The 55,146-nt window shown below is 68.7% G+C and carries 55 protein-coding genes and 1 tRNA gene (1 of these 56 only partly in view); 28 read left to right on the forward strand and 28 right to left on the reverse strand.

Going from position 1 to position 55,146, the window contains the following annotated elements; all coding sequences use genetic code 11:
• The 4 genes from FHT26_RS27050 to FHT26_RS27065 all read left to right on the forward strand — a co-directional run.
• The coding region (locus FHT26_RS27050) for an elongation factor 1-alpha C-terminal domain-related protein (RefSeq protein WP_490362815.1) at positions 1 to 399 on the forward strand (399 nt) is incomplete at its 5' end.
• Complete coding sequence (gene cobA, locus FHT26_RS27055) at positions 396 to 1,178, forward strand: uroporphyrinogen-III C-methyltransferase (protein WP_168563197.1); 783 nt, start codon at positions 396 to 398, stop codon at positions 1,176 to 1,178. The genes FHT26_RS27050 and cobA, both read left to right, overlap by 4 nt.
• Before the next feature lie 70 nt (positions 1,179 to 1,248).
• Positions 1,249 to 1,572 carry a ferredoxin FdxA gene (fdxA, locus tag FHT26_RS27060; RefSeq protein ID WP_056812302.1) on the forward strand — a complete coding sequence of 108 codons (324 nt, stop codon included), beginning with the start codon at positions 1,249 to 1,251 and terminating at the stop codon, positions 1,570 to 1,572.
• 29 nt (positions 1,573 to 1,601) lie between these two features.
• Positions 1,602 to 2,702 carry an NAD(P)/FAD-dependent oxidoreductase gene (locus tag FHT26_RS27065; RefSeq protein WP_056812305.1) on the forward strand — a complete coding sequence of 367 codons (1,101 nt, stop codon included), beginning with the start codon at positions 1,602 to 1,604 and terminating at the stop codon, positions 2,700 to 2,702.
• Between the two features lie 75 nt (positions 2,703 to 2,777).
• Here the strand turns inward: FHT26_RS27065 and FHT26_RS29590 are convergent, their stop codons facing one another.
• The 4 genes from FHT26_RS29590 to FHT26_RS27095 all read right to left on the reverse strand — a co-directional run bounded on the left by FHT26_RS29590 (position 2,778) and on the right by FHT26_RS27095 (position 9,094).
• Positions 2,778 to 4,238: an endo alpha-1,4 polygalactosaminidase gene (locus FHT26_RS29590; protein ID WP_210427621.1), complete on the reverse strand. Its 1,461-nt coding sequence runs from the start codon at positions 4,236 to 4,238 to the stop codon at positions 2,778 to 2,780.
• Positions 4,239 to 4,353: 115 nt separating this feature from the next.
• A complete protein-coding gene (locus FHT26_RS27085) occupies positions 4,354 to 5,547 on the reverse strand; it encodes an HPP family protein (protein WP_168563198.1) in 1,194 nt (397 codons plus the stop codon).
• A 79-nt stretch (positions 5,548 to 5,626) separates the two neighbouring features.
• On the reverse strand, positions 5,627 to 7,366 hold the full coding sequence (locus tag FHT26_RS27090) for a DUF6055 domain-containing protein (protein WP_210427622.1): 1,740 nt from the start codon (positions 7,364 to 7,366) through the stop codon (positions 5,627 to 5,629).
• A 480-nt stretch (positions 7,367 to 7,846) separates the two neighbouring features.
• Positions 7,847 to 9,094 (reverse strand): YbfB/YjiJ family MFS transporter, encoded by a 1,248-nt coding sequence (locus tag FHT26_RS27095; protein ID WP_168563199.1) that lies wholly within the window; start codon positions 9,092 to 9,094, stop codon positions 7,847 to 7,849.
• 79 nt (positions 9,095 to 9,173) lie between these two features.
• Between FHT26_RS27095 and FHT26_RS27100 the strand changes: the two genes are divergently transcribed.
• Complete coding sequence (locus tag FHT26_RS27100) at positions 9,174 to 10,037, forward strand: LysR family transcriptional regulator (RefSeq protein ID WP_168563200.1); 864 nt, start codon at positions 9,174 to 9,176, stop codon at positions 10,035 to 10,037.
• Positions 10,038 to 10,061: 24 nt separating this feature from the next.
• On the opposite strand, the gene FHT26_RS27105 is transcribed toward FHT26_RS27100, so the two are convergent.
• The gene (locus FHT26_RS27105; protein WP_168563201.1) at positions 10,062 to 10,553 is read right to left on the reverse strand and encodes a VOC family protein; all 492 of its coding nucleotides are present in this window, start codon (positions 10,551 to 10,553) and stop codon (positions 10,062 to 10,064) included.
• A 293-nt stretch (positions 10,554 to 10,846) separates the two neighbouring features.
• On the opposite strand from FHT26_RS27105, the gene FHT26_RS27110 reads away from it, so the two are divergent.
• Positions 10,847 to 11,194 (forward strand): GFA family protein, encoded by a 348-nt coding sequence (locus FHT26_RS27110; RefSeq protein ID WP_168563202.1) that lies wholly within the window; start codon positions 10,847 to 10,849, stop codon positions 11,192 to 11,194.
• Between the two features lie 8 nt (positions 11,195 to 11,202).
• Here FHT26_RS27110 and FHT26_RS27115 read toward each other — a convergent pair whose 3' ends face one another.
• Genes FHT26_RS27115 through FHT26_RS27125 form a run of 3 tightly spaced genes read right to left on the reverse strand, consistent with a single transcriptional unit; the run spans position 11,203 to position 13,616 of the window.
• Positions 11,203 to 12,207 carry an MBL fold metallo-hydrolase gene (locus FHT26_RS27115; RefSeq protein ID WP_168563203.1) on the reverse strand — a complete coding sequence of 335 codons (1,005 nt, stop codon included), beginning with the start codon at positions 12,205 to 12,207 and terminating at the stop codon, positions 11,203 to 11,205.
• Positions 12,208 to 12,218: 11 nt separating this feature from the next.
• Positions 12,219 to 13,142 carry an NADP-dependent oxidoreductase gene (locus tag FHT26_RS27120; protein WP_168563204.1) on the reverse strand — a complete coding sequence of 308 codons (924 nt, stop codon included), beginning with the start codon at positions 13,140 to 13,142 and terminating at the stop codon, positions 12,219 to 12,221.
• 18 nt (positions 13,143 to 13,160) lie between these two features.
• Positions 13,161 to 13,616, reverse strand: coding sequence for an ester cyclase (locus FHT26_RS27125; protein ID WP_168563205.1), 456 nt, complete (start codon positions 13,614 to 13,616; stop codon positions 13,161 to 13,163).
• 101 nt (positions 13,617 to 13,717) lie between these two features.
• Here FHT26_RS27125 and FHT26_RS27130 point away from each other — a divergent pair, with 101 nt between their 5' ends.
• Positions 13,718 to 14,629, forward strand: a complete 912-nt coding sequence (locus tag FHT26_RS27130) for a LysR family transcriptional regulator (RefSeq protein WP_168563206.1) — start codon at positions 13,718 to 13,720, stop codon at positions 14,627 to 14,629.
• 19 nt (positions 14,630 to 14,648) lie between these two features.
• Here FHT26_RS27130 and FHT26_RS27135 read toward each other — a convergent pair whose 3' ends face one another.
• Positions 14,649 to 16,103: a virulence factor family protein gene (locus FHT26_RS27135; RefSeq protein ID WP_168563207.1), complete on the reverse strand. Its 1,455-nt coding sequence runs from the start codon at positions 16,101 to 16,103 to the stop codon at positions 14,649 to 14,651.
• Complete coding sequence (gene mprF, locus FHT26_RS27140) at positions 16,100 to 18,697, reverse strand: bifunctional lysylphosphatidylglycerol flippase/synthetase MprF (RefSeq protein ID WP_168563208.1); 2,598 nt, start codon at positions 18,695 to 18,697, stop codon at positions 16,100 to 16,102. The genes FHT26_RS27135 and mprF overlap by 4 nt, the downstream gene beginning before the upstream one ends.
• A 219-nt stretch (positions 18,698 to 18,916) precedes the next feature.
• On the opposite strand from mprF, the gene FHT26_RS27145 reads away from it, so the two are divergent.
• The gene (locus FHT26_RS27145; RefSeq protein WP_168563209.1) at positions 18,917 to 20,644 is read left to right on the forward strand and encodes a carbohydrate-binding protein; all 1,728 of its coding nucleotides are present in this window, start codon (positions 18,917 to 18,919) and stop codon (positions 20,642 to 20,644) included.
• 10 nt (positions 20,645 to 20,654) lie between these two features.
• Here FHT26_RS27145 and FHT26_RS27150 read toward each other — a convergent pair whose 3' ends face one another.
• Together FHT26_RS27150 and FHT26_RS27155 are read right to left on the reverse strand one after the other, a co-directional pair.
• Entirely contained in the window at positions 20,655 to 21,134 is a 480-nt protein-coding gene (locus FHT26_RS27150; protein ID WP_168563210.1) for a DUF6152 family protein, read from the reverse strand.
• A gap of 36 nt (positions 21,135 to 21,170) precedes the next feature.
• A complete protein-coding gene (locus tag FHT26_RS27155) occupies positions 21,171 to 21,587 on the reverse strand; it encodes a hypothetical protein (RefSeq protein WP_168563211.1) in 417 nt (138 codons plus the stop codon).
• Between the two features lie 325 nt (positions 21,588 to 21,912).
• On the opposite strand from FHT26_RS27155, the gene FHT26_RS27160 reads away from it, so the two are divergent.
• From FHT26_RS27160 to FHT26_RS27195, 8 genes are all read left to right on the forward strand, one after another.
• Entirely contained in the window at positions 21,913 to 23,397 is a 1,485-nt protein-coding gene (locus FHT26_RS27160) for an FAD-dependent monooxygenase (protein ID WP_168563212.1), read from the forward strand.
• A gap of 81 nt (positions 23,398 to 23,478) precedes the next feature.
• Positions 23,479 to 23,841, forward strand: coding sequence for a response regulator (locus FHT26_RS27165; RefSeq protein ID WP_168563213.1), 363 nt, complete (start codon positions 23,479 to 23,481; stop codon positions 23,839 to 23,841).
• Between the two features lie 156 nt (positions 23,842 to 23,997).
• Positions 23,998 to 26,952 carry an EAL domain-containing protein gene (locus tag FHT26_RS27170; protein WP_168563214.1) on the forward strand — a complete coding sequence of 985 codons (2,955 nt, stop codon included), beginning with the start codon at positions 23,998 to 24,000 and terminating at the stop codon, positions 26,950 to 26,952.
• A gap of 1 nt (position 26,953) precedes the next feature.
• A complete protein-coding gene (locus FHT26_RS27175) occupies positions 26,954 to 27,136 on the forward strand; it encodes a hypothetical protein (RefSeq protein ID WP_168563215.1) in 183 nt (60 codons plus the stop codon).
• Entirely contained in the window at positions 27,133 to 27,981 is an 849-nt protein-coding gene (locus tag FHT26_RS27180) for an HDOD domain-containing protein (RefSeq protein ID WP_168563216.1), read from the forward strand. Before FHT26_RS27175 ends, FHT26_RS27180 begins: the two co-directional genes overlap by 4 nt.
• 8 nt (positions 27,982 to 27,989) lie before the next feature.
• The gene (locus FHT26_RS27185; protein ID WP_168563217.1) at positions 27,990 to 28,937 is read left to right on the forward strand and encodes an ATP-binding protein; all 948 of its coding nucleotides are present in this window, start codon (positions 27,990 to 27,992) and stop codon (positions 28,935 to 28,937) included.
• A gap of 25 nt (positions 28,938 to 28,962) precedes the next feature.
• Positions 28,963 to 30,291: a response regulator c-di-GMP phosphodiesterase, NosR family gene (gene nosR / locus FHT26_RS27190; RefSeq protein WP_246868125.1), complete on the forward strand. Its 1,329-nt coding sequence runs from the start codon at positions 28,963 to 28,965 to the stop codon at positions 30,289 to 30,291.
• Entirely contained in the window at positions 30,291 to 30,830 is a 540-nt protein-coding gene (locus FHT26_RS27195) for a response regulator (protein ID WP_168563219.1), read from the forward strand. The genes nosR and FHT26_RS27195 overlap by 1 nt, the downstream gene beginning before the upstream one ends.
• A 7-nt stretch (positions 30,831 to 30,837) precedes the next feature.
• On the opposite strand, the gene mddA is transcribed toward FHT26_RS27195, so the two are convergent.
• From mddA to FHT26_RS27220, 5 genes are all read right to left on the reverse strand, one after another.
• A complete protein-coding gene (mddA, locus tag FHT26_RS27200; protein WP_168563220.1) occupies positions 30,838 to 31,596 on the reverse strand; it encodes a methanethiol S-methyltransferase in 759 nt (252 codons plus the stop codon).
• A 32-nt stretch (positions 31,597 to 31,628) separates the two neighbouring features.
• A complete protein-coding gene (locus tag FHT26_RS27205) occupies positions 31,629 to 33,800 on the reverse strand; it encodes an alpha/beta fold hydrolase (RefSeq protein ID WP_168563221.1) in 2,172 nt (723 codons plus the stop codon).
• A complete protein-coding gene (locus FHT26_RS27210; protein WP_168563222.1) occupies positions 33,797 to 34,498 on the reverse strand; it encodes a TetR/AcrR family transcriptional regulator in 702 nt (233 codons plus the stop codon). The genes FHT26_RS27205 and FHT26_RS27210 overlap by 4 nt, the downstream gene beginning before the upstream one ends.
• A 100-nt stretch (positions 34,499 to 34,598) precedes the next feature.
• Positions 34,599 to 35,963 (reverse strand): sensor histidine kinase, encoded by a 1,365-nt coding sequence (locus FHT26_RS27215; RefSeq protein ID WP_168563223.1) that lies wholly within the window; start codon positions 35,961 to 35,963, stop codon positions 34,599 to 34,601.
• A complete protein-coding gene (locus tag FHT26_RS27220) occupies positions 35,941 to 36,627 on the reverse strand; it encodes a response regulator transcription factor (RefSeq protein ID WP_168563224.1) in 687 nt (228 codons plus the stop codon). The genes FHT26_RS27215 and FHT26_RS27220 overlap by 23 nt, the downstream gene beginning before the upstream one ends.
• Before the next feature lie 216 nt (positions 36,628 to 36,843).
• Between FHT26_RS27220 and FHT26_RS27225 the strand changes: the two genes are divergently transcribed.
• Together FHT26_RS27225 and FHT26_RS27230 are read left to right on the forward strand one after the other, a co-directional pair.
• On the forward strand, positions 36,844 to 37,434 hold the full coding sequence (locus tag FHT26_RS27225) for a sigma-70 family RNA polymerase sigma factor (RefSeq protein WP_246868126.1): 591 nt from the start codon (positions 36,844 to 36,846) through the stop codon (positions 37,432 to 37,434).
• A 2-nt stretch (positions 37,435 to 37,436) separates the two neighbouring features.
• Positions 37,437 to 38,093, forward strand: a complete 657-nt coding sequence (locus FHT26_RS27230; protein ID WP_168563225.1) for a ChrR family anti-sigma-E factor — start codon at positions 37,437 to 37,439, stop codon at positions 38,091 to 38,093.
• On the opposite strand, the gene FHT26_RS27235 is transcribed toward FHT26_RS27230, so the two are convergent.
• Together FHT26_RS27235 and FHT26_RS27240 are read right to left on the reverse strand one after the other, a co-directional pair.
• Positions 38,056 to 38,487, reverse strand: a complete 432-nt coding sequence (locus FHT26_RS27235) for a DUF2177 family protein (RefSeq protein WP_168563226.1) — start codon at positions 38,485 to 38,487, stop codon at positions 38,056 to 38,058. The genes FHT26_RS27230 and FHT26_RS27235 overlap by 38 nt on opposite strands.
• Positions 38,484 to 38,825 (reverse strand): DUF6134 family protein, encoded by a 342-nt coding sequence (locus tag FHT26_RS27240; RefSeq protein WP_168563227.1) that lies wholly within the window; start codon positions 38,823 to 38,825, stop codon positions 38,484 to 38,486. The genes FHT26_RS27235 and FHT26_RS27240 overlap by 4 nt, the downstream gene beginning before the upstream one ends.
• 285 nt (positions 38,826 to 39,110) lie before the next feature.
• Here FHT26_RS27240 and FHT26_RS27245 point away from each other — a divergent pair, with 285 nt between their 5' ends.
• Both FHT26_RS27245 and FHT26_RS27250 read left to right on the forward strand, forming a co-directional pair.
• Positions 39,111 to 39,362 (forward strand): hypothetical protein, encoded by a 252-nt coding sequence (locus tag FHT26_RS27245; RefSeq protein ID WP_168563196.1) that lies wholly within the window; start codon positions 39,111 to 39,113, stop codon positions 39,360 to 39,362.
• Positions 39,349 to 41,079, forward strand: coding sequence for a M20/M25/M40 family metallo-hydrolase (locus tag FHT26_RS27250; RefSeq protein ID WP_168563228.1), 1,731 nt, complete (start codon positions 39,349 to 39,351; stop codon positions 41,077 to 41,079). The genes FHT26_RS27245 and FHT26_RS27250 overlap by 14 nt, the downstream gene beginning before the upstream one ends.
• Positions 41,080 to 41,247: 168 nt before the next feature.
• On the opposite strand, the gene FHT26_RS27255 is transcribed toward FHT26_RS27250, so the two are convergent.
• Positions 41,248 to 42,276, reverse strand: a complete 1,029-nt coding sequence (locus FHT26_RS27255) for a LysR family transcriptional regulator (RefSeq protein WP_349238234.1) — start codon at positions 42,274 to 42,276, stop codon at positions 41,248 to 41,250.
• Between the two features lie 36 nt (positions 42,277 to 42,312).
• On the opposite strand from FHT26_RS27255, the gene FHT26_RS27260 reads away from it, so the two are divergent.
• From FHT26_RS27260 to FHT26_RS27280, 5 genes are all read left to right on the forward strand, one after another.
• On the forward strand, positions 42,313 to 43,101 hold the full coding sequence (locus FHT26_RS27260) for an NAD(P)H-dependent oxidoreductase (RefSeq protein ID WP_168563229.1): 789 nt from the start codon (positions 42,313 to 42,315) through the stop codon (positions 43,099 to 43,101).
• Between the two features lie 112 nt (positions 43,102 to 43,213).
• On the forward strand, positions 43,214 to 44,026 hold the full coding sequence (locus tag FHT26_RS30570; RefSeq protein ID WP_210427624.1) for a class I SAM-dependent methyltransferase: 813 nt from the start codon (positions 43,214 to 43,216) through the stop codon (positions 44,024 to 44,026).
• 552 nt (positions 44,027 to 44,578) lie between these two features.
• Complete coding sequence (locus tag FHT26_RS27270; RefSeq protein WP_168563230.1) at positions 44,579 to 46,744, forward strand: TonB-dependent siderophore receptor; 2,166 nt, start codon at positions 44,579 to 44,581, stop codon at positions 46,742 to 46,744.
• A 49-nt stretch (positions 46,745 to 46,793) separates the two neighbouring features.
• Positions 46,794 to 46,869, forward strand: a tRNA-Asn gene (locus FHT26_RS27275).
• Between the two features lie 488 nt (positions 46,870 to 47,357).
• Positions 47,358 to 47,672, forward strand: coding sequence for a hypothetical protein (locus tag FHT26_RS27280; protein ID WP_168563231.1), 315 nt, complete (start codon positions 47,358 to 47,360; stop codon positions 47,670 to 47,672).
• On the opposite strand, the gene thpR is transcribed toward FHT26_RS27280, so the two are convergent.
• Both thpR and FHT26_RS27290 read right to left on the reverse strand, forming a co-directional pair.
• The gene (thpR, locus tag FHT26_RS27285; RefSeq protein WP_168563232.1) at positions 47,629 to 48,177 is read right to left on the reverse strand and encodes an RNA 2',3'-cyclic phosphodiesterase; all 549 of its coding nucleotides are present in this window, start codon (positions 48,175 to 48,177) and stop codon (positions 47,629 to 47,631) included. The two genes, FHT26_RS27280 and thpR, sit on opposite strands and share 44 nt — an antisense overlap.
• Complete coding sequence (locus FHT26_RS27290; protein ID WP_168563233.1) at positions 48,170 to 48,874, reverse strand: SOS response-associated peptidase; 705 nt, start codon at positions 48,872 to 48,874, stop codon at positions 48,170 to 48,172. Before FHT26_RS27290 ends, thpR begins: the two co-directional genes overlap by 8 nt.
• A gap of 41 nt (positions 48,875 to 48,915) precedes the next feature.
• On the opposite strand from FHT26_RS27290, the gene FHT26_RS27295 reads away from it, so the two are divergent.
• Positions 48,916 to 49,236 (forward strand): hypothetical protein, encoded by a 321-nt coding sequence (locus tag FHT26_RS27295; RefSeq protein ID WP_168563234.1) that lies wholly within the window; start codon positions 48,916 to 48,918, stop codon positions 49,234 to 49,236.
• Between the two features lies 1 nt (position 49,237).
• Here FHT26_RS27295 and FHT26_RS27300 read toward each other — a convergent pair whose 3' ends face one another.
• The 6 genes from FHT26_RS27300 to FHT26_RS27325 form a co-directional block, all read right to left on the reverse strand.
• Positions 49,238 to 50,026: a DNA adenine methylase gene (locus tag FHT26_RS27300; RefSeq protein ID WP_168563235.1), complete on the reverse strand. Its 789-nt coding sequence runs from the start codon at positions 50,024 to 50,026 to the stop codon at positions 49,238 to 49,240.
• Positions 50,027 to 50,212: 186 nt separating this feature from the next.
• Entirely contained in the window at positions 50,213 to 50,770 is a 558-nt protein-coding gene (locus FHT26_RS27305) for a hypothetical protein (RefSeq protein WP_168563236.1), read from the reverse strand.
• Positions 50,770 to 51,336: a glycoside hydrolase family 108 protein gene (locus FHT26_RS27310; protein ID WP_168563237.1), complete on the reverse strand. Its 567-nt coding sequence runs from the start codon at positions 51,334 to 51,336 to the stop codon at positions 50,770 to 50,772. Before FHT26_RS27310 ends, FHT26_RS27305 begins: the two co-directional genes overlap by 1 nt.
• Before the next feature lie 53 nt (positions 51,337 to 51,389).
• Positions 51,390 to 51,641 carry a hypothetical protein gene (locus FHT26_RS27315; RefSeq protein WP_168563238.1) on the reverse strand — a complete coding sequence of 84 codons (252 nt, stop codon included), beginning with the start codon at positions 51,639 to 51,641 and terminating at the stop codon, positions 51,390 to 51,392.
• Complete coding sequence (locus tag FHT26_RS27320; protein ID WP_349238235.1) at positions 51,625 to 53,151, reverse strand: phage portal protein; 1,527 nt, start codon at positions 53,149 to 53,151, stop codon at positions 51,625 to 51,627. The genes FHT26_RS27315 and FHT26_RS27320 overlap by 17 nt, the downstream gene beginning before the upstream one ends.
• A 32-nt stretch (positions 53,152 to 53,183) precedes the next feature.
• Positions 53,184 to 53,411, reverse strand: coding sequence for a DUF6148 family protein (locus FHT26_RS27325; RefSeq protein ID WP_168563239.1), 228 nt, complete (start codon positions 53,409 to 53,411; stop codon positions 53,184 to 53,186).
• Between the two features lie 455 nt (positions 53,412 to 53,866).
• Here FHT26_RS27325 and FHT26_RS27330 point away from each other — a divergent pair, with 455 nt between their 5' ends.
• Positions 53,867 to 54,346: a TIR domain-containing protein gene (locus FHT26_RS27330; RefSeq protein ID WP_168563240.1), complete on the forward strand. Its 480-nt coding sequence runs from the start codon at positions 53,867 to 53,869 to the stop codon at positions 54,344 to 54,346.
• 117 nt (positions 54,347 to 54,463) lie between these two features.
• A protein-coding gene (gene thcB4 / locus FHT26_RS27335; protein WP_168563241.1) for a Thoeris type III anti-phage system protein ThcB4 crosses the window boundary here: on the forward strand, positions 54,464 to 55,146 show its 5' portion. 460 nt of this gene lie beyond the right edge of the window; 683 of the gene's 1,143 nt are visible here — the first part of the coding sequence; the start codon lies at positions 54,464 to 54,466; its stop codon lies beyond the right edge, outside the window.

Consider the following 55,146-nt stretch of genomic DNA (forward strand, 5'->3'; position numbering starts at 1 on the left):
CAGTCGGCGGGTGTCGTGCTCGACCGGCAGCTCGACGTCTCGCGCGGCGACTGGATCGCGACGCCGTCGACCATCCACGAGACGCAGCGCTTCAGCGCGACGCTCGCCTGGCTGGACACCGAGCCGGCCGTCGTCGGCCGCAAGTACTGGGTGCGCCACGGCAACCGCTGGGTGCAGGCGCGCATCACCGCGATCGAGAGCCGGCTCGACATCCACACGCTGGAAGCCACCGAAGCGCACCAGCTGGCCGTCAACGAGATCGGCCACGTGATCGTCGAGACGCAGCAGGCGCTGCCGGTCGAGGCCTACGAGTCGAACCGCGTCGGCGGCTCGCTGATCATCGTCGACCCGGCGACCAACCGCACCAGCGGCGCGCTGCTGGTGAAGGGCGTGGCGTGAGCCAGGCGGGTCGCGTCATCTTCATCGGTGCCGGCCCGGGCTCGGCCGACCTGATCACCGTGCGCGGCGCGCAGCGGCTGGCGCTGGCCGACGTGGTGCTGTTCGATGCGCTGACCGACCCGGCGCTGCGCCAGTACGCGCCGGGTGCCCGCTGGATCAACGTCGGCAAGCGCGGCTTCTGCGACAGCACCGGCCAGCAGACCATCAACGCGCTGCTGGTGAAGCATGCGCAGGAGGTCGCGACCGTCGTGCGCCTGAAGGGCGGCGATCCGAGCGTGTTCGGCCGCCTCGAAGAAGAACTGGCGGCACTGGCCGAGGCCGGCATCGCCTGCGAGGTGGTCCCCGGCGTCACCGCGGCCATCGCGGCGGCGGCCGCCACGCAGCGCCCGCTGACCCGCCGCGGCGCCGGCCGCAGCGTCAGCCTGACGACCGCGATGACGCAGACGCGCGAACTGCGCGCGGCCCGCAGCGCCGACACCGAGGTGTTCTACATGGCCGGCAAGCAGCTGGCCGCCCTCGCCCGCGGGCTGCTCGACAGCGGCTGGCCGGCCGACACGCCGGTCAGCGTGGTGTCGCGCGCCGGCTGGCCGGACCAGTTGCACAGCGAGCATGCGCTGGACGGCTTGCCCCGCGCCAGCCTGCTGCACGCCGGGCGCCCGACGGTCGTCACCGTCGGCGCAGGCGCGCGGCCGGTGGCGGCGGCAGAACCAGTTGCTGCAACGCAAGCAAAAGCCCCTGCCCGACCCGTCTCGCTTCCGGTGAAAACCCCAAGCCCTTAAAATCGCTCGTTTTGCCCTCCGGCCCGGCACCGTTCAGGCACCCTTTTCTTCCAATTTCTGAGCCAGCACCATGACCCACGTCGTCACCGAAGCATGCATCCGTTGCAAGTACACCGACTGCGTCGACGTGTGTCCGGTCGACTGCTTCCGCGAAGGCCCGAACTTCCTGTCGATCGATCCGGACGAATGCATCGACTGCGCGGTGTGCATTCCCGAATGCCCGGTCAACGCGATCCTGCCGGAGGAAGACGTCCCCGGCGACCAGGTCCACATGATCAAGATCAACGCCGACCTGTCGAAGAAGTGGCCCAGCATCACCAAGCGCAAGGCCGCGCTGCCGGATGCCGACGACTGGAAAGACAAGACGGGCAAGCTGTCCGAACTGATCAAGTAACCCGCCAGAAAACAATCACCTGACCTGCCATGGAACCGAACGCCAACGTGGAGATTTCAAAGACTGCCGGCTCGCACGACGGCCCGATCGAGACCGATGCCGTCATTGTCGGCGCCGGTCCCGTCGGCCTGTTCCAGGTCTTCGAGCTCGGCCTGCTCGAGATCAAGGCCCACATCATCGACTCGCTCGCCTACCCTGGCGGCCAGTGCATCGAGCTGTACCCCGACAAGCCCATCTACGACATCCCGGCCGTGCCGGTGTGCACCGGCAAGGAGCTGACCGACAACCTGCTCAAGCAGATCGAGCCGTTCGGCGCCACCTTCCACCTGGGCCAGGAAGTGACGGTGGTGCAGAAACAGGACGACGGCCGCTTCTACGTCGAGACCAGCAAGGGCACGCGCTTCCTGACGAAGACGATCTTCATCGCCGGCGGCGTGGGCTCGTTCCAGCCGCGCCTGCTGAAGGTCGACGGGCTCGACAAGTTCGACGAATCGCAGCTGTTCTACCGCGTGAAGAACCCGGCGCAGTTCGCCGGCAAGAACCTGGTGATCGTCGGCGGCGGCGATTCGGCGCTCGACTGGACGCTGAACTTCGTGCAGGACGGCCCGAACAAGGCCGAGAGCGTGATCCTGGTGCACCGCCGCGACGGCTTCAAGGCGGCGCCGGCGAGCGTCGCGAAGATGAAGGAGCTGTGCGACGCCTACGAGATGCAGTTCATCGTCGGCCAGGTGACCGGCTACGACGAGCGCGACGGCCGGCTGTCGGGCGTCAAGGTGACCGGTGGCGACGGCGTCACGCGCGTCGTGCCGGTCGACGTGCTGCTGGTGTTCTTCGGCCTGAGCCCGAAGCTCGGCCCGATCGCCGAATGGGGCCTGAACCTGGAGCGCAAGCAGATCGTCGTCGACACCGAGAAGTTCGAGACCAGCACGCCGGGCATCTTCGCGGTGGGCGACGTCAACACCTACCCGGGCAAGAAGAAGCTGATCCTGTCGGGCTTCCACGAAGCCGCGCTGGCGGCCTTCGCGGCAGCGCCGTACATCTTCCCGGACAAGCGCATCCACCTGCAGTACACGACCACCAGCCCGAAGCTGCACAAGGTGCTGGGCGTCGAGACGCCGACCTTCGACTGACGTCGGCAAACGCCTGATGGCTTCGGCCTCGCCCCCGCAAGGGAGCGAGGCCGAATCGCTTCAGTCGCCGCGGTTTCAGTCGCAGCTGTAGCGGAACGACCCGTCGAGGGCGAGCGGCAGCACCAGCGTGCGGATGTCCGCTGCCTTCGACGCAGCACACAGCTTGTCGCGCGCACCGCTGGTGTTGTTCACGTAGTTGCTCTTGTACTCGGCGTTGAACACCGGCTTGCCCTTGGCCGTGAAGGCCGAGTAGCCACCGCATTCCGAATACTCGTTGCACTGCTCGTTGACCGCGAAGTCGAACGACGGCTCCAGCGCGGCGAGCTGGTCGACGTCGTTCTTCAGCCCGATGGCCAGGCCGCGCAGGTGCGCCGCGGTCGCGAGGTAGCGGTTGTAGTCGAGCTGGTCCTGCGCGGTCAGCGGGAAGCCGGACGAGTTGGTGTAGCCGTCGACGTTGTCGGGCTCGACGCCATCGCAGCCCTTCGATTGCGCGAGGTCGAGGCGGGCGGCCATCACCGCGCGCACGTTGGCCGAACGGATGTCCAGCCACTTCTCGCCGGCCCAGCCGTCGAGCGCCTTGCCCTTGTCGGCGGCGGCGAACTTCGAGTAGTCGGGGCGCCAGTCTTCCGAGCTGCCAGCCGAGAAGTAGCAGACCACCTTGCGGCCCGCGGCCTTCAGCTGCGAGATCGTCACCGCGCTCGCGTCGACCAGGTCGATGTCATAGACGGTCGCGTTGTACGAGGTGTTCAGGGTGCCGGTGAGCTGCCATTGCCACGTCGACGACGCAGCCGGCTTCCACCACGTGCCGGGGGTCGGTGCGGGTGCGGGTGCGGGTGCGGGTGCGGGGGCAGGCGCTGGCGCTGGCGCTGGCGCTGGCGCTGGCGCTGGTGCCGGTGCGGGGGCAGGCGCAGGAGCCGGCGCGGGAGCAGGCGCCGGCGCGGGGGCGGGAGCCGGTGCCGGCGTGTTGTCCAACGCCAGGCGGAACGCCTGCTGCGCATTCCCGGCGGCACAGGTCGCCAGCGAGAACTCGGTGACGCCGATGCGGGTCGGTGCCGTCAGGCACAGCCTGCCGTCGTAGCTGGCCACCTGCGCGAGGCTGGTGCCGAGCGCGGCCAGGCGGAACTGCTGCGCCTTGCGGCCGTTGCAGGTGTCGAGGTCGACGAATGCGCCCGACTTGCTGCCGCGCGCGGTCACGCACAGCCCCGAGGCCGGGTTCTTGATCAGCACCAGGTTGCTCGCGCTGTCGGACGACACCGGCATGAACTGGAACTTCTGCGCCGTGCCGGCATTGCAGGCCGCGAGCCGGATGTCCCAGCTGGAGGTCACCGTCTCGGTGCAGGCGCCGAGCTTGTCGGCCACCAGCGCGCCGACCGTGGTCGTCAGCTTCTTCGCACCGGTCGCCGCGGCGGCCTCGATCGTGCGCGCCCCCTGGGCATCGGCCACCGCGTCATCGGAAGCCGTGTCCGCATCGCTGCCACCGCAGGCGGCCAGCAGGACGGCGCTGGAACAGGCCAGGCCGAGCATCATCTTGTTCATCGTTGGTTCCTCGTTGATCGGTGCGACCGGAACGCACCCTCCACAGCAGGAACGCAGTACACCTCACGCCCCCGTCACGCGTATAGGCGCAAGGGACAACAAACGTGAGCAACGGTCACACCGCAACGCCGCGCGGGGCGGACAGGCGCGACAGGCAGATCTCGTAGAGCGCGCCGACCAGGTCGGTCTGCGTGACCATCCCGACCAGCTTGCGCTGCTCGTCGACGACCGGGATGTGATGCAGCCCGGCGTCCGCCATCAACGGCACCAGTTCGACCGCGGGCATCGATGCGAAGGCCGTCCGCACCGGCGCGGTCATGATCTGCCCGACCACCTCATGCCGGTCCGAATGCGAGTTCGTGTTGCGCGCGAGCAAGGCGCGCAGCCGCCGGCCGATGTCGCGCCGGTCCTGCAGTTCCACCTGCGCCAGGAAGTCCGAGCGCGTGACGATGCCGATCACCCGCCGCGTCCGGTCGACCACCGGCAGCGCCTGCACCGCGTGCTCGTGCATCAGGCCCCAGGCCACGTCGAGCTCGGTCGCGAACTCGACGGTCAGCACGTCCTTCGACATCACGTCTTCGCAGCGCGCCTCACCGAAGCGGCGCCGGAACGCCTTCATCTCGGTCTGGTGGAACAGCGATTCGAGGTCGTCGATACCGATGTCGAGCACCTGGTCGTAGTCCTTCAGCGCCGCCTGCAGGTCGGCCGGCGTGAAACCGAGCCGTTCGGTTGGCGGGCCGTCGGCCGTGCGGTGCAGGTGCGCCGTATCGGACTGCTGCGAATGGGGATAGCGGCGGCCGGTCGCGTTGTTGAAGAGCAGCGCGACGCCGAGCAGCAGCAGCGAATTGAGGGCGACCGGCACCAGCACGAAACCGTAGCCGGCGGCATGCACCGCCGGGCCTCCGAGCACGGCCGTCAATGCGACCGCGCCGCTTGGCGGGTGCAGGCAGCGCAGCGCGAACATCGCGGCAATGGCCAGGAAGACCGCCAGTGCCGCCGCCAGCGCCGGCGCATCGATCCAGCTCGCGCAGGCCACGCCGATCACCGCCGACACGATGTTGCCGCCGAGGAGGGACCACGGCTGGGCCAGCGGGCTGGCGGGCACCGCGAACAGCAGCACCGCCGACGCGCCCATCGGCGCGATCAGGGCGATCGCGCCCGGCGAGCCCTGCAGCATCAGCGCGCTGATCAGCCCCGTCAGGGCGATGCCGAGCAGCGCGCCGACCACCGCGCGGAATCGCTCGCGCGTGCTGACGGCCGTGGGCGCAGGGAGCCACGCTCGCAGCCAGGGAACTTGCAGAGAACTCATGGGACGGTCGGTGAGGTTCGTGACGTCCTCAAATTGTCAGCGAACTCGCCGAGCCCGACCGAGCCCAGTCAGCGGCGCATCACGGCCGCCAGGTCAGCGTCGTCTTGGTGTTGACGTCGGTGGCCGACCCGACGGCGGACGTCGCATCGACGAAGCCCGAGCGGCTGCCCGCGCTCAGGTTCAGACCCGCCCCGCGGTACTCGACGTCGCCATGCAGATCGAGGCTGCCCGAGGCGCCTTGGTTCGCCTCGAAGAAGCCGAGCGGATAGAACGTCGTGCGCACCTGCGCCGAGCCCGACACCGAGAACGCGTTGCCGCCCGAGCCGATCACGCTGAGCCCGCCGACGGTGCCGCCGGTGACCGTGCCCCGGCTGACGATGGCCTGGTCTTCGATGCGCGCGCTGCCGCTGGCGCTGCCGCCCGGCAGGATGGTCGCGTAGGGGCCGACGTACACCGTCGCCGGCGTGCTGGTCGGGGCGCAGCCGTCGCCATTCGAATGACGGGCCGTGCCCGACGGGCAGGCATCGCGCTGCCCGTTCTGGAAGCCCTGCGGCCAGGCGTTCGCGAGCTCGACCATGTACGGGTAGCGCCAGATGGTTTCGTAGGCCTGGTCCCACACCACCGTCTTGAACGCCGACGGCGTCGCCGCCACCACCATGAACAGCGGCTCGCCGGCGTTCACCTTGAAGGTCAGGTCGGCGTCCAGCCCCTTCTGCAGCGCGCTGTAGCGCGCCGACGTGAACTGCGTGTTGGTGGCCACCAGCCCCCAGCGGAAGTCGGCGTCCGAGCCCGCCTGGTTGATGCCGCGGAACTTCACCGTCACGGTGCTCGCCCCGTTGGTCGGGTACAGCCGCACGACGTTGTAGCCGAAGCGCTGCGGTGCACCGTAGAACGGCGACGCGAAGCGGCGGTTGCTCGCCCAGCTGGTGTCCAGCGCCTCCAGCGGCATCAGCCGGTGCAGCCGCTCGGCCTTGTCGGTCAGCGTGATGTTGCCGTAGGTGCTGCGGAAGGTGTCGGGCGTGGCCTTGTAGTCCCACACCACGTTGTGCATCGCCCACTCGCCGATGAAGTCGTTGAGCTGCGGCAGCGTCCAGCCGCGCGACTTCTGGATGTTGGTCAGCGGGTCGGCGCCGCTGGTGGTCCAGATCTGCGTGACCGCGCCAGGACCGTACTTGTCCTTCAGGAACTCCATGAACTGCCAGTTGCAGTAGCGGTCGCGCGTGGAGCCCAGGTACAGGTGCGGCGCGTTCGGCAGCATCTCCGAGCAGTGCGCGTTGCCCTGGTACTCGGGCAGCTGGTGCGGCGTGAAGTTCGCGTGGCTCTCGAACAGCCAGCCGCAGGTGTTCGACTGGTTGCAGGCCAGCCCGCCGTTGTTGCCGGCCCACGACTGCCAGCCGTGCGTGAACTCGTGCGTCAGGCCCCAGTGGTCCTTCAGCGCGGCCGGCGCGATCCACATGCCCAGGTGCAGCCCGCGCTGGTTGTCGACCCACGCGCCGCCGGTCAGGCCCCAGTCGGAATGGATGTGGATCGCCGGCTTGATCTTGTCCGCCTTGTCGAAGAACGGCTCGGGCATCACCAGGTTCGTGTTGAACAGGTTCTGCCAGACGGTGTTCTCCAGCGTGTCGGCCGCGAGGGTCAGGTCGGCATCGGAGACCGCTTCGTCGGAATAGAACGCGAAGTGGGCCGACTCCTTGACGAGGCGGAAGTTGGCTTGGTCGGGGTTCGGGCCGCCGGCGCGCCAGGTGCCGGGCGTGACGGCGGGCTTCGGCGTGGCGCCGGGCGCCGCCCAGGTGGTCAGCGTGCTGCCTGGATCGACCACCCCCGGCGCCGGTGCGGGCGCGGGCGCGGGAGCTGGTGCGGGCGTGGGCGCGGGAGCCGGTGCTGGGGTGGGAGCGGGTGCCGGAGCAGGTGTCGGCGCTGGCGCCGGCGCGGGGGCGGGAGTCGGTGCCGGCGCGGGTGCAGGGGCCGGAGCGGGAGCCGGCGCGGGCGCAGGACTCGGCGCGGGCGCTGGAGCTGGCGCAGGAGACGGAGCTGGCGCAGGTGTCGGCGCCGCCCCCACCGGCGCAGACGCTTCATCGCCCGACGATCCGCCGCAGGCGGTCAGGCACAAGGACATCAGCAAGCTGCTGATCCCGTGCAAGCGGAGGGAGCCCTTTTTCATTCTGTTCTTTCGCGGTCTCGAGTCATGCCGGAAGGCCGCGCGATTCTGAAATGCCCCCCCTGCAAAGGGTTGACCGGCAAATGACGGAGATGCGCCCGTGTGCAACCAAACGTCAGCCGCCCAGGAGGGCTGCCAAGCTCACCTCCGCAGCGGCCAGCGCCGCGCCATCGCGGCATACAACGCGATGCCCACCACCAACGCCGCTGCCGCGGCCGCCAGCGCCTGCTGGAAGCCCTGCGCCGGCGTGGGGCTGCGGTGCAGCAGCAGCGCGACCATCGGCGGCCCGGCGATCTGGCCGACGCCGTAGGCCGCGGTCAACAGGCCGGTGAAGCTGTCGCCCGCGGCCGGCCACACCCGCCGCGCCTCCTGCAATGCATAGAACGTGATCGCGGTGAACGGCACGCCGAGCAGCACGCTGCCCAGCGCAAACCCCGCGGCCCCCGGCCAGAACAGCCCCAGCGCGATCGCCGAGGCCTGCACCGCATAGCAGCCGCCCAGCAGCCAACGGCGATCCCAGTGCGCTGGCGTGCGCGTCGACAGCACGGCACCGGCGGTGACGCCGGCCCCGAACATCGGCCAGAACAGGTCGGGCCATGCGGAGCCGGCCGGCAGCACGCCGCGCGCGATCACCGGCAGGAAGGTGGCGGTGACGATGTAGCCCAGGCCCGCCAGGCCGTAGGCAGCCGTCAGCAGCGCCCGCTCGGCCCGCGGCGGCGCGGCCGGAGCCGCACCCGCCGGCGCCGTGCTGCTGCGCGGCGCGACCGCGCCCTGCACCACCGGCCACACCAGCGCACACAGCACGGTGGCGAGCAGCCCGAACACCGCCCAGCCGGCGGCGGCCCGCCAGTCCAGCGCCACCATCGCACTGGCCGACAGCCCGCTCAGCGTGATGCCCAGCCCCGGCCCGCAGAAGATCAGGCCGCCCATCGCCGGCCGGCCCAGCGCCACCAGCCGCCCCATGCACCAGCCTGACACGTTGACGAACACCAGCGCGCTCGCCACACCGGCCGCCAGCCGCAGCGCGGGCCACGTGGCGCTGAACGGCAGCGCCATGCCGAGCGCCAGCAGCGCCGTGGCGACCAGCCCGCTGCGCGCCAGCGCCGCAGCGCCCGGCACCCGGGCACCGCGCCGGGCCAGCCACGGCAGCGCCATGCAGGCCAGCGCACCGAGCAGGTAGCCGATGTAGTTGGCAGTGGCCAGCCAGCTGCCGCCGGCCAGGTCGACCACGCCGTCATGCAACATCATCGGCAGCAGCGGCGTGAAGGCGAAGCGGCCGATGCCCATCGCCGAGGCCAACGCCGCCATGCCGGCCAGCGCCACCACCATCGGTCGATCGCGCAGCGCAGCGGCAGCGGCGGGGGAAGAAGAAGACAGCTCGTGGGCCATGCGTGCCGCCGGGTCGGGCGGTGGTTTATCATCTTGTTTGGCGATTCTATTTTCAAAATCAATCTCTAAACAAGAATTCATGGACCTGGTGGCGCTGGAGATCTTCTGCACCGTGGCCCGCGAGGGCAGCGTGACCCGTGCGGCCGAGCTGCTGCAGCGCGCCCAGTCGAGCGTGACCACCCGCGTGCAGCAGCTCGAAGAAGACCTGGGCGTGACGCTCTTCCTGCGCGAAGGCCGGCGCATGGCGCTCACCGCCGAGGGCGAGACGCTGCAGGGTTACGCGATGCGGCTGCTGGCGCTGGCCGACGAAGCACGGCAGGCGCTGCGGCCGGGCCAGCCCGGCGGCCGGTTGCGGCTGGGGTCGATGGAGAGCACTGCGGCGAGCCGCCTGCCCGGCCCGCTGGCGAGGCTCCATGCGCGCTGGCCCGGCGTGCAGCTGGAACTGCGCACCGGGCCCACCCGTGCGCTGGTCGACGCGGTGGCCGCCCATGCGATCGACTGCGCGCTGGTCGCGCTGCCATCGCCCGGCATCGACGCGCTGCCCGCGGCGCTGGAGGCCGCGCCGGTCTTCACCGAATCGCTGCTGCTGGCGCTGCCGCCGGGGCATCCGCCGGTGCGCAGCGCGGCCGACCTGCAGGTCGCGACGCTGGCAGCGTTCGCGGCCGGCTGCACCTACCGGCAGATCGGTGAAGCCTGGATGACGCGCGACGGCACCGGCCCGCGCGTGCTGGAGCTGGCCTCGTACCACGCGATCCTGGCGTGCGTGGCCGGCGGCCACTGCGCGGGCGTGGTGCCGCGCTCAGTGCTCGCGCTGATGGCGCCGCCGCCGGCGCTGCGGCTGGTGCCGCTGCAGGACTGCGACACCGTGCTGGTGCAGCGGCGCGGCTACCGCTCGGCCGCGCTCGAGGCGCTGTGGGCCGAGCTGGCGGCGCCGGCGCGCTGAACGCCGACCGACCGACGAACAAGGCTAGCCGCGGCGCGCGGCCTCGATCGCGGCGACGTCGATCTTGCCCATCTTCATCATCGCGTCGAACACCCGCTTCGACGCCGCGGGATCCGAGCCGGTGAACGCTTCGGTGAGCACGCGCGGCGTGATCTGCCACGACAGGCCCCACTTGTCCTTGCACCAGCCGCAGGCGCTCTCCTGGCCGCCGTTGCCGACGATCGCATTCCACAGGCGATCGGTCTCGGCCTGGTCGTCGGTCGCGACCTGGAACGAGAACGCCTCGGTGTGCTTGAAGGCCGGCCCGCCGTTCAGGCCCAGGCACGGGATGCCCAGCACCGTGAACTCGACGGTCAGGATGTCGCCCTGCTTGCCGTCCGGAAAGTCGCCCGGTGCGCGCGTCACCCTGCCGACCGAACTATCGGGAAAGACCTCGGCATAGAAGCGCGCCGCGTCCAGCGCCGTGCCGTCGTACCAGAGACAGATCGTGTTCTTCGCGATGTTCTTGCTGGGCATGTGTCGTCTCCTTTGGAAGGGGGCTGAGAGAATACTCGGCCCGCAGATGGGGCAAGCGACGTACCCACTCAGCCTGCAGTGCGACGGGGTGCCGAGCGGGGCCGCGCGGGGCTGCTCCTCGTGGTCGAGACGCGCAACTCACAGCGCTTCTACGAGCAGCACGGGTTCGCAGCGGTAGACGAATCCTTCTTCGTCAGAGGCGCCGCTGAAATACATTTCGAGGTCGTCGCCAAGCGCCGTCATTGAATGACGGACTGGCGCCGCCCTGCAACGCCCCCCATGAAAGGTCAGGCATGACACACCTTGGAAGCTGCCACTGCGGCCATGTCAAGTTCGAGGTCGATGGCGAGATCGCCTCGGCGCTGTCGTGCAATTGCTCGATGTGCCAGCGCAAGGGCTCGTTGATGTGGTTCGTGCCGCGCAGCGCGCTGCGCCTGCTGACGCCGAACGACAACGCCAGCACCTACCTGTTCAACAAGCACCTGATCCAGCACCGCTTCTGCCCGCATTGCGGCATCCACCCCTATGGCGAAGGCACGTCGCCGTCGGGCGCGGCGATGGCCGCCGTCAACCTGCGCTGCATCGAAGGCATCGACCTGGCGGCGATCCCGGTCGACCACTTCGACGGACGGTCGATGTAGCCACGCCGTCAGGACCGGCCGGCTTCCGGCGCCGGGGCCACGGCACACAGGCGCGCGTGATGGACCTGGATCTCGCCCGGGATCCACTGCGGCAGGTCCCAGTCCGGATGCTGCGCGCGCAGGATCGGCACGAGTTCCTTCTGCATCGTCGGCAGGTCCTGCCCCGCAGCGCAGCGCCGCGTGACTTCGGCGCGAACCACATCCAGGTGCCGGGCCGCTTCGGCCAGATCGGCCGCGGTGCCCACGCGGCCATGGCCGGGGATGACGACCTTCGGATGGCCGAGCGCTACCGCACGAAAGATCTCGCGCCAGTTCAGCGGGTCGACGTCCATGTCCCCGATCTCCGGGAACCACGGCATGATCGGAAAGGATCTCGTCTCCAGCAGGTCGCCGAGGATCACCACGCCCTGCGCCGGCACGGACACCACTTGGTCGCCCTGCGTGTGCGCGCGGCCGTGGTGGCTCAGGCGCACGATGCGGCCACCGAGATCGATCTCGGCTTCCCGTTCGTAGACGATGTCCGGCGCGACGAAGCGAACGTCCTTCAGCGCCGCGGCCACGCCCAGGCGTTCGCTGAACAGCCGCTGGTAGGCGGCCCCCTTCTGCATCAACTCGTCGCGCTGCGCGCGGTTGTAGATGATGGTGGCCTCGCCCTTGAACACCTGCGCGCCGAACCCGTGTTCCGGATGGAAGTGCGTGGTCGTCAGGTACAGCCGCCGGGCACCGGCCAGGCGCCGGGCGGTCTGCAGCGCGCGGCGCGCACTGTCGGGCCCGAGGCCGGTGTCGACGACCAGCACGGCATCGCTGCCGGTGATGAGGGTGATGTTGGGAACCAGGACGATCTGGTCCCTGTCTTCGATCACGTGCACCCCCGGGCTCACCTCGACGAGGTGGCTCGGATCGACCAGCTTTTCCGGCGAGACGTCCCGCTCGGCGGCACGGGCCGGCATGCCGGCCAGCGACGACAGCAACGCGACGAGCGCGACGGCGATGGACAGTCGGCGATGGTTCATCGGTGCCCTCCTCATCGCGCGGCCCGCACGATCACCTTGCCGCGGGCGTGACCGCCGGCGACCTGCTCCAGTGCCGCGCGCGCATCGTCGAGCGGGTGGATCGTGTCGAGGACGATCTGCAGCTGCTTCTCGCTGAAGCGCTGCAGGACCCGGTCCAGCGTGCCGGCGTCGTGGTTGAAGAACACGAACGAGCCCGGCCGGCCACCGCGCGCCTCGATCGCGAAGTCGACGGTGCTGACGATGGCACCGCTGGCCGCGAGCACCTGCCACGAGCGTTCGAGCGTGTCGCCGCCGACCGTGTCGAGGACCAGGTCCACGTCGCGCACGACGGTCGAGAAGTCCTGGCGCTGGTAGTCGATCGCTTCATCGGCACCCAGTTCGCGGGCCAGGCCGAGGTTGCGCGCCGACGCGGTCGCGATGACATGCGCGCCGGCCTGTTTGGCGAACTGCACCGCGAAACTGCCGACGCCGCCCGCGGCGGCGTGGACGAGCACGCGCTGCCCTACCTGCAGGCGGCCTGCCCCGAACAGGGCCAGCCAGGCCGTGCCCGCGGCCGTCGGCAATGCCGCGGCCTGCTCGAAGCTCATGTCGGCCGGCATCGGGCTCAGCGCCTGCGCGGGAATGAGCGCCGCCTGTGCGAACGCGCCGCCGGCCGTCGGCTCCACGCGGCCGACGACGCGGTCGCCCGGCTTGAATCGATCGACCCCTGGGCCGACCTGCTCGACCACGCCGGCCAGGTCGGTGCCGAGCGTGTACGGCAGCGTCACCGGAAAGACTTGCTGCATGTGGCCGGCCAGCATCTTCAGGTCCAGCGGGTTCACGCTGGCGGCCTCGATGCGAACGGACACCTGCCCCTGGCCCGGGCTGGCCAGCGTGGTGTGCTCGAGCTCGGCGTGGCTCGGGTTGCCGAAGGCGTGGATGCGAAGAGATTTCATCGTGATGCCCTCGGTGCGTCAGTCGTTGTTGAGTGCAGGGAATGCACCGAGCTGCAGGAACGCGCCGAACCAGTCCTCCAGGTGCCAGGTGCGCTTGATGCGCTCGCCGTCGAATTCATGGAACTCGTGGATGCGGATGCTGACCTTCCGGCCGGTCGCGGCGATGCCGAACAGCGGCCCGCGGTGCGTGCCGGTGATCTCGGCACGAACCGCGGCGCGGTCTTCGCCCATCAGGACGTCGTGGATCACGATCCGCACGTCGGGCAACGCCTCGACGACGCTGCGGATGATGGGCTTGAGGCCGTCCGGCCCGGGCCCCTGGCCGGGCGCGAGCGGGATGTCGTCCCAGTCGGCCGTGACGGCGAGGTCCATCAGGTCGGGGTCGTGGTCGCTGAAGGCCCGGTACAACAGCTCGATGGCGTGGCGCCGGGCCTGGTCGGAGGCGCTGGGGCGGAGGAGGTTCGAGTGGCTCATGCTGACGTGCCCTGCGGGCGCTGTGAAGTGATGACGTCCCAGTCTCGGCGCCGCGCTACCATCTGTCCAACAAATGACTTGTATAAGTCGGTATTTGATTCATGGATTTTCATGGCATCGACCTGAACCTGCTCGCGGCCTTCGATGCGCTGATGGACGAGCGCAACGTGACCCGCGCAGCGGTGCGCGTCGGCGTGAGCCAGCCGGCGATGAGTGCCGCGCTGTTGCGCCTGCGGACGCTGTTCGGCGACCCGCTGTTCCTGCGCAGTGCCGAGGGCCTGCAGCCGACAGCGCGTGCCAGGGACCTCGCCGGTCCGGTGTCGCAGGCCTTGCGGCAGCTGGAACTGGTCCTCGTCAAGCGGCCCGAATTCGAGCCCGCCGACGTGGCGCTGGATTTCACCGTCGGCCTGTCGGACTACCCGGCGTTCGTGCTGCTGCCCGCGCTCGTGAAAGCGCTGGAGCAGCAGGCGCCCGGGGTCTCGCTGCGCGTGCGCAGCTTCAGCGATCGCGACAGCGCCGTCGACCTGCTCGACGCCGGCACGATCGACGCGGCCGTCGGCGTTCCGCCCACAAAGGCGGAAAGCAGGATCCTGACCCGTCCGATCCTGCGCGACGAGTTCGTCACGATCGTCCGCCGCGACCACCCGAGCGCGCGGCGCGGCATGAGCATGAAGGCCTTCCTGTCGCTGTCGCACGTGCTCGTGTCCCCCGAAGGAGACCGCCACGGGCTGGTCGACGAAGCGCTGGCGCAGCTGGGCAAGCAGCGCCGGCTCGCGCTGACCTTGCCGCAGATGTTCGCGGCACCGGCGGTGGTCGCCCGCACCGACATGGCGGCCACGGTGATGAAGCGCGTGGCGCTTCACTCGTCGGCACGCCGCAGCGTGGCGCTGTTTCCGCCGCCGGTCGTGCTGGCCGAGGTGGTCTTCGACCTGATCTGGCACCGGCGCAACGACACCCACCCGGCGCAGCGGTGGCTCAGGGGCCTGATCGAATCGCTCGCGAAATCGCTGTGAACGGCGCCGGCGACAGCGGCTACCTCGCGGCCTCGACGATCAGCCGCGCGAGCTTCTGGTACTCGCCGCCGAAGTGGTGGTCGCCCTTCATCACCACCACCCGCGCATGTGCCGGCGCGAGCTTCGGGCACAGCGAATCCCGTTCGCGGTCGCCCTGCACGCACAAGGTGTCGGCGGCCGACAGCCGGCGCGCTTCCGGCAGGATCGGCTTGTCGCCGCTCGGGCCCAGCCAGTTGCTGAAGTGGAATTCGAACGAGGCCTGCTGGGCCAGCCCCAGCAGCGCGGTGAGCCTGACCGACGCGCGCGTCGCGGCCGGCAGGCGGTTGACGGCAAACGGCAGCACGTCGGCGCCCTGCGAGTAGCCGATCAGGATCGCCTCCGGGCGCTGCCAGCGCGCGGCGTAATAGCGGATCAGGCGGTCCAGGTCGACGGCCAGCCCGTCAGGCGTGCGGGCCTTCCAGAAATAGCGCAGCGAATCGAAGCCGGCCACCGGAATGCCTTGCGCGGCGAGCGCGGCCGCCAGTTCCTTGTCGATGCCGGCCCAGCCGCCGTCGCCCGACAACAGCACCGCAAAGCGCTTGCCGCTGCCGGCCGCCGGCACCTCGACCATCGGCAGGTCGGCCAGCTGCTGCGGCACCGGCGGTGCGGCCGGTGCTGCCGTGGCCCGCTGGGCTGCCGAGAGCTGCACGTAGGCCGCGGCGAACGCATCGGGCCCGTCGGGCACCCAGTGCGCCTTCGGCACCTGCTGCACGAAGGCCTGCGCGCTGTCGGCCGCGCAGGCGGCGCCGGGCACGGCCGCCCACGGCGTGGCCAGCGCGGTCGCGGGCAGCAGGTCGAAGCCGTCGGCCGCCGATGCGGTCGCAGGCGACGCGGCCGCGCCGGACGCCGCGGCGCCGAGCGTGCTGGTGACCTCCCAGCGCAGGCCGTTGGTCGCGCACAGCGGCGTCTTCAGCAGCAGCCGCGGGCAGAAACCGACCGACAGCGCCGACGAGAAGCTGCCGGCCGGCGCCTGCGCCAGCACGCCATACGCGAACGACGCCGCCGTGCCGGTGCCGACCAGCATCGGCAGCCGGTAGCCCGGCACCTGCTCGTAGGCCTGCAGGTGGCGCGACAGGTTCTCGAACGCGCCGGCCGCATAGGTGCACTTGCCGTCCTGCTTCTCGAGCCGCTTGTAGAACGGCGTCAGCGGCACGGCAGCCACCAGCGCGCCGTCGTCGACCATGCGGCCGATCGCGCGCCGCTCGGCGGCGTCGGGCGCGTCGTTCGGCGACAGCATCAGCACGAACTGCTGCACGGGTCCGGCCGGCTTGAACAGCCGCACGTCGTTGAACAGCCCGTGCGCCACGGTGCCGGGCGCGGTCTGCATCGGCTGCGGCGGTTTCGCCGGCTGCGGCCGCGCCTGGGCGCGGCAGGGCGCCGCCGCCTGCGCGAGCACCAGGCCGAGACCGGCGAGCAGCGCGAACGTCCGTTTCATCGGCCGATCGCTCCCTTGAGGCCGCCACCGATCAGCGCGGCCACGTCGGCCAGGATGAAGACCGGCGCCAGCCCGGGCGGCGCGGCCAGGTAGCGGGCCTCCCAGTCGGGCTCGAACTTGTCCTTGAAGCTGTGCAGCCCGCGGAAGTTGTAGAAGCGGTCGCCATGCTCGAACAGCAAGCGCCCGAGCCGCTGCCAGCGCGGCGCGCGGCGGCGCTCGGCCATGCCGGCCATCGGCGACATGCCGAGCCCGAAGCGCTCGTAGCCCTCGGCCTGCAGGTGCAGCATGATCTTCGCGAACAGGAAATCCATCGTGCCGGGCGGCGCGTCGGGCAGGTGGCGCATCAGGTCGAGGCTCGCATCCTTGCGGACGTCGGTGATCAGCAGGTTCGCGAAGGCGAGGATGCGGTCGTCGCGCCGCACGACCGCCACCGGCAGCCGCTGCAGGTAGTCGCCATCGAAACGCCCAACCGAGAAGCTCTTCTCGCGGCCGCGCTGCTCGGCCAGCCAGGCATCGGACACCTGCTTCAGCTGCGGCAGCAGCGCGGCCACGCCGTCGGCCGGCACCACCTCGAACAGCAGCCCTTCGCGCTCGCCGCGGTTCACGCCGGAGCGCAGGTTGGCGCGCTTGGCGCCCTTCAGGCTGAAGCCGGGCAAGGGCACGGTGGCGTATTCGCCGAGCTTCAGCGCATGCAGGCCGCAGTCGAGGTACAGCGGCAGCGTGGCCGGCCGCACCTGGTAGAACGCGGCACGCCCGCCGTGGTCGTTGGCGCGCTCGATGAACTGCCAGACCAGGTCGGGCCATTCGCGCGCGTCGCCGAACGGGCCGTACAGCGAGACCCACGAGCGCCCCTGCTTGCCGAACATCAGGAAGCTGCGGCCGGACGGCGAGAACATCAGGTGCTTGTCGCCGACCAGCACATGGCAGCCGTCGGACGACGGGTTGGCGCGCACGATGTCGGCGGCGCGCTGGATCTCTTCGGGCGTCGTCGTGGCCACGTCGCCGGCGGGCGGCCGCAGCAGCTGCCACAGCCCGTAGGCCAGCGCGATCAGCGCGACGCCGGTCAGCGCGCGCAGCGAGCGCGGCGCCTGGCCGTCGAGCTCGAACTGCCACCACAGCCGGTTGCTGTAGCCGACCTCGCGGTAGGCGAAGAACAGCACCCACACGCAGGCGAGCAGCACGCCGCCGAGCGCCAGCAGCCATTCGGGTTCGAGGCGCTGCGAGAACAGCGACGAGCGCCGGTCGAACTGGTTGCGCGAGATCACCAGCAGCAGCGCCAGCGTGCTCAGCATCGCGGCCTCGGTGACCGCGATGCCCTTGGGCAGCGCCAGCACCGCGGCGATCAGCGACAGCACCAGCGCGGCCCACCACGCGGCGTCGAGCTGGTGCAGCAGCCCGCGCGCGACCAGCAGCAGGCCGAGCCCGGCCACGCTGCCGAGGAAGTGCGAGGCCTCGATCAGCGGCAGCGGCAGGTTCAGGTGCGCCAGGATCTCGCGCGCGTCTTCGGTGAACGGCGTCACGCCGGAGACCATCAGCCACAGCCCCGCGACCAACGTCAGCGCGGCCATCAGCCGCGGGCTCAGGTGCACGGCCATGCGGCCGACCGGCGCGGCCACGCCGGAGCGCAGCTCGTAGGCCACCAGCATGCCGGTGGCCAGCACCAGCGGCAGCACGTAGTAGATGCCGCGGTTCAGCAGCAGCGCACCCAGCATCACGTCGGTCGGCACGGTGCCGCCGCTGGCCAGCAGCATCACCGCCTCGAACACGCCGACGCCGCCCGGCACGTGGCTGACGATGCCGGCGGTGACGGCGATCGCGTAGAACGCGATGAAGATCGGCAGCGCGATGTGCTGGCCGGGCAGCAGGAACCACAGCGCCGCGGCCGAGGCGCACAGCTCCAGCGCCGAGATCACCAGCTGGCGCAGCGCGAGCTCGGGCGTCGGCAGGCGCATGCCCCAGCGGCCGATGCGCAGCCCGCGGCGCTTCGTGCACAGCCAGATGAAGCCGGCCAGCCCGACCAGCAAGGCCGCCGACAGCAGGCGCAGCAGCAGCGGCGAGATGTGCAGCAGGCCGCCGACCTCGTCGGCGCCCCACAGCAGGCCGAGCGCGCCGAACGCCGCCATGCCGAGTCCGAAGGCCGCCGCGTTGAACGCGATCACGCGGCCGATCTGCGACGGCTCCAGCCCGGCCGCGGTGTACAGCCGCATGCGCACAGCGCCGCCCGACAGCGGCCCGAGCCCGATGGTGTTCGACAGCGCGTAGGCGACGAACGAGGTCAGCAGCACGGTGGCCCGCGCGACCCGCGCACCGGCGTACTGCAGCGACGAGCTGTCGTAGCCGGCGAGCGCGAGGTAGCTGAGCACGGTGGCGATCAGCGCGAGGCCGATGCTCGATGCCGGCGTGCCGGCCACCGCGGCCATCACCGCGCTGTAGTGCACCTGCACCAGCAGCTGGCGCAGCGCGAGGCCGACTGCCAGCGCCAGGCCGAACGCGACCGTGCCGAGCAACCAGGGCCGCCAGCGCGGCCACCGGTCGCCCCAGCGTGCCAGCGCAGATTTGGGAAGGGTGAGGGAGTCCAGGGAGGACGCGGACACGGTTCGGTTCGAGGAGCGGCAGAGGAGAGGCCGCTATTGGATCGCGTTTCCGGCCGGACTCCAAACGCGCGCTTTTTTTGGCGAGGGCCGTCAGCACAAACCATTACCACTTTCACCGTCGATTGGTACTGAAATGGTATTACTCCGGCATACAGTTCCGGCACCGACAGCAGTAGCGCCGGAACGCCCCACCCCGACCCGCCCTTCGGAGAGTCCTCCATGCCTGCCACCATCCCCTTCCCCCGCCTGCATCCGGATCGGCTGCGCCTGCTTGCCGCCTTTGCCGCGGTCGTGACGGTCACGTCGACCCAGGCGGCCAGCTATCCCGCCTGGAAGGCCGACACCTTCTACGCCGCCGGCTCGCTGGTGACCTACAACGGCCGCAACTACCGCGCCACGGTGGCGCAGACCGACTACGCGAGCACCGGCTGGAATCCGACCACCGCGAGCCTGTGGACCGACATCGGTGCCGCGGACGGTCCCGCGCCTTCCCCTGCACCGGCCCCCGCGCCGACGCCCGCCCCGGCGCCCTCGCCCGCGCCGACGCCGGCGCCAGCACCCGCCCCCACGCCGGCACCGGCCCCCGCGCCGGCGCCCGCCCCCGGCTGCCAGCCCGCGTGGCTCGCCGCGACCGCGTACAACGGCGGCCAGCAGGCCAGCGTCGGCACGGTCAACTACAAGGCCAACTGGTGGACCCAGGGCCAGAACCCGGCCACGAACAACGGCCCGACCGGCAGCGGCCAACCGTGGACCAAGGTGAACGACTGCGGGGCCCCGGCCCCGGCGCCCGCGCCGGCCCCCGCACCCTCGCCCGCTCCGGCACCGGCACCGGCACCGGCCCCCGCGCCGGCGCCTGCACCCGCCCCTGCGCCGGCGCCCCGCGCCTACATCGGCTACTCCGGCACCTGGAACACCAGCCTCTACGACCTGACGCCGGCCAACATCCCGAACTACTTCACCCACGTGAACCTGGCCTTCGCGAAGCCCAACACGCAGTACGTGAAGGGCAGCTACGCGTTCGACCAGTCGATGGCCGGCTTCGAGTTCGTCGAAGGCGCGTCCGGCAACAACGGGCAGCGCTTCTTCAGCGCACAGCAGGCACAGGACCTGCGCAACAACATCGCGGCACTGAAGGCGCGCGGCACGCAGGTCTGGCTGTCGTTCGGCGGCTGGGCCTACAGCCAGGGCAGCGAATGGGCCAACTACAACGCGAAGGGCGTGGTCGACCTCGCGCTCGACCTGGGCGCCTCCGGCGTCGACCTGGACTGGGAAGTCAACGGCGCGTCGTGCAACAAGCTCGATGCCGCCAACTTCAGCTGCAACACCGATGCGCAGATCGTCGGCATCATCGACGCGACCTACGGCGAGATCCAGTCGCGCGGCGCGAAGCTCGGCATCTCGGTGGCCGGCTGGTCGACCGGCGCGTACTACGTGAAGGGCTCGCCGTTCGAGGAAGGCAAGGTGCAGTGGGGCTCGCCGTTCGGCGGCGTGATGTACACCGCCGTCAAGACGCGCGGCAGCAAGCTCAGCCACGTCAACCTGATGGCCTACGACGGCGGCGACTACTACGACCCGCGCGAAGGCTACGAGTCGTACCGCGCGATCTACAACGGCCCGATCCACATGGGCATGGAGATCGCCCCCGAAGGCGCCGGCGGCGCGGTGCTGAAGATCCCCGCGAACGGCGTGCAGTACGACTCCGAGATGCTGAACGGCAGCAACAACATGGCGACGGCCTACTACAACGTCGAGACGCTGGTGAACTACGTGAAGAACAAGGGCCGCCCGAACGACGGCTTCATGCTCTGGCAGATCTGGAAGCAGCGCGTGCACATGCCGGCCCCGGCCGGCGCGGCCACCGAGAACACGGCCGGCCAGTACGTCTGCCGCAACCTGCCGCTGAAGGGAGATTGCAACCAGGCGATCCCGAGCCTGCCGAAGCAGTGAGGCGTGGAGGTCAGGCCGGGCTGGACCTCAGCCCGTAGGCCTTGTCGCCGACGAAGAGGTACTCGACGCGCATCACCGCATCGCCCTGCTCGCCGCTGCTGGCGTAGCCGATGGCCGAGACCCGCGCCCCCACGCGGATCTCGGCCACCTTCCAGGCGTCGAGACGGGTCAGCGGCGCCAGCTCCAGCTCCCAGCGCCGGTCGCTGCGCCGCGGCAGCGTGGCCCGGGCCAGCAGGCCGGGGCCGTCGACCGCGGCGGTCTGCGCCGGCAGTGGGCGCCTGGCCAGGTCGGATGGCAGCTTCAGGCCGGCCGGCAGCTCGATCATCAGTTCGGCATGCGGGTTCTGCCACTTGCTGCCGACCACCGTGCCTTCGAGGTACAGCGGGCGTTCCTGGTCGAAGCCGCTCCACCCGTGGTGGGCCGATGCGGGGCGCACAGTCCACGGTGCGATGGCGGCGAGAACGGCGAACCGGCGGCGACTCAACGGCATGGCGCGACTCCTGTAAGGCGGGGGACGGTCGATCCCTCAATAGGCGATCCAGCGACCGCAGATCACCACGGCGATCCAGAGCCCAGTGGACACCAGCATCTGTCGCCTTGCCGTCGTGTCGAGTTTGCGCAGCGACCCGCGGCGGTGGAACCAGGCCGCGTTGAGGCCGGCGACCGCCAGCAGGCCCATCTTGACCACGAAAGCGCGGTTCGCGAGCAACTCGGCCGGCTGGGTCGCGAACATCAGCAGGCCGCTCGTCGCCGCAAGCGAGAAGCCGATCAGCGCGAGCGTCAGCGACAGCCGCGCGAGCGCCGGCATCGGCAACGCGGCAGCCCCGCCGAACACGCGCACTTCGAGCGCGACCAGGTTGCCGAGCAGCAGCGCGATGCCGACGATGTGCGTCGCTTCGAGTGCGGGATACGCCCAGGGGATCGTGGTCAGCGGGGTAAGCATCGGCGGTACGCGGCTGCGGCAACGCGGATGATGCCCGCGAAACCCGTCCGGCTCGCAACGCCGCCGCTAGAATCGCCAGCGATCCCGACGTGTCCTGTGTCGGGACGCCCTCCGACACCCCCACCGAACGGTGCGGCCTATACGTCAGCGAACCCCTTCTTTCGCCCTGTCGAATCGCGAATCGCGTTGAACTGCCAAGCCGGTTCACGCGCGCGATCGGCTTCCTGACGTCGTTGCCCTGGGATTCTGCGTGTTGCCTCGCCTGGACAGGCGCAGCCGCGACCGCACCAGGGCTTGCTGCTGCCCCTTTTCGTTGGATCCATTCATGAATTCCCCCTCCTCCCGCCTGCATGACGTCGTCATCGCCGGTGCCGGCCCGGTCGGCCTCTTCCTCGCGTGCGAACTCGCGCTCGCGAAACTCGACGTGCTGGTGCTCGAACGCGCCGAACACCCCGATACGCCGCTGAAGCAGCCGCCGCTCGGCACCCGCGGCCTGTCCGTCGCCACGGCCGAGGCGCTGTACCGCCGCGGCCTGCTGGACGAGCTCGTCCCGGCAGTCCCGGGCGCCTCTCGCAAGGCCCAGGCCGGCCACTTCGCAGGCATCGCGATCGACCCCGCGAAGATCGATCCGGCCGGCTGGAGATACCGCCTGCCGAATCCGGCGTCGGCCAACTTCGCAGCCGACATGCGGTCGGTGGAGTCAGTGCTGAGCGCACGGGCCGTCGCGCTGGGCGTCGACCTCCGGCGGGGGCACGCGGTCACCGGCCTCGACGACCACGGCGACGCGGTCACCGTCCATGCGGGCGGGCACGCGTTCCATGCGACGTGGCTGGTCGGTTGCGACGGCGGCCGCAGCGCGGTGCGCCAGCTGGCCGGCTTCGAGTTCCCGGGCACCGAGCCGGAGTTCACCGCGTACTCCGCCCTGGTGGAGATGGCCGACCCGCAGACGCTGCCGCCGGGTCGCCATGCGACACCCGCCGGCTTCTACATGAACGAGCCCGGCCGCATCGCCATCGCCGACTTCGACGGCGGCGCCTTCGACCGCTCGCAGGCGATCACGCCGGCGCACCTGCAATCGGTGCTTCGACGCGTGTCGGGCACCGGCGTGACGCTGTCGGCGGTCCACCTCGCCACCAGCTTCACCGACCGTGCGCGGCTCGCGACGACCTACCGCCGGGGCCGCGTGCTCCTCGCCGGAGACGCCGCGCACATCCATTCCGCGCTCGGTGGCCAGGGCCTGAACGCCGGCCTGGGCGACGCGATGAACCTCGGCTGGAAGCTGGCCGCCACCGTGCGCGGCGGCGCGCCCGCCGGCCTGCTCGACACCTACCACGCCGAGCGGCATCCGGTCGGCGAATGGCTGCTGGACTGGACCCGCGCGCAGGCCGCCGTCATGCGGCCCGATGCGCATGGGCGGGCGCTGGAGCGCATCGTCCGCGGCCTGGTCGACACGCCCGATGGCGCCACCTGGTTCGCCGAGCAGCTCTGGGGCGTCTCGCTGCGCTACGACCTCGGCGGCGGCCACCCGCTGGCCGGCTGCAGCGCGCCGGACTTCGAGTTCCACGATGGCAGCCGGCTGGCGTTCCACCTCCGCGCGGGGGCCGGCGTGCTGGTCGATCTCGACGCGTCGCCGCCGCTGCGGCACGCCGTCGCCCCGTGGGGCGAACGGATCGTCCACGTCGCCTGCGGTGCGACGAACGAACTCGGCCTGTCGGCGCTGCTGGTGCGCCCGGACGGCGTCGTCGCATGGGCATCCGACACCGCACCGACGGCGGAAGAGATCGCGCGCGCCGCGACGCGATGGTTCTGAAAGTCAGTACAGTGCGACGGCGTCCTTCTTGAATGTGCTTGCCTGGCTTCGCCGAAACTCAACACTGATTGGAAACGCCGCATGCCAACCATCCTCATCGTCGACGATTCGGCGTCCATGCGTCAGATGGTGTCGTTCACGCTGAAGAGCGCCGGCTACACCGTCGTGGAAGCCGTGGACGGCCAGGACGCCTATGAGAAGACGGCCTCGACCGACTTCGACCTGGTGCTGACGGACCAGAACATGCCCCGCCTGGACGGCATCGGCCTGACCCGCAAACTTCGGGACAACCCGAAGTTCAAGGCCACGCCGATCCTGATCCTGACCACCGAATCCGGCGACAACATGAAGCAGGCCGGCCGCGCCGCCGGGGCCTCCGGCTGGCTGGTCAAGCCCTTCGATCCCGCCAAGCTGGTCGAAGTGATCAAGAAGGTCCTGCGCTAGCGCTGGCGCTGGCGGTCGCCGCGCGGGGCGCTTCGTGGACTTGTGCACGCAAGCCGCGTCACGGGCCGCGCTCGCTTCAAGCCGGCCCCGTTCAGGTCGATAACTCCCGCAGCATCCACGAGAGATGCACGTGAATCGCCCCCGACGGAGACCACCATGTCATCAGTTGCCGACAGTCCTCAGCAAGGCGCCCTGCCTGCGGCGCCCGCGTCGAGCAGCGGCAGCCCCCTGTCCCACCGCACCTACCGCGACCTGCTCGAACAGGCGCAGGTCGGCGTCTTCGTGATCCAGCAAGGCTGCTTCAGGTACGTCAACCCGAAGGTGGTCGAACTGCTCGGCTACACCGAAGCGCAGCTGCTGGGCATGTCCGCCACCGCGGTCGTGCACCCGCAGGACATGCCCCGGGTGGCCGAACACATCCGCCAGCGCATGGCCGGCGTCGCCGGCGTGGCCTACGACATCCGTTGCGTGCGGGCCGACCAGAGCCTCTTCGTCGGTCGCGTGTTCGGCCGGGCCATCGTGTTCGAAGGCGAACCCGCCGACCTGGTCACGCTGAGCGACGTCAGCGAGATCCAGTTCGCGCGCGAACTGGCCGAGTGGCGGGCCCGCATGCTGGCGCAGACCGAGCTGCTGTGCCGCAGCGGCTCGGTCGAGATCGACCTCAGCGCCCGCCGCGCGACGCTGTCGTCGGGCGCCTACGCGCTGCTTGGCGAAACCCACGAACCGGGGACCTTGTCGATCCTGGCCGCACTGCGCTGGATCCCGCGCGACGAGCGCCGCTTCCTGCTGTCGATCTGGCGCGGCGCCGCGCGCGGCGATCCGTTCGAATTCCAGCACCGCATCCTGCGCGCCGACGGCAGCCGGCTGGTGGTGCTGCACCGCGGCGTGGTCGACGTCGGCGCCGACGGCGTGTCGCTGCGCGGCGTCGTGATCCTGCAGGACATCACCGCCCAGCGCGAGGCCGAAGGACGCATCCAGGAGCTCGCCAACTACGACGAACTGACCGGCCTGCCGAACCGCGTGCTGCTGCTGGACCGCGTGGATGCCGCGGCCCATGCCGCGCAATGGGACGAAGGCCGCTTCGCGCTGCTGTCGCTCAGCATCGCCCAGGTCGACCAGGTCGAAGAGACGATGGGCTTCGGTGCCGGCGACACGCTCGCGATGGCCATCGCGGCGCGCCTGTCCGGGCTGTGCCGCTCCGAAGAAACGCTGGCCCACCTGGGCGGCGGCGAATTCGCGGTGCTGCTCGACCCGGCCCTCGGCGACGGCGAAGACACCGTCTCGCAACGCGCCCGCGCCATCCTCGACGGCCTGCGGCTGCCCGAGAACGTCGGGCAGACCGAGGTCTACCTCAGCTGCTCGATCGGCATCGCGACCTACCCGGCCGATGCCGACGGCGCGCAGCGCCTGCTGGAATGCGCGCAGACCGCGCGCCTGCACACCGACAACGGCGCCAGCCGCATCGCCTTCTTCACGCCGCAGGCGAACGTGCATGCGGTGCGCCGCATGACGCTGGAATCGGCGCTGCGCCGCGCGATCGGCAAGCACGAGCTGACGCTGCACTACCAGCCGCAGGTCGACCTCCTCGACGGCCGGCTGCTCGGCGTCGAAGCGCTGGTGCGCTGGCATTGCGCCGAGCTCGGCGACGTGGAGCCGACCGAGTTCATCCCGGTGGCCGAGCAGACCGGGCTCATCATCCCGATCGGCGAATGGGTGCTGCGCAGCGCCTGCACGCAGGCCGCATCGTGGGCCCGCGCGGGGCTGCCCAACGTGCGCGTGCACGTCAACCTGTCGCCGCTGCAGTTGCAGCAGCCGGACATCGCGCGCCGCCTGCACGGCATCCTGCTGGAGACCGGCGCCAACCCGGCCCACCTGGGGGTCGAGGTGACCGAGAGCATGCTGACGGTGGACGGGGAGCATGCGGCCCGCACGCTGCGCGAGCTGAAGGCCATCGGCGTGGAGATCTCGCTCGACGACTTCGGCACCGGCTACTCCAACCTTGGGGTGCTGCGCACCTTGCCGATCGACGTCGTGAAGATCGACCGCTCGTTCGTGCACGACGTGACCTCCGCGCCCGAAGACGTCTCGATCACCCGCGCCGTGCTGAACATGGCCCACAGCCTGCAGATGAAGGTGCTGGCCGAAGGGGTCGAGACCGAGGGCCAGCTGAACCTGCTGATCGCCAACGGCTGCGACATGATCCAGGGCTTCTTCTTCAGCGCGCCGGTCCCCGCCGCCGACATCGAGCAGATGCTGCGCGAGAACCGCCGCCTGCCCGAGCGCTTCCTGACGCGCGACCGGCGCAAGCGCACGCTGCTGCTGGTGGACGACGAGGAGAACATCGTGTCCTCGCTGCGCCGCCTGTTCCGGCGCGACGGCTACCACATCGTCACCGCCCACAGCGGCGCCGAAGGCCTGCAGCGCCTGGCCGAGGTGAACGTCGACGTCATCGTGTCGGACCAGCGCATGCCCGGCATGACCGGCGTCGAGTTCCTGCGCCGCGCCAAGGAGCTCTACCCCGACACGGTGCGCATGGTGCTGTCCGGCTACACCGAACTGCAGTCGATCACCGATGCCGTCAACGAAGGCGCCATCTACAAGTTCCTGACCAAGCCGTGGGACGACGAACGCCTGCGCGCCCACGTCGCCGAGGCCTTCCGCCAGAAGGACCTGGCCGACGAGAACCGGCGGCTCGCCCGCGAGGTGCACAGCGCGAACCACGAGCTGGCGCTGGTCAACGAGCGCCTCGAGGGCCTGCTGGCGCGCCAGCGGGAGCAGACCAGCCTCGAAGAGTCGCGTGCCGCGAACGCCCGCGGCGTGCTCGAGAACGTGCCGACGCCGATCGTCGGCGTCGATGTGGACGGGATGATCGCCTTCGTCAACCGCGACGCGCAGATGCTGCTGTCCGATGCCGGCGCGCTGATCGGCTGCGACGCCGACGAGGTGCTGCCGGCCGGGCTCTGCGAGGTGCTGACGCTGGACGACGGCGCGCACCACCGCGTCGAACTGCGCGGCCGCTGGCACCGCGCGGTGTGCCGCGCGATGGACGACGCCACCTCGCGCGGAAAGCTGCTCGTCATCACACCCGAATTCGAGACGGAGGTTTCCTGACATGACCGAGCTCACCTGCCCTGCCGCGCCGGCCGCCGAACCGCCGCCCGCGTCGTCGACGACGCGCACCGGCGCCGAGGTGCGCGAGCGCCTGAACTACCTGTTTCGCGCGTCGCTGCAGGACGGCCGCCTGCACCCGCTCTTCCACCTGATCCAGCAGTACCGCCTCGGAGACCAGCCGTGACGCACGCCACCCTCCACCCCGATGCGGTGCATGCCAAGGTGCGCACGCTGCCCGCGCTGCCGCAGGCGGTCATCGAGCTGCGTTCCGCACTGAAGCGCGAGGACGTCGCCGTCGACGAGCTCGCCGCCACCATCTCCCACGACCAGGCGTTGACGGCCAAGACGCTGCGCCTGGCCAACTCGTCGTTCTACGGCGTCGCCGGCCGCGTGTCGTCGATCCGGGGCGCGATCAACATCCTCGGGCTGCGCACCGTGGCCACGGTGGCGACGACGGCGGTGGTGATCTCCAGCTTCGACCGCACCGCCTGCACCGGTTTCGACTTCGACGGGTTCTGGCGCCATGCGCTGGCCACCGCGTTCTGCGCGCAGGAGCTGGCGGCGGTCACCCACATGGATGGCGAGGCGGCCTTTTCCGCCGGCCTGCTGCACGACATCGGGCGGCTGGCCCTGGCCACCTACTTCCCGCTCGAACTGGGCCAGACGCTCGCGTGGGCCGCCGAGCACGACGTGCATGCGATCGAGGCCGAGCGGCTGATGCTGAACACCGACCATGCCGCCGTCGGCGGCCTGATCGCCGAGCACTGGAACTTCGCGCCGGCCATCGCCGAGGCGATCCGCTGCCACCACGAGCTGCCCGCGCACACCACCGCGACGCTGGCCGACCTGGCCCACGTGGCCGACAACATGACCCACGCGCTGGACCTGTCGGGGCTCGACGAGGACATGGTGCCGCCGCTGTCGCTCGCGGCCTGGGAGCGCCTCGCGCTGTCGCCGCAGCAGGTGCAGCGAATCTTCGAACGAACCGAACGGCAGGCGCAGGGCGTGCGCGACTCGCTGACCGTCTAGGAGACCCCATGGACCTGTCCACTTCCCGCTCCGACGTGCCGGCCGGCGACGCCGCGACCACCCAGCTCACGCCGGTGCAGATCGAAGCCCTGCTGCGCGCAAACGAGGAGCTGACCGAGCTCAACCGCAAGCTCTCCGAAGCCCAGGACAAGCTGGTGCAGTCGGAGAAGCTCGCGTCGATCGGCCAGCTGGCGGCCGGCGTCGCGCACGAGATCAACAACCCGATCGGCTTCATCTTCTCGAACTTCGGCACGCTGGAAAAGTACCTGGCGCAGCTGTTCGGCATGCTCGCCGCGTACGAAGCCGCCGAGCCCGGGCTTGCCGGCACCCCGGCCGCGGCGCAGCTGCTGCGCATGCGCGAGGAGATCGAGCTCGACTACTTGAAGGACGACATCCCGGCGCTGATGACCGAGTCGAAGGACGGCATCCAGCGCGTGCGCAAGATCGTGCAGGACCTGAAGGACTTCTCGCGCGTCGATGCGCGCCAGGAGTGGGAATGGGTCAGCCTGCACACCGGCATCGATTCGACGCTGAACATCGTCAACAACGAGATCAAGTACAAGGCCGACGTCGTCAAGCGGTACGGCGAGCTGCCCGACGTCGAGTGCCTGCCGTCGGAGTTGAACCAGGTGTTCATGAACCTGCTGGTCAACGCCGCCCATGCGATCAGCGCCGAGCGCGGGACGATCACGATCAGCACCGGCACCGCGGGCGACATGGCCTGGGTCGAGGTCGCCGACAACGGCTCGGGCATCGCGCCCGAGAACCTGAAGCGCATCTTCGACCCGTTCTTCACGACCAAGCCGGTCGGCAAGGGCACCGGCCTCGGGCTGTCGCTGTCGTACGGCATCGTCAAGAAGCACGGTGGCCGCATCGAGGTGAACAGCGAGCCGGGCCGCGGCACCGCGTTCCGGGTCAGCGTGCCGGTGAAGCGCAGCGACGCGCCGGCGGCCTGAGGCGAGACCCATGCAGGAAGCCGTCTTGTCCGCAACCCCGCCCGCACCGTCGGCGCAGCCCGCGCCCGAGCCGGCGGTGGTGTCGCCGTGGACGATCCTGTGCGTCGACGACGAGCCGAACATCCTGTCGTCGCTGCGCCGGGCGCTGCGCAATCCGCGCTACCGGGTGCTGACCGCGCCCGGCGGCGAGGAGGCGCTGGCCCTGATGGAAGCGGCCCCGGTCGACCTGGTGATCTCGGACATGCGCATGCCCGGCATGGACGGCGCCCGGCTGCTCGGGCAGATCCGACGCCGCTGGCCGCGCACCATGCGCATCCTGCTGACCGGCTATGCCGACGTCGACTCGACCGTCGCCGCCATCAACGAAGGCCAGATCTACCGCTACGTCAACAAGCCCTGGGACGACGGCGAGCTGCAGGTCACGGTGGCGCAGGCGCTGGAGCGGCTCGACCTCGAACGCGAGAAGGAGCGGCTGGAGGCGCTGACGCGCGCGCAGAACGAGGAGCTGCGCCGCTTCAATGCCGAGCTCGAGCGACGGGTCGAGGCACGCACCGCCGAGGTCACGCAGGCCAACGACAAGCTCAAGCGCAACTACATGACCTCGATCAAGGTGTTCGCCAACCTGATCGAGCTGCGCGGCACCCAGCTGGTCGGCCACGGCCGGCGCATGGCCGAGATGGCGCGCGTGCTGTCGAAGGCGATGGGCTGCAACGGCGAAGACACCCAGGCGGTGTTCGTCGCGGCCCTGCTGCACGACATCGGGCTGATCGGGTTGTCCGACGAGATGCTGGCCAAGCCGGTCCCGAAGTTCAGCGCCGAAGAGCTGGGGCTGTACCGCAAGCACCCGATCCTCGGCGAGCAGTCGCTGATGGCGCTGGACGACATGCAGCCGGTCGCCGCGCTGATCCGGGCCCACCACGAGCACTTCGACGGCAAAGGCTTCCCCGACGGGCGTGCCGGCGCCGACATCCCGCTGGGCGCGCGCATCCTCGCGATCGTCGACGCCTACGACGACCTGCTCAACGGGCACATGGGTGCTGCCGGCCTGAAGACGGCGCAAGTGCGCACGCTGCTGATGCACGGCCGCGGCTCGCAATTCGACCCCGAGGTGCTGGACGTCTTCCTGCACATCAACCAGCCCAGCGCCCCGACGCCGCCAGCACCGATCTCGATGACCACCGAGCACCTGCAACCGGGCATGGTGCTGGCCGCGGACCTGATCTCGCGCGAGGGCGCGGTGCTGCTCGCGACCGACCACGTGCTGACCGCCGACACCATCCGCCGCATCCGCCAGTACGAACAACGCGAAGGCCTGCGCATCGAACTGCGCGTGCGACCCATGAGGAAAACCTGATGAAAGCCTCCATCCTGCTGGTCGATGACGAAGAGTCCGTGCTGGCCGCGCTGCAGCGCGTGCTGCGGCTGCCGCTGCGCGACCGGGCACGCATCGAGCTGTTCACCGACACGCGCCTGGCGCTGGCCCGCGTCAAGGAGCGTGCGTTCGACGTGGTGGTGTCCGACTTCCGGATGCCGCACCAGGACGGCATCTCGTTCCTCGGCGCCGTGCGGGCGGTGCAGCCGCGCGCCGTGCCGTTGATCGTCAGCGCGTCGGCCGACGTCTCGACGCTGGTGCGGGCCGTCAACGATGCCCAGGTGTTCCGCTACCTGCTGAAGCCGTGGGACGACCAGGAACTGCTGACCAGCATCGATGCCGCGCTGCGCCGCGCCGGCGAGCTGCGCGAAGAACACCTGCTGGCGGAGGCGACGCGCCTGCGCCAGGGCAGCCTGACGGCCGCGGAGGCCGAGCGGCGGCGCCTCGAGGCGATCGAACCGGGCATCACCCAGGTCGAATGGGGCCCGCACGGCGAGGTGCTGATGCCGCCGCTGGAGTGACACCGCCTCAGGACTGCGACGGCCCCTTGCGCTCGCGCGCGCCGAACTTCGGCACCAGCATGCCGACCTGCTTGCGGTACATCAGGTAGCGCTGGCCGAATTGCGCGACCAGGTCGCGCTCTTCGAACCAGATGCCGACCAGGATGTAGCCGGTGCTGCCGGCGGCGAACAGCAAGTGGCCCGCCGACATCTGCGGCGTCGCCCAGAACGCGAGGATGAAGCCGAGGTAGATCGGGTGCCGCACGTGGCGGTAGAACAGCGGCGTGTGGAACACCGGCGCCGGCAGCGCCTGGCCGCGCAGGTTCGCCCACACCTGCCGCAACCCGAACAGCTCGAAGTGGTTGATCAGGAAGGTGCTGATCAGCAGCACCGCCCAGCCCAGCCAGAACACGCCCTGCAGCAGGCCGCGGCCGACCGGATCGCCGACCGACCAGATCACCGGCTCGGCGATCGGCCGCCATTGCCACAGCAGCAGCGCCAGCACGGCCGTCGCCGCCAGCACGAAGCTGCTGCGCTCCATCGCTTCGGGAATCACCGTCGTCCACCAGCGCTTGAAGCCGCGCCGCGCCATCACGCTGTGCTGCACCGCGAACAGCCCGAGCAGCGCCAGGTCGACGAGCAGCGTCTCGGCGAGCGGCGCCGCGGCACCGCTGTCGATGGTCTTCGGCAGCAGCGGCAGGTTGCCGACGAAGCCGATGGCGTAGAGGAAGGTGGCGAGGAAAAAGACGTAGGCCACCAGGCCGTAGAGGGCTGCGAGGATTGCCATTTCAGTCTCCCATTGCAGAGGGGTGCGGCGGGTCAGCGGGCCCACTCGCGGTTGTCCAACACCTGCGCAATGCGCAGGGCCGCCCGCGCGGCACCGTCGGTCTCCACCGGCCGGTAGCGCACGGGTTCGTGCATCGCGGCCAGCGCGCGCGCGGCCAGCCGATCGGGGTCGAGCGTCGCCGCGTAGTCCATCGAGCGGTCGGCGGCGTAGTTGGCCAGGCGCTGGCGAACGTGCACGCATTGCTCGAAGTGGCGCTGCAGCGGAAAGCTCAGGAAAGGCCGGCGCGTGGCCACCAGCTCCATCGTCGTCGACAGCCCGCCTTGCACCAGCGCGAGGTCGCAGCAGGCCAGGTGCTCGTACAGGTTGTGCACATAGGGCCGCACGTCGAGCCCCGGTTGCGGCTCGAACGCAGCGGTCGACAGGCGCGGGCCGGTGACCAGGACCAGCCGCAGCTCGGGCAGCTCGCGCTTCATGCGCGGAAAGGCCGCCGCGATGCGCTGCAGCAAGTGCTCGCCGGTGGCGGTGCCGCCCACCGCGGCGATCGCGATCTTCTCGTCGCTGCGGTAGCCGTGCTGCGCGCGCAGGCGCTCGGTGTCGGCCAGCGTGCGCGGATCGAAGGGCAGGCAGTAGCCGCAGTAGCAGAAGTTGCGATCGGTCCATTCGCGGATGACCGGCAGGCCGGGGCCGAAGGTCCGTTCGCTGACGTCGTCGCGGTTGCCGACGAAGATCGCGGCGTCGCGCAGGTAGGGGTAGCGCGCGACGTGCTCGATGTCGTCGGCATTGCGGTCGGCGCACAGCGCGGCCTCGCGTTCGTTGCCCGGCTCCATCGGCAGGCAGCCGACGAAGTCGGTCAGGAAGACATAGGGCTGGCGCTTCAGCTCCGGGTTCTCGTGGTAGTGGTAGTCGACATCCCAGGCCTCGTCGCCGATCACGATGTCGTAGTGCTCGGCCTCCATCAGGTCGACGAAGGTCATGAAGTTGTGGCTCATGATCTCGTCCATCGTGCGCAGCGCGAAGAAGGCCGACAGGTCGTGTTCGCCGGCCACCTGCTCGAAGTGGCGGCTCTCGTTGGCCAGCCGCTGCGTGATCGGGTGAAGGCGCTCGCCTTCGCGCTGCAGGTAGCGGGCGGCCGGGTCGACGGTGAACCAGTCGATCGCCAGGTCGGGTTGCAGCTTGCGCAGCTCGCGCGCGATCGCCAGGTCGCGCTGCACATGGCCGAGGCCGATGGCGCTGGTGATGAACAACGCGCGGCGCGGGCGCGCCATCGCGCGCACCCAGGTGCGCTGGCGCGCCGGCCCGGCGACGAACTCGCGCAGCGTGCGGTTGAAGAGCGCCGCGTCGCGCACCGCGGTGACGTGCCCGCCGCCGGCCACCGTCAGCAGCTTCGCGCCCGGCACCAGCGCGTGGATCTCCTGGCCCTTGGCATGCGGAACGCGCCGGTCGTCGTCGCCATGGAACACCAGCGTCGGGCACGTGACGCGGCGCGCCAGCTCGCGCACGTCGTTGCCGACCCAGGCGTTGCGGCACGCACCGAGCCACTCGGCACTGGTGGCCCAGCCGAAGCGCACACCGTCTTCGTACGGCTTCGTCGAATGCGGCTCGCTGAAGATGGTGGCCATGAACCAGTCGAGGTAGCCGGGCCAGTCGCCGCGCAGCAGCTCGCCTTCCATCTTCAGCCGCTCGGCGAGCTTCTCGTCGCTGGGCAGCGAATCGGCAAAACCGCCGGCGGTGACGACGTGCGTCACGCGCTGCGGCTGTTCGGCGGCCAGCCGCAGCACCGTCATCGCCGCGGCCGAGATGCCGACCAGCGCGCTGCGCTCGACGCCGACGGCATCGAGCACCGCCACGAAATCGTCGTAGAAGTGATCGAAGCTGTAGGCCGCCGGGTCGGTCGGCCGGTCGGAGCGGCCGTTGCCGCGGCCGTCGGTGGTGACCACGCGGAAGTGCCGCGACAGGTAGGGCACGGTGCCCTTCAGCATCTGGCTGTGCACCACCTGGAACGACGGCGCAAAGGCGATCCACGGACCGGCGTCGCCCCACACCGCGTACCAGATCTTCACGCCGTCGCGGTCGACGAAGCCCTGCTGCGCCGGCTGCACCGTTTCGTACGGCGAAGCCTCGGCGCCCGGCACCGCTCCCGGCGCTGGCAACGGGCCGGCGATGCGCTCGAAGCGCTCGGGCAGCGGACGCGTCGGCGCGGTCATGCGCGCCTCCGCGGGCGGCGTGCGGTCACGCTTCGTTCGGCGAGCTTGTCGTCCAGCGATTGCAGCAGCCACTGCACGGCCTCCAGCGCCGCGTGGTGCGCCAGCGATTCTTCCTTCACGCCGAGCAGGTCGGCGAACTCCATGCCCAGCCAGAACTCCGAGATCCAGCAGGCCACCACCTCGGCGGTGAACGGCGGCGGCAGCTTCGCGCCGGTGGCTTCGTACGCCACCAGTGCCTCGCGCACGCCGCCGAGCACCAGCTGTTTCCACGCCAGCAGCCGCGGCACGAACTTCTCGCGCAACCCGGCGTTGGACAGGCTGGCCGCCCACAGCTCGGCCTGCAGGCGCACGAAGCCCGAGGCCAGGTCGTCCTGGTAGAAGCGCCGCGCGCTGGCCCACTTCTGCGCGAACCCCTCGCTGCCCTGGTACATCGTCGCCTGGCGCGACAGCAGCCGCTGGTTCACCGCGTCGAGCACCTCGATCACCAGCTGGTCCTTGCTGCGGAAGTGGTAGTTGATCAGCGCGTGGTTGACGCCGGCGTCCTTCGCGATCTCGCGCACGCTGAGCGCCGCATAGCCCTCGGCCACCAGGCGCCGGAAGGTCGCGTCCAGGATGCGGTCGCGGGTCTGGCTCGCGTCGCCGTCATGCAGGCTCACGTCGGCCGGCGAGGGCCTGCGAACGGCCGGAGTCGAGGGCATGGTCCACCAAGTGGTTTAAACAGTCGTTCAACTCTAGGCGGGACATCGCCGATGTCAAGCGCCCGTCAGGCGTCAAACAGGGGGGTGGAAAGGGACCGGCTCAAGCCTGCGCCGACATGTCGCAGCGGACCTCGAAGCCCGGCGACAGCCGATGGGCCGTCAGCCGCCAGCCGTGCGCGGTGGCAATCTCGGTGCAGATGGCCAGGCCCAGGCCCGCGCCCTGTTCGCGCCGCTGCGGCCCGCGCCAGAAGCGCTCGAAGATGCGCGGCAGGTCCTGCTCGGCCACGCCCTGGCCCTGGTCGGAGATCGCGAAGCCGGTGGGCGAGACCCGCAGTTTCACGACGCCGTCCGGCGGGCTGTGCTGGATCGCGTTCTCCAGCAGGTTCTTCAGCAGCGTGAACAGCGCGCCCCGGTCGGCTTGCCAGTGCGGCAGCGCCTGGCCCAGCTGCAGCCCGAGCGTCACGCCGTGCCGGGCGGCGACCCGCTCCATGAAGTCGAACACCTCGCGGATCGACGGCTTCGGGTCGACGGTGTCGACGCGGTAGTTGTGCGGTTCGCTGGCCTCGGCCAGCAGCAGCAACTGCTGGACCTGGCGGGCGACGCGGTCGACGTCGTCGAGCACGCGGTCGCGCCAGCGGCCTTCGTCGGCCAGCTCGACCTGCGCGCGGATCAGCGCCAGCGGCGTCTTCAGCTCATGCGCCGCGTTCGACAGGAACGCCTGCTGCGTCGTGAATCCGCTCTGCAAGCGGTCCAGCGCCTGGTTGAACGCGTCGACCAGCGGCCGCAGCTCCCACGGTTGCTCGGCAACAGGCAGCCGGGCGCCCAGCGTCCGGGGCGCGATCCGGCGCGCTGCATCGGAAGCCTGCCGGACCGGATTCAACGCCTGCTTCAACGCCAGGTGGATGGTGGCCAGGAAGACCACCAGGAAGGTCGCGCACAGCGCCAGCGTGCCCTGCTTCAGCACATCGAAGCCGATCGATTCGCGCATGCGCAGGAACAGGCGATCGCTCACCGCGAACTGCAGGTACCACCGCCGGCCGTCGCGTTTGAACGGGATCGTCGCGGCATGCATCGCGACGCCTTGCCGATGGAACGTGAACGAGTTCCTGCGACCCGTGAACACCGTGTCGTCCGGTGCCAGCGTCTCGGCGCGCTCATCGTTGGCGAGGACCACCTTGCCGTCGGCGTCGGCGACGCGCAGCAGCACTTCGGTGCGCAGGCTCTCCAACAGCCAGGGCTCGACCTCTGCCGGGTCCAGGCGCACCGGGCGGCCTTGCGCATCGAACTGCAGGTGCTCGACCAGCTCAGCGGCGTTGTCCTCGATCTCGTCGCGCAGCGTCCACCGGGTGAACGGCTCCCACAGCAGCATTGCGGCGCCGCCCACCAGCACGGCGCTCGCCACCATGCTCGCCGCCAGCACCGCGAGGACGCGGTTGCGCAGGCTATTCGGCCATCGAAGCATCATGGAGGGCATATCCGAGGGTCCTGACATTGACGATCCGCAGCTCCGACTGGAGTGCGGCCAATTTCTTGCGCAGGCGGTGCAGCGCCACGTCGAGGGCATTCGGCGTGACCGCCTCGGCCATGCCCCAGGCGGCCGCCTCGAGTGCCGAGCGCCGCACCGTCCGCCCCTTGTGCTGAACCAGCGTCAGCACGATCTGCAGTTCCGCCGGCGCAAGCAGCACGGTCGAATCCCCGCGCAGCAGCAGGCTCTCCTCCACCACGACCTCCAGGTCGCCATGGGCGGCACGCAAGGGTCGAACCGCCGGCGGCCGGCGCATCAGCGCCCGCACGCGCGCGACCAGTTCTTCCATCGGGAACGGTTTGGTGAGGTAGTCGTCGGCGCCCGACTCCAGGCCGTCGACCCGGTCATGCAGCGCGTCGCGGGCGGTGAGCATCAGGCACGGCGTGCCCTGGCCGGCCGAACGCAGCCGCTTCACCAGCGTCAGGCCGTCTCCATCCGGCAACCCGCGGTCGATGACCATCGCCGCATAGCCGAACTGGCGGTGCGCGACCCAGGCCGCCTGGACCTCGTGGAACACGTCCGCCTGGATGCCGGCCTTCTGCAGCGCGTCCTGAATGAGTTCGGCGAGACGGTCGTTGTCTTCGACCAGGGCGATTCGGTTCATGCCTGCATGGTCGAAGCGTTGGACTTACCTGCTCCTTACCGCCGCGCCCCGTGCAGGCGGTTTGCCGGTGGACGACATGGCGTGGCCTTGCACCGCTCGTCGGCCTGCGATGATCCGTTCCGGGCGGTGCTGCGTAGAACCCGCATGGCCGCCCCTCCCTCCTTCCACCTCATGCCTGCGCGCACTGCGTCGTCGGGCAGCAGCCGAGCGCCTTCCTTGACCCTCGTTCCCAGCAATCCGGAGCAGGCCCGCGACGATGACTGGGGCTCGGTGCTGACCGACGTCGCGACCCGGCAGGATCGCGCTGCGTTTGCGCGGCTGTTCGCCCACTTCGCGCCCCGGGTGAAGCGCTACCTGATGCAATGCGGCAGCCCGGACGTGCTGGCCGAGGAATTGACCCAGGACGCCATGGCGGCGGTGTGGCGCAAGGCGACGCTGTTCGATCCCGGCCGGGCCGCGGCGTCGACCTGGATTTTCGCCATTGCGCGGAACCTGCGCGTGGATGCACTGCGCCGTCGGCAGGGCCTGGAGAGCCGCGCCGACGACGACGTAGGCGCCTTCGACTTCGACCAGCTGGAATCGGACCAACCATCGCCCGAGGACCACCTGGAGACCCAACGGCTGAATCAGCGACTGCACGGCGCGCTGGCCCGGTTGCCACCGGAGCAGCTGCAGGTGCTGCGGCTCTCCTACTTCGACGACGAGCCGCACGTTCGCATCGCCGCTGAACTGGGCATCCCGCTCGGCACGGCCAAGTCGCGGGTGCGTCTGGCGGTCGCGCAGTTGCGCCGCCTGCTGGAACGATGACGATGGACATACGACACCACCCCGACGACGAGATGCTGCTGGCCCAGGCCACGGGACGCAACGACGTCGGCACGCGACTGGTGCTGGCGAGCCATCTCGAGCTGTGCGGCCATTGCCGCGAGCGGCTGCGCGTGCTGGAGGCCGTCGGCGGCGCGATGCTGGGCGAGCTCGATCCCGCCACGGTCGCCGAGGACGCGCTCGAACGCACATGGGCGCGCATCGCCCGGCAGGATGCCGCGACCCCGCGGCGCATCGATGCCAGCGCTCCTCCACCGCTTCCGCAGGGAGCGACCTGGCCGCGTGCGCTCGCGCATTGCCGCGCCACCCCGTGGCGCTGGATCGGCCCGGGATTGCGCTGGAGCCGCATCAGCGTGCCGCAGGCCAGCGAAGCCAATCTCTTTCTGCTGCGCGTCGCCCCCGGCAAATACCTGCCGCGGCACACCCACACCGGGCGCGAGCTGACGCAGATCCTGTGCGGTCGCTTCCACGACGGGCGCGCGTTGTTCGGCCCGGGCGATTTCGACGCCGCGGACGCCGAGATCCATCACCAGCCCGTCGTGCAGGAGGGCAGCGAATGCATCTGCCTCGCCTCGGTGGATGGCAAGCTGCAGTTTGACACCGTCATCGCGCGGTTCTTCGGGGGCCTGGTCGGCATGTGATGCGTGCGGCAGCCCACGACGCCGCGCCACTGACGAACATGCCCCACGCCAGATCGGCGAGCGTGACGGCCCAAGGCCAGTCGCGCAGGGTTGCCTGATTGGTCAGGTCGTAGGTGGCGTACGCCAGCAGGCCCAGCAGCGCACCGCGGCGCAACGCGACGGCGGGTGAGCCGGACGCGAGCGCCGGCGCGACGGCGAAGTACACCAGTCCGCCGATGTAGATCGCATAGAACAGCACGGCAGCCAGCCAATCGACCTCGCGCGCGAGCAACGGCGCAAGGTTCGGGCGATAGAGACGCGGCGTCATCGTGCCGATCCAGGCGGCGTCGAGCGCGAGGAAGCAGACGAGGGCCGCCAGGTAGGCGGCGGCGCAGGTGCGAGCGCGTGGGTTCATGGCGGGTCCTTCTCGGGCAGTGCAGGCGGCGCGACGGCGTAGCGATAAACGAGAATGCCGAGGACGCTCACGCGCAGCAGTGCACGGCTCTCGACCTCGCGGGACGAGGGCGTCCCGCGGACGATGAAGCGATGCGTGCCGATCGGCCTGCCGTCCAGCGTGGCGGCAAACGCCCAGCCGCCTGCATCCGGCTCGTCGCTTTGCGCCATCGCCAGTCCGCAGGCGAACAACAGCGGCAGCGCTCCGGCGGAAGAGTTCATCGGTTCGCTTTTGAAGTGCTTGCGTCCCTGATACGCATTCCGTGGCGCCTTGGATCGCGAGGAGTCGATCAACCGCATGCGCACATGGTGCTCTCGGGCCCGTGCCGCACCTCGCGCGCTGGCGCCGGCGCAGGTAAATCTCGTTCATTGTCCTCCCCGCAACAAGTTCGCCTGCCGCAAGGCAGGCGACGAGCGGAAAGCGGGGACCCTAGGTTGACAGGTTTCAGAACGAAGGGCCCCCATGGGCGCGGGAGGACATTATCCCAAGCAAGTGTGTCGCGGCAAGCAGGGCTTGCTCAACACTGCCGCTTGCAACGGGAATGAACAGGGACTGCATGCCTGTTTGTCGATCTCGAGGGGGGCGTGACTGGCAAGGTTCGCTACAAGGGGCCGGCGAAGAACGAAGCGCAATTGTTCGCGCTGTACGGGCTGGCCAACATCGTCATCGCCAAGAGGCGATGGATGGCCCTCCACCGTCGTGGCACACGGATTGCCCACGATCCTTTGCCACAGCAACGAGAGGAGATCGCGATGGCGATGCATACCGCCCTGAGCCGTCGGGGTTTGATCGGCACGATACGTGAACACGGCGGAGGTTCCCATGTCTACGCTTAGCTGCATCAAACGCGACCTTGTGCATCATGGTCGCTTGGCCGTCGCTGCCCTGGTGCTCTTCGCTGGCTGCGGCAGTTCGGATGGCGACGATACCCGCTCGTACCTGGAGCGGACGCTGGCGCAGCAGTTCGTCTCCGAGACGAGCCAGCTCGTCACGCTGCAGACGTACCGCACGGAAGACCCGCAAAGCGAGCAGTTGGTGGTCGAGAACCTGACGCGCTCGCGCGACTACCTCATGGGGCTGGCCCAGGAGTTCAACCGGGGGCAGAGCACGCTGAAGCTCGAGCCGTTCGAGTGGCGCCGGGCGGGCCCGGCCCAGACCCAATGGGTGTTCGGGTTCCGTCTCGGCAGCGGGCCGAAGAAGGTCGCGATCCTTGCGCATCTGGACACCGTGCCCCCCGGCAATGCGGATTGGCGGCCTTTCGAGCCGCGGGTCGAGGCGCGTGACTACCGCGGCGCGGCACAGCCCTTCCTGGTGGGCCGAGGTGCGGCGGACGACAAGGGGCCAGCCGTCCTCGCGCTCATCGTGATGCGAGCACTGGCGAACCGTTACGACGGAACCAACGCACTCGACGGGCTGACGGTCGAACTGATCTTCGACACTTCCGAAGAGACCGACTTCTCGACCGCGTACTACTTCCAGGAGGTCGGCGTGCCCGATTTCGGCATTGTCTTCGATGCGGTCTGGACGGTCCGCGCGGAGAAGGGGATCGAGCGGCCGATCTTCACCGTCCCGCTCGGCCCGGCGCCGAGCAACGGCATCTTCATCGAGGCATTCAACAGCGCCCCCGGAGCCACCAATCAGATCCCGGACACGGTGACCGCGCGCATCAACGGCAACGATGAGGCCGCGCTCGACCGCCTGGCGGCCAACGTCGCCAATCTCTACCAGCAATACGGCTTCGACGATCCGCTGTATCGGCGCGCGCCGCTCGAGGTTTCGCGCGACGCAAAGGCGGTGGTCCTGACCACCAAGGTCCTCGGCGCGCAACACGGGTCGGTGCCGGATGAGAACCGCGCGAACGGAGCGAGCCCGGTCGTCTCGCTCGCGAACTTCCTCGCCCACCTGGTGGACGACGCGACGCTCGCGCCGAACGGCGTCGGGCGGATGCTGCAGTTCATGGCCTGGGGTTGGGGCACGACAGTCTTCGGCGAGAAGCATCCCGACCTGCTCGAACGCCACGATCAGGTCTTCGAGCAAGGCAACGGGACGACCTACGCGCTGACGCGCGTCACGACCAGCCCCCAAGACGTGGCCCTCAGACTCGACATCCGCTATGCCCTCGGCCATCACGGCGTGGCGTGGGACGGCAAGTCCGAGGGGCAGTTGCCAGGCACCAGCGTCTTCCCCGATGCCTTCGAACAACTGGTCAACCGCTTTCAGCAGGACCGGCCGGGTCAGGCCGTCACGGTGACGACCGTGAACGCCGCGTCACCCGACGTGCGCGACCCGCAGAGTCCGCGGTTCCAACGGATCAGCGGTGCCTATGAGCGGGCGGTGGGCGCGCCGATGCCGTTGGCGGCCATCGGCGGGGGCACCGACGCAAAAGGGCAGGTCAATCTCGTCGCGGCCGGCCCGCTCTTCACCCTGGCGTTCGGGCCACCGATCAATTACCACGGCTTGAACGAGGGCGCCCCGATCGAAGACCTGCAGCTCAGCGCACGCATCCTGTACCAGATCATGCTGGACGAGATTGCAAACAAGACCACGAGATAGCCGATGCCATCCAGGTCGGCCCTGTAGTCCTTGCACATCAGCCAGCCCGTCTTAAGGTGTCGAGCGGTTGCCGGCACTGAACGCTCGGCTCTCTACGGCCTGTGCGTCAAGCCTCAACCCTTCATTGCAGCGGCGACAAACGTGACGGCCACGCGTTGTCGCCGTGCCTTAAGCCGACATTCTGTCGGCCTTAGTCGCCCCGCCTGCTCGGGCTAAATCCGGCATGCGCACGCCTTTGCCTTCGTCAGCAGCGACCTCGACAACCAGATCCCGAATCCAGCGATGGCCAGCGTGTCCGTGGCTGCGTTCGTGCCAAATCAAGCTGATGTCGAACTGCTCCGAAAGCCAAGGGATATCGACCAAGACGAGTCGGTCCGCCTGGCTTCGCAGTTGCCGCCTCGGCACAAGGGCGACAAGATCGCTGGACGAAACGATCTCGGGGACGAAGAGGAAGGACGCTGCCGACATAACGACTTGGCGTCTGAGCCCAAGCGCTGCCAGCGCCTCGTCGATCGGCGTCGTGAAGGCGCCGCCCGACGGTGACACGATCACATGTTCCAGTTTCACGAACTCTTCGGCCGTAAGTCCGGACCTGAGACTTGGATGACCTCGCCGACCGATGAGGACGTAGGTCTCCGTGAACAGGTGGCAGGTTCGCAGATGCACGTGACTGGGGTCGGGCGTGGTGATAGCCAAGTCGATCTCGCCACGACTTAGCTGTTGCTCCATCGAAGCAGGGTCCCAATGGCGAATGGCGAGGCGCACCCCAGGCGCGCGCTCCCTCAACGCCACCGCGAACGGCATCAGGACCGCAGCCTGCACGTAGTCCGTGCACGCAACCGTGACTGTCAGCTTCCCTCGCGTCGGCGAGAAGTCTTTGTGGGAATGGAAGGTAATTCGCAGTTGATCCAGCGCTTCTCGCAGCGGGCCGAGTAGGTCGAGCGCCTTGGCCGTAGGCGTCATCCCGCGGTGGGCCGGGATAAGCAGGGGGTCGTCGAACACATCCCGAAGGCGGCTCAACTGTGCGCTCACTGCTGGCTGACTGAGGTGAAGTCGCGCGGCCGCCTTTGTCACATTCCGCTCGGCCAGGAGGGCTTCAAGAGTCAGCAGCAAATTGAGATCGAGACGTCCATTATCCATGGCTTGGATAGTAAGGTAGAACACAATCGATTTCACATATACGGCGACAAAGGCCACGATGCAGTCATTGCAAACCGCTTGGAGAGCCGCACCGTGGCCAAAAAAGTTCTCATCGTCTACGCCCACCCGGAGCCGACCTCGCTGACGCGCCAACTGGTCGACGTCTCGATCGAAGCCCTTGCCGCTCAGGGGCACGAAGTCATTCAGTCTGACCTCTATGGCATGCGCTGGAAGGCCGTCTTCGATGCAGAGGACTTTCCGAGCAGGACCAATCCTGAGCGGCTTTCGTACATCATGGAATCAGGTCATGCCTATGCAACCGGCCAGCAGACAGCGGATGTCGCCGCGGAGCAGGCGAAGCTGCTCGCTGTCGATGCGGTGATCCTGCAGTTTCCGCTCTGGTGGTATGGCTTGCCGGCCATCCTGAAAGGCTGGATCGATCGTGTCTATGCCTTTGGCTTCGCCTACGGGTACAAGAACGGCACCAATGAATATCGCTTTGGCGACGGCATCCTGAAGGGCAAGCGGGCGCTGGTAAATGTCATCGCGGGCGGGCCGGCCGCCGACTATGGTCCGCGCGGCATCAACGGCCCGATCGATCAACTCCTCTTTCCGCTCACCCACGGCGCACTGTTCTACCCCGGCATGGACGTGCTCCCGACACACGCGGTCTATGGCGCGGGTCACGTTTCCACGGCGGAGGAAATGGACGCGATCAAGGCAGCATGGCGTGTGCGTCTTGCCGGGCTATTCATTGACAAGCCGATTCGCTTCCGTTCGCAAAACGGCGGCGACTTCCCCGATCGCCACACCATGGCCGACCATGTTGCGCCGGGCCAAACCGGCCTCGTCGCGCACGTTGCCAATCTGGTCGACGCATAAGGAGATGGACATGGAAGTGGCATTCATCGGGCTTGGGCAAATGGGCTCAAGCCCGGGAAGATCTACAAGGTCATCATTCCGGACTGAGTCCGGTGGACGCTTTCGTCTTCCAGTGATCGTCACCATCGGAGAAAACCAAATGCGTATTCTGAAGCCGCTCCTGCTCTCGCTAATACTCGCCGCGCCACTGGCCATCGCGACAGTCCAAGCCGCTCCCGCCGATGTGCGGGCGGCCGTCGCCGCTCCCGGGAGGCCGGCCGAGGCGGTCGCGCTCGACGAAAGCCGCAAGCCCGTCGAGGTGCTGAAGTTTCTCGGGCTTGAACAGGGCGACCGCGCGCTCGACCTGTTCACCGGGACCACGGCCCCGTTCACGCGCGTCGGCTATTACGCCGAGATCATGGGCCGCGCGGTTGGCCCCAAGGGTGCGGTGGTCGCGTGGGAGCCCGCCAATCTGCTCGACGATGCAGGCAAGAAGAACTTTGCCAGCCTGATCGCGCGCGTTCCCAGTGCCCGTCTGATCTCGAGCACCGCCGCCGATCTGACGCTCGACCCTGCGAGCTTCGACTTTGTGCTAATGCACCTCGTCTATCACGACACCTATTGGGAGAACGAACAGTTCCAGTTTCCGCGGATGGACCCGCACGCGTTCCTCGCCAAAATCTTCGCGGCGACCAAGCCGGGCGGGATTGTCGGCGTCGTCGATCATGTCGCCGCGCCCGGCGGCGACACGCGCGCGGTCGTCAGAAAGCTCCACCGCATCGACCCGGCGGTGCTCCGCGCGGATTTCGAGCGCGCGGGGTTCAAGCTCGAAGCCGAGTCCGATCTGCTGCGCAACCCCGCCGACGATCATTCGAAGCTGTCGCTCGATCCCGCGATTCGCGGAAAGACTGACCGCATCATCTACCGCTTCCGCAAACCCAGTTGAGGGCGCGCTGTCATCTCGACTTCCACGATCTAGGTGTGAAGCGTCAAGAGGTTGTTTCTTGACGAGCTGAGTCCAGCGTTGCCGACGGCGTGTCTCAGCGTCAGCATTGCCGCGGTGAGCGGACATTCCGAAGTCCCCCGGCCGACCGGCAGCAACTGCTGCGTTGCAGACATTGGCTCACGACGCGATCGCAGCTGGCGATCGCCATCTCATCGGCAGCCGAGCGAAAGACAAGCAGCGCTGCGTCACCTCGTCGGCTCAACGTTCAACGATCCCGCAACCAATTACCCAGCCTCGTTTCCCAAATGGTGCAAAATCCGTGCGCCCGCCGCTCACCCGGCGGGCTTCGCTAGGGGTGCTGGCCACGTTCGCGTGACCGGCTGAGAGAGTCCCTTTGAACCTGATCGGTGGCGCGCTGTCGCAGGCGCGCCACGGGCTGACAGATTTGTCTTGTCGGCCTGAGGTAATCCTCGCGCAGGGAAGCGTCGTGCCGCGGATCACTCCTCGCTGTCGCGGCTGCGCCGACCTGCCATCGCCAACCCGGGAAGTACGATGGCATTCCGTTCTTGCAAGTCCCCTGCCCTGGCGCCGCTGGCCCTGGGCATTGCATCCGCATTCGGTGCGCATGCGCAATCCGCCTCCATCGATCCGCAGACGCTGCCGCCGGTCACCGTGACCGGCCGCGCGCCCGACGCGATCGCCACCATCGGCGGCTTCGGCGAGCTGCCGCTGTCGAAACTGCCGCTGCAGGCGACCGTGGTCACCGGCGTCGCGATGAAGGATGCCGGCGTGCAAAGCCTCGCCGACATCACGCGCTTCGATGCGAGCCTCGGCGATGCCTACAACTCAGAGGGTTACTGGACCACGCTGATGGTGCGCGGCTTCGCGACCGACAACCGCTTCAACTTCCGCCGCGACGGCCTGCCGATCAACGCCGAGACCTCGTTGCCGCTCGCCAACAAGGAGCGCATCGAGATCCTGAAAGGCGCCAGCGGCATGCAGGCCGGCACCAGCGCGCCGGGCGGGCTGGTCAACCTGGTCGTCAAGCGCCCCGAGGGCACGGTGCGCTCGGCGGCACTGGAGTGGAGACAGAGCCACACCTGGCGCGGTGGCGTCGACATCGGCCAGCGCTTCGGCGAAGGCGAGGCCTTCGGACTGCGCGTCAACGCGCAGTCCGACGAGCTGGACCCGCAGACGCACGACCTGCATGGCCACAGCCAGCTGCTGGCGGTGGCCGGCGACTGGCGCGTGACGCCCGACACGCTGCTCGAGGCCGAGTTCGAGACCAGCCACCGCAGCCAGCCCAGCGTGCCGGCGATGAGCCTGCTGGGCAACCGGCTGCCGGATGCATCGGCCTACGACCCGCGGACCAACCTGAACAACCAGCCGTGGTCGCAGCCGGTGGTGCTCGATGGCGACACCGCCTCGCTGCGCTGGCAGCAGCGCCTGTCGGCCGACTGGCGTGCGGTGGCGCACCTGGCGACGCAGCGCCTGACCAGCGACGACCGCCTGGCCTTCCCCTACGGCTGCGGCGCCGAAGGCAACTACGACCGCTACTGCAGCGACGGCACCTTCGACCTCTACGACTTTCGCAGCGACAACGAGCGCCGCACCACCGACGCGCTCGACCTGGGCGTGCGCGGCAGCTTGTCCACCGCCGGCATCGCGCACGAGCTGCAGACCGGCGTGCTGCTGTCGCGCTTTCGCAGCCGGCTGCAGGGCCAGGCCTACAACTACGCCGGCGTCGGCAACATCGACGGCAGCCTGGTGACGCCGGCGGCGCCGGAGCTGACTGCCGCCAACACCAACCGCGACGAGCGCAACACCGAGCTGTATGTGCGCGACGCGATCACGCTGACGCCGACCTGGAGCGCGTGGCTGGGCCTGCGCCACACGCAGCTGAAGCGCGAGAGCATCGCGACCGACGGCAGCGAGCCGGTCTCGTACACCGATTCGTTCACGACGCCGTGGCTCGCGCTGAGCCATGCGCTGCAGCCGGGCCTGCTGGCGTATGCGAGCTGGGGCCAGGGCATCGAGTCGGAAGTGGCGCCGAACCGCGCGCGCTACACGAACGCCGGGCAGGCGCTGGCGCCATTGAAGAGCCGCCAGATGGAACTGGGCCTGAAAGGCACGGCGACGGACCTGAGCTGGGGCCTGACGGTGTTCGACATCGTGCGCCCGCGCTTTGCGGACGTCGGCTCCGACTGCGCCAGCGACACCGTCGGCAACACCTGCACGCACCAGGAAGACGGCGAACAGCGCCACCGCGGGCTCGAAGCCGACAGCGCGTGGTCGGTCGGCGACTGGACGCTGCAGGGGGCGGCGATGTGGCTGCACGCGCGGGTCGAAGACGTCACGAGCGATACCACGCTGAACGGCAAGCGGCCGGTCAACGTGCCGGACCGCACGCTGAAGCTCAACGTGAGCTACCGCGTGCCGCTGCTCACCGGCCTGAACCTCTCGGCCGGCGCGGTGCACGAGGGCGAGCGGATGGTGCTGCAGGACAACAGCCTGTCGATCCCCGGCTGGACGCGCTTCGACGCGGCGGCGCGCTACGAGCAGCGGCTGGCCGGCGTCGGCACGCTGACCTGGCGGGTCGGCGTCGACAACCTGAGCGACCGCCGCGCCTGGAAGGAATCGCCGCTGCAGTTCGGGCACGTGTACCTCTACCCGCTCGCGCCGCGCACGGTGCGTGCGTCGGTCCAGATAGATTTGTGAGCCGCCCGCCAGAACACCTGTTTTTTCTGTCTATAATCTGAGGCTCAATTCCTCGATAGCTCAGTTGGTAGAGCGCCGGACTGTTAATCCGTAGGTCCCTGGTTCGAGCCCAGGTCGAGGAGCCAGTATTGACGGGGCCCGCAGCGATGCGGGCCCTTTGTCGTTGGGCTGGAATATTAGGGAGATATTGGGCGCTGCCTAATATCCAGTGGTTTGGCCACCAGCTCGCGCGCTCCGTGACCGCCTGCGGATGCTTGAGATGCGCCCGAGCCTCTTGAAGGTCGGTGCTCCGGACGCAATCTTCGCGAGCAAGCCGGTCGGCACATCGCCGGGCGGTGCCTGATCACCAGGAGGACACCCATGGACGAATCAAGATCGTCGTGTCCCGGGCCGACAGCCGAGGACACACTGCGCAACAGCAACGCGAGGCCGAACGGCGGGGGCGCCGACCGAAGGCCACCACACCGTCGACCGACCACGCGCTTCAGCCCGCCTCTGCGGCGCGGCCAAGGCCTGCCGCGGCACCAGCGCTGGCCGTGGATCGCAGAAGACCTTTTCGATGAGGACAAGTGGTAGCCAGGGTTGACCACGCCTCCAGCGATACCATCGTCAGGTGCAGTACACATTCGAGGTCCAAGCGCCGGGGGCATCGCCGGTGCGCATCGCACGCGCAGTGGCGTCGGTGTTGAAGTTCTTCGCGGACGCTGGACTGTCGCCCTACGCCGCCGCGCTCGCCGCGCAGGCGCGCGAGCGCTGGGACGACGATGGGTTCCCGGATGAGGGTCAACTCACCGACGCGCAGCTCGACGCGGCCGAGCTATGGGACGAGGTTCCGGACCTCCTGCGCGCCGGCTGCTACGGCAGGACCACGGACACGCCCTCGATCAACTTCCGTCTGGTGAATCTCGATGGAGATCCGGACCTGTGACCGCCGGCCACGATCGCACAACCTCATAGCCAGAGGCCTCGCGCCGCGACCACACCAGCGACATCGCTTGCGGGGCCCAGACGAGGGCCGCAATCTCCGCCGGCGCATGCACAGCCGCCGCGTGGCGGGCCAGCGTGACGTGCGGGGTCCATCGCGGATCGATCTCGACCCCGGCGGCCGACACGGCGGCTGACGTCGACTGCTGCAATGCGTCCAGCTCGGCGCTTCCCTCCGCCAGCAGTACGACGACGCCGTCGTGCCACACCGCGGTGGATCTGAACTTCAGCTGCAGCTCGGGCACGATCACTTCGCTCAACGCCTCGACCAAGCTGGCCTCGTCGAGCATCTCCACATCGCCGAGGAAGTTGAGCGTGAGATGCAGGTTGTGCCGCGGAACCATGCGCGCGCCGGCCGGCCACAGCCAGGTCGACCGCAGATCCTCCACCGCGTCGCGCATGCTCTCGTCAGCCATGAGGCCGATGAACAGGCGCCGGCTGTCATTCATCCGCGAGATCCACCTGCGCAGACGGTGGCGACGGCGCCGTCGCCGGGCTGGCGTCGAACAGCTCCACCGCCGGCAGCACGAGCAGCTTCTTCGCCTCGTCAACGGACGCGAAGAGCCAGTGATCGACGTCGGCCAAGGCGATCGGCACAACGCTGCGCTTGTCCTGCATGTGCGGCGGCCGCTTCGGGTCTGGCTTGTGCATGCGTCCCATCAGCGCGTGCCCGTCGGCATTGATCGTGAGCATCGTGTAGCTCTCGTGGATCTCGCCCGAGGCCCTGTCGACCCACGCGTTCCAGATGCCGGCCAGCGCCCACATGTCGCCGTCGGCGCGCTTGAACCGCCAAGGGATGTGCTTGCCCGTGTCCCAGTTCGGCTCGTAGAACGCCTCCGCAGGGATGATGCAGCGCTGCCCGCGGGCCCACGGCAGTTTGTAGCTGGCCTTGCCCGCGAGCTCTTCGGACCTCGCATTGCAGGTGGCGAACTTCAGCTTCGGCTCTTTGGCGAACCATGGGATCAGGTTCCACTGGCCAGCCACCAGCTCGCGCACCGGCTCGGTGATGTCTTTCGCCGGACGGATGAAGGGTCCAACGTAGCCAGGGAACATCTCACGACGCGGCCCGCGCCAGGCGTCGCGCCTGCCGATGTGGAAGAACCGCTCGATGGCGGCATCCTCCGGAGAGACATAGCGGGTGCACATCCCCAAAATGTACCGGGCCAAATACTGTATAAATGTACAGTATGAAGGTTGCAGTAATCGAAATGAGGGACGGCCAAGGGCGGAAGCGCCCGCGCGACCAGGTGCGCGCCGAGAAGCCAGTGTTCGGTTACCTCATCTACGAGCCGGGCTTCGCGGCGCTTCGAGCGCTGGATGAAGCGCCTCCGACCGTCGGAGCGATGATGCCTTTGCTGCACCACGCGAAGATCCGGGCGATTCGCAAAGGCGGGATCATGATCGTCGGCGCCTACGTCGACATGAAGAGTCGGGGGCCGATCGACCCGCTCATACCGCAGGCGTGGTGGGTACGGCCGGTAGGCCACGGTGGCATACCGGCCGAATGAGCTAGAAGAGCCCTGCTGGCTCGGCCGCTTGATCCCAGCTCCAGATCACCAGTTCGCGCCGGTCGACCGCCTTGCCTCCGCCGCCCACCGTGTAGGCGATGTCCAGCGACTCCATGTGCATGCCCTCGAAGCACCGCCGGATGTCCGGGTGGTCGTTAATGCTCATCATCGCCTTGCCCTTCAAGGTGCGGAAGGCCTGGGCGATCGCCTCGTATTCCTCAAACGGGAACGGCACGCCGTAGCCCTCGGTTTGCCAGTACGGCGGGTCCAGGTAGAAGAACGTGTGCGGCCGGTCGTAGCGCTCGATGCAGGCCTTCCAGTGCAGCCGCTCGACGAAGGTGCCGGCCAAGCGCAGGTGCGCGGCACTGAGCTGCTCCTCGATGCGCAGCAGGTTCACCGGCGGCGCCGTCGTCGCCGTGCCCCAGGTCTGCCCCTGCAACTTGCCTCCGAAGCACTGGTGCTGCAGGTAGTAGAAGCGCGCGGCGCGCTGCACGTCGGTCAGCGTCTCCGCGGGCGTGTCCTGGATCCACTTGAACACCTCGCGGCTGGACAGTGCCCATTTGAACTGGCGCACGAACTCCTCGAGGTGGTGCTTCACCACGCGGTACAGGTTCACCAGCTCGCCGTTGATGTCGTTGATGACCTCCACGTCTGCCGGCGGGCGAAGGAAGTACAGCGCGGCGCCGCCCGCGAAGACTTCGACGTAGCACTTGTGCGCGGGAAAGCGCGGGATCAGCAGATCGGCCAGGCGTCGCTTGCCGCCGATCCAGGGAATGATGGGGTTGGCCATGAGGCTCCAGTAAGGGTGTGGGTACACTGCGCCCCGCCTCCGGAAGGTGGCAGGGCCTTGGCTGGGCTCACAGGAATCGTCTGTGGGTTCGGTGGCCGCCGGAGTGCTCCAACACAACGGCGGTCGCCCTGTCTTTTTTTTGAGGCTGTGCAGACGCCTGCACTGCCCGGGAATGGCGCCCGGCGCCTACTTCACTGCCGGCGCCCGCGCGAGGAGTTCGGTCTTCTCTGCCGACCCTCGGCTTGATCCGAACTCGAACTGATGCGCGTCGCGTAGGCCGTTGGCGAACTGCTGGGTCAGCATGCCTAGCGGGCCGTTGAGCGCCATGATCAGCGGGTTCACGTCCCCGCCCTTGGTCACGCCCAGCCAGGTCACGAAGACCATCGCCGACAGGCAGGCCAGCATGCCCACCACGTCGCCAACGATCATCAGGTCCGCGCGCTTGGTCGTCCTGCCGAGCTGGGCGAGCTGCACGTCGCGATTGCGGGCGTCCTGTCGATCCGCGAGGAAGGCCTTGTCGAGATCGGCCTCGGCGGCGATCACCGCCTGGCGGAAGGCCAGTAACGCGACAGGATCGGCCTGGATCGCGCTCAGCGCGGCCTGGCCGCTGTCCTTGCCGGTCACCTGCTTGGCGATGTCGATCACGCTGCTGGCGGCCTGCTCGGCCTGATCACTGCCGGTGATCCACTTCAGGATGCCCGGCACGAACTGCGCGAGCGCGAATGCGGTGCTGATCGGGTCCATCAGGCCTTGCCTCCTGCAGCAATCGAGATCTCCACGCGGTTCAGCAGCCAGCCGTAGACGAAGGCTTCATCCTTCGCGCGGCGCTCGGCCAGCTCGACGTAGAAGGCCCCCTGCAGCGCGTTGAGTGCGCGCAGCAGCACCACCTGCCCTTCGGCGCCGCGGCGGCGCACGTACTCCCGCAGCGCCGCGATCGTCATCGGGCCGATGCGTCCGTCCGCTTTCACGTCGGGATACCAGCTTCCTTCCTTGTTCAGCACGTTCAGCGCGCGCTGTAGGAAGGTGGCCGCCTGCTCGGTGCCCAGGTTCACCGCGGTATCGAACAGCTCACCGGCCACGGCCGGCGCTGCGCTCGCGACCTGGTCGAGCAGTAGCGCGTCCCAGTAGCGGCTGCGGTAGATCGCCTTGGCCTGGTCGAGACCGAGCAGATTCATCGGGCCGGTGTAGCCGAAGGCGCGCGCCACCGCTTCGGTGATGCCGTACTTCGTCTGGCCGCCGCTGTCACGCGGGTCGTCGCTGAAGCCGGCTTCCTTGCCGAGCACCTGGTCGAATGCGGTCTCGAAGTTCATCGCTGTGTTCGTCGTGGTTGTCATTGTTTGGGGCATTGAGGAGGCGGCCTCGATCACTTGCCGAGCAGGCGGCTGAACCAGTCGAACTTCACCGCGCCCAGGCCGAGCAGCGCCATCACCGCGTACATCGCGAGCCGGCGCAGTCCCCGTCCGAGCTGTCGATCGACATAGCCGCCCCACACGCCGACCAGGCGCTGCGCGGTGCGCTCATCGCCGAGCTGAGTCATCAGCTGCGCGGACAGGTGCTCGGCGATAGCCTGCGCGTCGGCGTCGCTCAGGCTGCGCTGCTCATGCTTCGGCGGCATCGGCGCCCTCCTCTTCGTTGTCGGTCTGGTCGTCGCTCTGCTTCGGCTGGCTAGGCAGGCCGCTCGCGTTCTGGTGACGCACGTCGCTGCTGAAGCGCAGTTCTTTCTCCTCGACCTTCTTGCGCCAGCTCGCGATCTGCTCGAGCACGGTGTCGGGATTGCGCCCGGCCTTGCGGATCACCTCGACTTCGCTGATAAAGCCGGCCTGGCTCAGCGTCAGCCAGGCCGTGGCTTCCTTCGCCATGTCGATCCACGGCATTGACGGCGCGACGTAGAGCACGTCGTCGTGCGTACCGGACTTCAGGTCCGCCGGCATCGGCACCACGTTGGAGAGGTCCGCCGCGCGGATGAAGTCCTCGACCATCGGCTGCACAGCCATCGAGACGAAGTCGTCGGTCAGGCAGGCGTAGTGGACCCACTGCTCGACGAGCTCCTGCCTCTGGCTGCTGTACGTGCCGTCGTAGTTGCGGCTGATGCTGGAGTAGCTGGCGCTGATGCCCGCGGCGAAGGCGCGCAGCTGCCCGTTGCGGAAGGTGATCAGGTTCGGGTTCGGGCGCTTGCTGTCGATGAGGCCGATCTCCTCGCCCACCGCCAGCGTATCGATGATGGTGCCCGGCGACAGTCCCACCTGGCGCGGCAGGTCGTTGCCGTTGTCGTCCTTCAGCGGCCCCTCGTAGCCGCCGCCGTCGGGCGCCAGACGCTTCACGTAGCCAGTCAACATCGCGGCAACCTTCGCCGCAATGCGTTCGGACTCCTCGTAGTCCTTGATGTCCTCGATGCGGCCGATGACGCTGGCGAAACGCGTCACGCCGCGAAGCTGGCCGATGCGAGAAAGGTGGGCCAGGTGCAGCATGCGCTGGGCCTCGACGACCTTGAGGTCGGGCTTTAGGGTCGTGACCTCGCCCGGGTGGGTCTTGCTGACCCAGTACCCGGTCGGCCGCATCCAGGTGTTGTGCTGGATGCCCTGGCGGATCCCGCGCGCGGACTCGTTGAAATCCATCGGCACGAAGTCGGGCTCAATCAGTTCCAGCGAGTACGGCACCGCCGTGCCATGGTCCAGGCCCGGCACTTTGCCAAGCAGGCGCTGTGCGAAGGCCTCGCCATCGCGGTACAGCGTGCGGGCGAGCAGGCGCTGGCAGCGCGCGTAGCTGTGTTGCCAGCGCACCTCGGGGCGGCGCTGCCAGTCGCGCCAGGCGGCCGACAGCGCGGCGGCGTACTCGGCGTGGATCTCGCCGTTGAGACGCCTCGGCTGGAACTCGACACCGATACCGTTCGCGCCGACTGTGTTGTGCACCAGCACGTCGAGCGCACCGACGACCAGGTCGTGATTGCGGTCGAGGTAGCGCATCTGGTTGCGCAGCGGCACGGCGCCCTGCTCGACCAAGTGATTGGGTGAGCCGCCGTCCTTACGGAACTTCCGCTGCGTGCTCGGGTGAGCAGCCTCGTAGTGGGACAGTAGCGTGCGGTTGCGCAGGCGAGCCAAGCCTCGCTGCGGGTCGAGCCAGGCCACGAGTCGGTCGACTGGATTCAGGCGAGCGGCCATCAGTCGAGACGCGCGACGGAGAAGCGCAGGCCTCCGAGGGTCGGCGCGCCAGATGCGCGGTCGCGTTCAGCGGCGACGCGGCGCTCCCACTCCTGTCGGCCGGCGCGAATCTCGGCCAGGTCTTCGCTGCGGAAGACACGGTCGCCAAGGCGCGCTTCCTTGCCGAGGAGTACATCGGTTTCGGCCTGCAAGTAGGCGGCCAGCATGGTGGAGGCGGGGGTGGTCATGCGCCCATGCTCGTTTGATCAGCGCGCCATTTGTAGTCCCCAAGATGACAATATTCATCGAGCCCACAGTCAGCGGCGACGATAGTCGAGCAGAGAAGACCGGAGCGCACTGCGATCACTACGTCGCCCTAATGCTGGCCGCACTCATTCGAGCAAACGACTGACTGACTGATCTCATTGCGAACTACCAGTCGGCAGAGCTTAGGTCGGCCACATCGCCTTCGCGGGCGTTCGGCGAGGTTCTCGTCAAGTGATTCGCGATTGCTTGAGACATTCGTGGTCAAGTCCGGCGCGATTAGCTGCCGCGCGCCCTTCATCAAGATTGAGGAAGGACGATGCAGTACCCCCCACGGGGCCAGACTGGGAGGGACAATGCCTTGTATGCAGCCGCCCTCCGTTTTGCGATTGTTGCCGTTCGCTGCACCCTGGACCGATCACCTTCGAGGAGCTAGAGCATGGCAAAAAAATGTTTTCTGAGCTTTCACTACAAGGCAGACAGCTGGCGAGTTTCGCAAGTGAAGCAAATTGGATCGATCGAGGAGCAGCCGCTGCTCGATTCGAACAAGTGGGAAGAGATCAAGAAGAAGGGTGATACAGCCATTGAGAAATGGATCGCTGACAACATGAAGGGCAAAGAGTGCCTTGTCGTCCTTGTTGGGGAAAAAACTGCAGGTCGCCGTTGGGTAAAGCATGAAATCAAGAAGGCCTGGAAGGACGGATTTGGCGTACTCGCCATTCACATTCACAACTTGAAAGATTCGGCCGGCAACCAGTCCTCCAAGGGAACCAACCCCTTCACAGGCTTGACGGTCGACGGAGAGGCAGTTGCCGGGAAGGTCTATGACCCGCCGTACTCCACGAGCACCTACGTCTACGACCACATCAAGGAGAACATTGAGGGCTGGATAAAGGATGCCGTAAAGGCAAGGGCCTAGGCCGCGCCGAAAAATCACGGACGCTCAAGCGGGGGAGCGAATGTTGTCTGAGCCTGGAATCACTGCCGCGCGATGTCTGCGCAATGCGTCAACCACTTCGTCCGGGAGACTTTGAACATGGCCCTCTATCAAGTCGGATTGTTAGGGGCAGTGGACGCAGCGCTTGTAGCGCAGATGAAAGCGACGCTGCAGGAGTTGTTGGCTCCACTGGGCCTTGCCAACGAAATCGAAGTCATCGCGCCAGCCGCCTACGACCCCAAGAACGACTACGCCTCCGTCGCGCTGTACTTCGGTGCTGAAGGCTTGAAGCCGGATGAGGGGGCGCTGGTCAAACTGATGCGAGAGGGCACTCCCATAGTGCCCATCGTTCCCGACCTTAAGAAGTTTAGCAAGATGACTCCCGCGTGCTTGCGAGCAATCAATGGTCTGGAACTGCCGGAAACTGACAAGACGCTCATTCGTGCGGCGAACGTCGCGCTCGAGGTATTGGGCCTGATGCCGCGTCAGCGTCGAATTTTCTTGAGCTACAAGCGCGTCGAATCGACGGAGGCCGCACTGCAGCTTTTCGAGTATCTGTCGAGCTTAAAGTTCGACGTTTTCTTGGACACCCATGGCGTACCGCCCGGCGACGACTTTCAGGAAGTCTTGTGGCAACGACTGAGTGACTCCGATGTGCTTGTGATGCTGGATACGGAGAACTACTTCGACAGTCGCTGGACGAAGTTAGAGTTCGGACACGCGCTGGCGAAGTCGCTCGTGCCCCTCCGTTTGGGATGGCCGGGTGTAAAACAATCTCCACG

Origin of the sequence: Rhizobacter sp. SG703 (genome assembly GCF_012275445.1) — a bacterium.
In the GTDB taxonomy this organism is placed as follows: domain Bacteria; phylum Pseudomonadota; class Gammaproteobacteria; order Burkholderiales; family Burkholderiaceae_C; genus Rhizobacter.

What these genes read in the sequence shown, in the direction of transcription:
- FHT26_RS27175 (WP_168563215.1), top strand. Translation starts at nt 26,954, where the DNA reads ATGACCGAGCTCACCTGCCCTGCCGCGCCGGCCGCCGAACCGCCGCCC.
- FHT26_RS27155 (WP_168563211.1), bottom strand. Translation starts at nt 21,587, where the DNA reads ATGCTTACCCCGCTGACCACGATCCCCTGGGCGTATCCCGCACTCGAA.
- FHT26_RS27210 (WP_168563222.1), bottom strand. Translation starts at nt 34,498, where the DNA reads ATGCCCTCGACTCCGGCCGTTCGCAGGCCCTCGCCGGCCGACGTGAGC.
- fdxA (WP_056812302.1), top strand. Translation starts at nt 1,249, where the DNA reads ATGACCCACGTCGTCACCGAAGCATGCATCCGTTGCAAGTACACCGAC.
- FHT26_RS27240 (WP_168563227.1), bottom strand. Translation starts at nt 38,825, where the DNA reads ATGCGGTTGATCGACTCCTCGCGATCCAAGGCGCCACGGAATGCGTAT.
- thpR (WP_168563232.1), bottom strand. Translation starts at nt 48,177, where the DNA reads ATGAATGACAGCCGGCGCCTGTTCATCGGCCTCATGGCTGACGAGAGC.
- FHT26_RS27125 (WP_168563205.1), bottom strand. Translation starts at nt 13,616, where the DNA reads ATGAGCCACTCGAACCTCCTCCGCCCCAGCGCCTCCGACCAGGCCCGG.
- FHT26_RS27195 (WP_168563219.1), top strand. Translation starts at nt 30,291, where the DNA reads ATGAAAGCCTCCATCCTGCTGGTCGATGACGAAGAGTCCGTGCTGGCC.
- FHT26_RS27215 (WP_168563223.1), bottom strand. Translation starts at nt 35,963, where the DNA reads ATGATGCTTCGATGGCCGAATAGCCTGCGCAACCGCGTCCTCGCGGTG.
- FHT26_RS27230 (WP_168563225.1), top strand. Translation starts at nt 37,437, where the DNA reads ATGGACATACGACACCACCCCGACGACGAGATGCTGCTGGCCCAGGCC.
- FHT26_RS27170 (WP_168563214.1), top strand. Translation starts at nt 23,998, where the DNA reads ATGTCATCAGTTGCCGACAGTCCTCAGCAAGGCGCCCTGCCTGCGGCG.
- FHT26_RS27145 (WP_168563209.1), top strand. Translation starts at nt 18,917, where the DNA reads ATGCCTGCCACCATCCCCTTCCCCCGCCTGCATCCGGATCGGCTGCGC.
- FHT26_RS27305 (WP_168563236.1), bottom strand. Translation starts at nt 50,770, where the DNA reads ATGGACCCGATCAGCACCGCATTCGCGCTCGCGCAGTTCGTGCCGGGC.
- FHT26_RS29590 (WP_210427621.1), bottom strand. Translation starts at nt 4,238, where the DNA reads ATGAACAAGATGATGCTCGGCCTGGCCTGTTCCAGCGCCGTCCTGCTG.
- FHT26_RS27325 (WP_168563239.1), bottom strand. Translation starts at nt 53,411, where the DNA reads ATGACCACCCCCGCCTCCACCATGCTGGCCGCCTACTTGCAGGCCGAA.
- FHT26_RS27150 (WP_168563210.1), bottom strand. Translation starts at nt 21,134, where the DNA reads ATGCCGTTGAGTCGCCGCCGGTTCGCCGTTCTCGCCGCCATCGCACCG.
- FHT26_RS27270 (WP_168563230.1), top strand. Translation starts at nt 44,579, where the DNA reads ATGGCATTCCGTTCTTGCAAGTCCCCTGCCCTGGCGCCGCTGGCCCTG.
- mddA (WP_168563220.1), bottom strand. Translation starts at nt 31,596, where the DNA reads ATGGCAATCCTCGCAGCCCTCTACGGCCTGGTGGCCTACGTCTTTTTC.
- FHT26_RS27085 (WP_168563198.1), bottom strand. Translation starts at nt 5,547, where the DNA reads ATGAGTTCTCTGCAAGTTCCCTGGCTGCGAGCGTGGCTCCCTGCGCCC.
- FHT26_RS27235 (WP_168563226.1), bottom strand. Translation starts at nt 38,487, where the DNA reads ATGAACCCACGCGCTCGCACCTGCGCCGCCGCCTACCTGGCGGCCCTC.
- FHT26_RS27165 (WP_168563213.1), top strand. Translation starts at nt 23,479, where the DNA reads ATGCCAACCATCCTCATCGTCGACGATTCGGCGTCCATGCGTCAGATG.
- FHT26_RS27185 (WP_168563217.1), top strand. Translation starts at nt 27,990, where the DNA reads ATGGACCTGTCCACTTCCCGCTCCGACGTGCCGGCCGGCGACGCCGCG.
- FHT26_RS27135 (WP_168563207.1), bottom strand. Translation starts at nt 16,103, where the DNA reads ATGAAACGGACGTTCGCGCTGCTCGCCGGTCTCGGCCTGGTGCTCGCG.
- FHT26_RS27130 (WP_168563206.1), top strand. Translation starts at nt 13,718, where the DNA reads ATGGATTTTCATGGCATCGACCTGAACCTGCTCGCGGCCTTCGATGCG.
- FHT26_RS27330 (WP_168563240.1), top strand. Translation starts at nt 53,867, where the DNA reads ATGGCAAAAAAATGTTTTCTGAGCTTTCACTACAAGGCAGACAGCTGG.
- FHT26_RS27160 (WP_168563212.1), top strand. Translation starts at nt 21,913, where the DNA reads ATGAATTCCCCCTCCTCCCGCCTGCATGACGTCGTCATCGCCGGTGCC.
- FHT26_RS27295 (WP_168563234.1), top strand. Translation starts at nt 48,916, where the DNA reads ATGAAGGTTGCAGTAATCGAAATGAGGGACGGCCAAGGGCGGAAGCGC.
- FHT26_RS27115 (WP_168563203.1), bottom strand. Translation starts at nt 12,207, where the DNA reads ATGAACCATCGCCGACTGTCCATCGCCGTCGCGCTCGTCGCGTTGCTG.
- FHT26_RS27105 (WP_168563201.1), bottom strand. Translation starts at nt 10,553, where the DNA reads ATGCCCAGCAAGAACATCGCGAAGAACACGATCTGTCTCTGGTACGAC.
- FHT26_RS27095 (WP_168563199.1), bottom strand. Translation starts at nt 9,094, where the DNA reads ATGGCCCACGAGCTGTCTTCTTCTTCCCCCGCCGCTGCCGCTGCGCTG.
- FHT26_RS27315 (WP_168563238.1), bottom strand. Translation starts at nt 51,641, where the DNA reads ATGCCGCCGAAGCATGAGCAGCGCAGCCTGAGCGACGCCGACGCGCAG.
- FHT26_RS27300 (WP_168563235.1), bottom strand. Translation starts at nt 50,026, where the DNA reads ATGGCCAACCCCATCATTCCCTGGATCGGCGGCAAGCGACGCCTGGCC.
- FHT26_RS27100 (WP_168563200.1), top strand. Translation starts at nt 9,174, where the DNA reads ATGGACCTGGTGGCGCTGGAGATCTTCTGCACCGTGGCCCGCGAGGGC.
- FHT26_RS27220 (WP_168563224.1), bottom strand. Translation starts at nt 36,627, where the DNA reads ATGAACCGAATCGCCCTGGTCGAAGACAACGACCGTCTCGCCGAACTC.
- FHT26_RS27120 (WP_168563204.1), bottom strand. Translation starts at nt 13,142, where the DNA reads ATGAAATCTCTTCGCATCCACGCCTTCGGCAACCCGAGCCACGCCGAG.
- FHT26_RS27110 (WP_168563202.1), top strand. Translation starts at nt 10,847, where the DNA reads ATGACACACCTTGGAAGCTGCCACTGCGGCCATGTCAAGTTCGAGGTC.
- FHT26_RS27205 (WP_168563221.1), bottom strand. Translation starts at nt 33,800, where the DNA reads ATGACCGCGCCGACGCGTCCGCTGCCCGAGCGCTTCGAGCGCATCGCC.
- FHT26_RS27250 (WP_168563228.1), top strand. Translation starts at nt 39,349, where the DNA reads ATGTCTACGCTTAGCTGCATCAAACGCGACCTTGTGCATCATGGTCGC.
- FHT26_RS27310 (WP_168563237.1), bottom strand. Translation starts at nt 51,336, where the DNA reads ATGAACTTCGAGACCGCATTCGACCAGGTGCTCGGCAAGGAAGCCGGC.
- FHT26_RS27065 (WP_056812305.1), top strand. Translation starts at nt 1,602, where the DNA reads ATGGAACCGAACGCCAACGTGGAGATTTCAAAGACTGCCGGCTCGCAC.
- FHT26_RS27290 (WP_168563233.1), bottom strand. Translation starts at nt 48,874, where the DNA reads ATGTGCACCCGCTATGTCTCTCCGGAGGATGCCGCCATCGAGCGGTTC.